This window comes from Aquabacterium fontiphilum, assembly GCF_009909205.1.
In the GTDB taxonomy this organism is placed as follows: Bacteria; Pseudomonadota; Gammaproteobacteria; order Burkholderiales; family Burkholderiaceae_C; genus Aquabacterium; species Aquabacterium fontiphilum.
The window spans coordinates 1-54,294 of sequence record NZ_JAAAPN010000015.1; the positions used below are offsets into that span (position 1 = coordinate 1).

Annotated in this window: 57 protein-coding genes (1 of these 57 only partly in view); 29 read left to right on the forward strand and 28 right to left on the reverse strand. The window is 64.6% G+C overall.

What is annotated here, in order from left to right:
• The first annotated feature begins 413 nt into the window (after positions 1–413).
• On the forward strand, positions 414–566 hold the full coding sequence (locus tag GTZ97_RS16500) for a hypothetical protein (protein ID WP_201748316.1): 153 nt from the start codon (positions 414–416) through the stop codon (positions 564–566).
• A gap of 8 nt (positions 567–574) precedes the next feature.
• Here GTZ97_RS16500 and GTZ97_RS15590 read toward each other — a convergent pair whose 3' ends face one another.
• Complete coding sequence (locus GTZ97_RS15590; RefSeq protein WP_161651747.1) at positions 575–772, reverse strand: hypothetical protein; 198 nt, start codon at positions 770–772, stop codon at positions 575–577.
• 130 nt (positions 773–902) lie between these two features.
• On the opposite strand from GTZ97_RS15590, the gene GTZ97_RS15595 reads away from it, so the two are divergent.
• Positions 903–1,094 carry a CsbD family protein gene (locus tag GTZ97_RS15595; RefSeq protein WP_161651749.1) on the forward strand — a complete coding sequence of 64 codons (192 nt, stop codon included), beginning with the start codon at positions 903–905 and terminating at the stop codon, positions 1,092–1,094.
• A 173-nt stretch (positions 1,095–1,267) separates the two neighbouring features.
• Positions 1,268–3,244, forward strand: coding sequence for a site-specific integrase (locus GTZ97_RS15600; RefSeq protein WP_161651751.1), 1,977 nt, complete (start codon positions 1,268–1,270; stop codon positions 3,242–3,244).
• A gap of 105 nt (positions 3,245–3,349) precedes the next feature.
• Here GTZ97_RS15600 and GTZ97_RS15605 read toward each other — a convergent pair whose 3' ends face one another.
• Together GTZ97_RS15605 and GTZ97_RS15610 are read right to left on the reverse strand one after the other, a co-directional pair.
• On the reverse strand, positions 3,350–4,384 hold the full coding sequence (locus GTZ97_RS15605) for a ParB/RepB/Spo0J family partition protein (protein ID WP_161651753.1): 1,035 nt from the start codon (positions 4,382–4,384) through the stop codon (positions 3,350–3,352).
• A complete protein-coding gene (locus GTZ97_RS15610) occupies positions 4,381–5,559 on the reverse strand; it encodes a ParA family protein (protein ID WP_161651755.1) in 1,179 nt (392 codons plus the stop codon). Before GTZ97_RS15610 ends, GTZ97_RS15605 begins: the two co-directional genes overlap by 4 nt.
• Positions 5,560–6,202: 643 nt before the next feature.
• Between GTZ97_RS15610 and GTZ97_RS15615 the strand changes: the two genes are divergently transcribed.
• Positions 6,203–7,474: a replication initiation protein gene (locus tag GTZ97_RS15615; RefSeq protein ID WP_161651757.1), complete on the forward strand. Its 1,272-nt coding sequence runs from the start codon at positions 6,203–6,205 to the stop codon at positions 7,472–7,474.
• Positions 7,475–7,480: 6 nt separating this feature from the next.
• Here GTZ97_RS15615 and GTZ97_RS15620 read toward each other — a convergent pair whose 3' ends face one another.
• Positions 7,481–7,663, reverse strand: a complete 183-nt coding sequence (locus GTZ97_RS15620; protein ID WP_161651759.1) for a hypothetical protein — start codon at positions 7,661–7,663, stop codon at positions 7,481–7,483.
• Between the two features lie 155 nt (positions 7,664–7,818).
• Between GTZ97_RS15620 and GTZ97_RS15625 the strand changes: the two genes are divergently transcribed.
• The gene (locus GTZ97_RS15625) at positions 7,819–8,919 is read left to right on the forward strand and encodes a glycosyltransferase family 9 protein (RefSeq protein WP_161651761.1); all 1,101 of its coding nucleotides are present in this window, start codon (positions 7,819–7,821) and stop codon (positions 8,917–8,919) included.
• On the opposite strand, the gene egtD is transcribed toward GTZ97_RS15625, so the two are convergent.
• Both egtD and egtB read right to left on the reverse strand, forming a co-directional pair.
• The gene (gene egtD, locus GTZ97_RS15630; protein WP_236651262.1) at positions 8,889–9,857 is read right to left on the reverse strand and encodes an L-histidine N(alpha)-methyltransferase; all 969 of its coding nucleotides are present in this window, start codon (positions 9,855–9,857) and stop codon (positions 8,889–8,891) included. The genes GTZ97_RS15625 and egtD overlap by 31 nt on opposite strands.
• A gap of 44 nt (positions 9,858–9,901) precedes the next feature.
• Positions 9,902–11,131, reverse strand: coding sequence for an ergothioneine biosynthesis protein EgtB (gene egtB, locus GTZ97_RS15635; protein WP_161651765.1), 1,230 nt, complete (start codon positions 11,129–11,131; stop codon positions 9,902–9,904).
• Between the two features lie 164 nt (positions 11,132–11,295).
• Between egtB and GTZ97_RS15640 the strand changes: the two genes are divergently transcribed.
• Together GTZ97_RS15640 and GTZ97_RS15645 are read left to right on the forward strand one after the other, a co-directional pair.
• Complete coding sequence (locus GTZ97_RS15640) at positions 11,296–12,231, forward strand: manganese catalase family protein (protein ID WP_161651767.1); 936 nt, start codon at positions 11,296–11,298, stop codon at positions 12,229–12,231.
• A gap of 77 nt (positions 12,232–12,308) precedes the next feature.
• Positions 12,309–13,154, forward strand: coding sequence for a ZIP family metal transporter (locus tag GTZ97_RS15645; protein WP_161651942.1), 846 nt, complete (start codon positions 12,309–12,311; stop codon positions 13,152–13,154).
• 24 nt (positions 13,155–13,178) lie between these two features.
• Here GTZ97_RS15645 and GTZ97_RS15650 read toward each other — a convergent pair whose 3' ends face one another.
• Positions 13,179–13,472 (reverse strand): hypothetical protein, encoded by a 294-nt coding sequence (locus GTZ97_RS15650; RefSeq protein ID WP_161651769.1) that lies wholly within the window; start codon positions 13,470–13,472, stop codon positions 13,179–13,181.
• A gap of 176 nt (positions 13,473–13,648) precedes the next feature.
• On the opposite strand from GTZ97_RS15650, the gene GTZ97_RS15655 reads away from it, so the two are divergent.
• Positions 13,649–14,080, forward strand: a complete 432-nt coding sequence (locus GTZ97_RS15655) for a hypothetical protein (protein WP_161651771.1) — start codon at positions 13,649–13,651, stop codon at positions 14,078–14,080.
• A 29-nt stretch (positions 14,081–14,109) separates the two neighbouring features.
• Entirely contained in the window at positions 14,110–14,520 is a 411-nt protein-coding gene (locus GTZ97_RS15660; RefSeq protein ID WP_161651773.1) for a PRC-barrel domain-containing protein, read from the forward strand.
• 3 nt (positions 14,521–14,523) lie between these two features.
• Here the strand turns inward: GTZ97_RS15660 and GTZ97_RS15665 are convergent, their stop codons facing one another.
• Complete coding sequence (locus GTZ97_RS15665; RefSeq protein ID WP_161651775.1) at positions 14,524–15,696, reverse strand: zinc-dependent alcohol dehydrogenase; 1,173 nt, start codon at positions 15,694–15,696, stop codon at positions 14,524–14,526.
• 116 nt (positions 15,697–15,812) lie between these two features.
• Between GTZ97_RS15665 and GTZ97_RS15670 the strand changes: the two genes are divergently transcribed.
• From GTZ97_RS15670 to GTZ97_RS15680, 3 genes are all read left to right on the forward strand, one after another.
• Positions 15,813–17,822 (forward strand): AsmA family protein, encoded by a 2,010-nt coding sequence (locus tag GTZ97_RS15670; RefSeq protein WP_161651777.1) that lies wholly within the window; start codon positions 15,813–15,815, stop codon positions 17,820–17,822.
• Positions 17,823–17,914: 92 nt separating this feature from the next.
• Positions 17,915–18,409 carry a hypothetical protein gene (locus GTZ97_RS15675; protein ID WP_161651779.1) on the forward strand — a complete coding sequence of 165 codons (495 nt, stop codon included), beginning with the start codon at positions 17,915–17,917 and terminating at the stop codon, positions 18,407–18,409.
• Between the two features lie 131 nt (positions 18,410–18,540).
• Complete coding sequence (locus GTZ97_RS15680; protein ID WP_161651781.1) at positions 18,541–18,870, forward strand: BON domain-containing protein; 330 nt, start codon at positions 18,541–18,543, stop codon at positions 18,868–18,870.
• Between the two features lie 78 nt (positions 18,871–18,948).
• Here GTZ97_RS15680 and GTZ97_RS15685 read toward each other — a convergent pair whose 3' ends face one another.
• The 3 genes from GTZ97_RS15685 to GTZ97_RS15695 all read right to left on the reverse strand — a co-directional run bounded on the left by GTZ97_RS15685 (position 18,949) and on the right by GTZ97_RS15695 (position 21,887).
• Entirely contained in the window at positions 18,949–19,599 is a 651-nt protein-coding gene (locus tag GTZ97_RS15685) for a YiaD family glycine zipper/OmpA-like lipoprotein (RefSeq protein WP_161651783.1), read from the reverse strand.
• A gap of 58 nt (positions 19,600–19,657) precedes the next feature.
• Positions 19,658–20,896, reverse strand: a complete 1,239-nt coding sequence (locus GTZ97_RS15690) for an NAD-dependent epimerase/dehydratase family protein (protein WP_161651785.1) — start codon at positions 20,894–20,896, stop codon at positions 19,658–19,660.
• 535 nt (positions 20,897–21,431) lie between these two features.
• Positions 21,432–21,887 carry a hypothetical protein gene (locus GTZ97_RS15695; protein ID WP_161651787.1) on the reverse strand — a complete coding sequence of 152 codons (456 nt, stop codon included), beginning with the start codon at positions 21,885–21,887 and terminating at the stop codon, positions 21,432–21,434.
• A 148-nt stretch (positions 21,888–22,035) separates the two neighbouring features.
• Between GTZ97_RS15695 and GTZ97_RS15700 the strand changes: the two genes are divergently transcribed.
• Positions 22,036–23,196 carry a mechanosensitive ion channel family protein gene (locus GTZ97_RS15700; RefSeq protein WP_330863627.1) on the forward strand — a complete coding sequence of 387 codons (1,161 nt, stop codon included), beginning with the start codon at positions 22,036–22,038 and terminating at the stop codon, positions 23,194–23,196.
• On the opposite strand, the gene otsB is transcribed toward GTZ97_RS15700, so the two are convergent.
• Genes otsB through GTZ97_RS15715 form a run of 3 tightly spaced genes read right to left on the reverse strand, consistent with a single transcriptional unit; the run spans position 23,163 to position 26,722 of the window.
• Positions 23,163–24,020 (reverse strand): trehalose-phosphatase, encoded by an 858-nt coding sequence (gene otsB / locus GTZ97_RS15705; protein ID WP_161651789.1) that lies wholly within the window; start codon positions 24,018–24,020, stop codon positions 23,163–23,165. The two genes, GTZ97_RS15700 and otsB, sit on opposite strands and share 34 nt — an antisense overlap.
• A gap of 6 nt (positions 24,021–24,026) precedes the next feature.
• A complete protein-coding gene (locus GTZ97_RS15710; protein ID WP_236651263.1) occupies positions 24,027–26,405 on the reverse strand; it encodes an alpha,alpha-trehalose-phosphate synthase (UDP-forming) in 2,379 nt (792 codons plus the stop codon).
• A 14-nt stretch (positions 26,406–26,419) separates the two neighbouring features.
• Positions 26,420–26,722 (reverse strand): hypothetical protein, encoded by a 303-nt coding sequence (locus tag GTZ97_RS15715; protein WP_161651791.1) that lies wholly within the window; start codon positions 26,720–26,722, stop codon positions 26,420–26,422.
• Positions 26,723–27,024: 302 nt separating this feature from the next.
• Here GTZ97_RS15715 and GTZ97_RS15720 point away from each other — a divergent pair, with 302 nt between their 5' ends.
• From GTZ97_RS15720 to GTZ97_RS15735, 4 genes are read left to right on the forward strand one after another with little or no spacing between them, the layout of a single operon-like run.
• Positions 27,025–27,495 carry a CBS domain-containing protein gene (locus GTZ97_RS15720; RefSeq protein ID WP_161651793.1) on the forward strand — a complete coding sequence of 157 codons (471 nt, stop codon included), beginning with the start codon at positions 27,025–27,027 and terminating at the stop codon, positions 27,493–27,495.
• Positions 27,496–27,503: 8 nt separating this feature from the next.
• Positions 27,504–28,115, forward strand: coding sequence for an Hsp20/alpha crystallin family protein (locus GTZ97_RS15725; protein ID WP_161651795.1), 612 nt, complete (start codon positions 27,504–27,506; stop codon positions 28,113–28,115).
• A gap of 34 nt (positions 28,116–28,149) precedes the next feature.
• Positions 28,150–28,413: a hypothetical protein gene (locus GTZ97_RS15730; RefSeq protein ID WP_161651797.1), complete on the forward strand. Its 264-nt coding sequence runs from the start codon at positions 28,150–28,152 to the stop codon at positions 28,411–28,413.
• The gene (locus GTZ97_RS15735) at positions 28,400–28,936 is read left to right on the forward strand and encodes a hypothetical protein (RefSeq protein WP_201748317.1); all 537 of its coding nucleotides are present in this window, start codon (positions 28,400–28,402) and stop codon (positions 28,934–28,936) included. Before GTZ97_RS15730 ends, GTZ97_RS15735 begins: the two co-directional genes overlap by 14 nt.
• On the opposite strand, the gene GTZ97_RS15740 is transcribed toward GTZ97_RS15735, so the two are convergent.
• From GTZ97_RS15740 to GTZ97_RS15750, 3 genes are all read right to left on the reverse strand, one after another.
• Positions 28,921–30,009, reverse strand: a complete 1,089-nt coding sequence (locus GTZ97_RS15740; RefSeq protein ID WP_161651799.1) for a bifunctional heptose 7-phosphate kinase/heptose 1-phosphate adenyltransferase — start codon at positions 30,007–30,009, stop codon at positions 28,921–28,923. The genes GTZ97_RS15735 and GTZ97_RS15740 overlap by 16 nt on opposite strands.
• Positions 30,006–30,392, reverse strand: coding sequence for a four-helix bundle copper-binding protein (locus GTZ97_RS15745; protein WP_161651801.1), 387 nt, complete (start codon positions 30,390–30,392; stop codon positions 30,006–30,008). The genes GTZ97_RS15740 and GTZ97_RS15745 overlap by 4 nt, the downstream gene beginning before the upstream one ends.
• 66 nt (positions 30,393–30,458) lie before the next feature.
• Positions 30,459–31,958: an RNA polymerase factor sigma-54 gene (locus GTZ97_RS15750; protein WP_161651803.1), complete on the reverse strand. Its 1,500-nt coding sequence runs from the start codon at positions 31,956–31,958 to the stop codon at positions 30,459–30,461.
• Between the two features lie 273 nt (positions 31,959–32,231).
• Between GTZ97_RS15750 and GTZ97_RS15755 the strand changes: the two genes are divergently transcribed.
• From GTZ97_RS15755 to GTZ97_RS15785, 7 genes are all read left to right on the forward strand, one after another.
• The gene (locus GTZ97_RS15755) at positions 32,232–33,467 is read left to right on the forward strand and encodes a glycosyltransferase (protein ID WP_161651804.1); all 1,236 of its coding nucleotides are present in this window, start codon (positions 32,232–32,234) and stop codon (positions 33,465–33,467) included.
• A gap of 4 nt (positions 33,468–33,471) precedes the next feature.
• A complete protein-coding gene (locus GTZ97_RS15760; protein WP_161651806.1) occupies positions 33,472–34,410 on the forward strand; it encodes an amidohydrolase family protein in 939 nt (312 codons plus the stop codon).
• Positions 34,411–34,431: 21 nt separating this feature from the next.
• A complete protein-coding gene (locus GTZ97_RS15765) occupies positions 34,432–35,616 on the forward strand; it encodes a glycosyltransferase (protein ID WP_161651807.1) in 1,185 nt (394 codons plus the stop codon).
• Between the two features lie 55 nt (positions 35,617–35,671).
• Entirely contained in the window at positions 35,672–36,052 is a 381-nt protein-coding gene (locus GTZ97_RS15770; RefSeq protein ID WP_161651809.1) for a DUF4398 domain-containing protein, read from the forward strand.
• A 47-nt stretch (positions 36,053–36,099) separates the two neighbouring features.
• The gene (locus tag GTZ97_RS15775; RefSeq protein ID WP_161651811.1) at positions 36,100–36,924 is read left to right on the forward strand and encodes an OmpA family protein; all 825 of its coding nucleotides are present in this window, start codon (positions 36,100–36,102) and stop codon (positions 36,922–36,924) included.
• 6 nt (positions 36,925–36,930) lie between these two features.
• Positions 36,931–38,022 carry an AI-2E family transporter gene (locus GTZ97_RS15780; protein ID WP_161651813.1) on the forward strand — a complete coding sequence of 364 codons (1,092 nt, stop codon included), beginning with the start codon at positions 36,931–36,933 and terminating at the stop codon, positions 38,020–38,022.
• A gap of 161 nt (positions 38,023–38,183) precedes the next feature.
• Positions 38,184–39,968 carry an ABC transporter ATP-binding protein gene (locus GTZ97_RS15785; protein WP_161651815.1) on the forward strand — a complete coding sequence of 595 codons (1,785 nt, stop codon included), beginning with the start codon at positions 38,184–38,186 and terminating at the stop codon, positions 39,966–39,968.
• A gap of 61 nt (positions 39,969–40,029) precedes the next feature.
• Here the strand turns inward: GTZ97_RS15785 and GTZ97_RS16805 are convergent, their stop codons facing one another.
• Positions 40,030–41,019 carry an outer membrane beta-barrel protein gene (locus GTZ97_RS16805; protein ID WP_236651264.1) on the reverse strand — a complete coding sequence of 330 codons (990 nt, stop codon included), beginning with the start codon at positions 41,017–41,019 and terminating at the stop codon, positions 40,030–40,032.
• Positions 41,020–41,208: 189 nt separating this feature from the next.
• Here GTZ97_RS16805 and GTZ97_RS15795 point away from each other — a divergent pair, with 189 nt between their 5' ends.
• Positions 41,209–42,366 carry a glycosyltransferase family 4 protein gene (locus tag GTZ97_RS15795; protein ID WP_330863628.1) on the forward strand — a complete coding sequence of 386 codons (1,158 nt, stop codon included), beginning with the start codon at positions 41,209–41,211 and terminating at the stop codon, positions 42,364–42,366.
• Between the two features lie 76 nt (positions 42,367–42,442).
• Complete coding sequence (locus GTZ97_RS15800) at positions 42,443–42,886, forward strand: phosphatase PAP2 family protein (protein ID WP_201748318.1); 444 nt, start codon at positions 42,443–42,445, stop codon at positions 42,884–42,886.
• Between the two features lie 14 nt (positions 42,887–42,900).
• Here the strand turns inward: GTZ97_RS15800 and GTZ97_RS15805 are convergent, their stop codons facing one another.
• Positions 42,901–43,689, reverse strand: coding sequence for a DUF2334 domain-containing protein (locus GTZ97_RS15805; protein ID WP_236651265.1), 789 nt, complete (start codon positions 43,687–43,689; stop codon positions 42,901–42,903).
• 14 nt (positions 43,690–43,703) lie between these two features.
• Positions 43,704–44,789, reverse strand: a complete 1,086-nt coding sequence (locus GTZ97_RS15810) for a glycosyltransferase (RefSeq protein WP_161651823.1) — start codon at positions 44,787–44,789, stop codon at positions 43,704–43,706.
• Positions 44,790–44,920: 131 nt separating this feature from the next.
• Between GTZ97_RS15810 and GTZ97_RS15815 the strand changes: the two genes are divergently transcribed.
• Together GTZ97_RS15815 and GTZ97_RS15820 are read left to right on the forward strand one after the other, a co-directional pair.
• On the forward strand, positions 44,921–45,373 hold the full coding sequence (locus GTZ97_RS15815) for a PA2169 family four-helix-bundle protein (protein ID WP_161651825.1): 453 nt from the start codon (positions 44,921–44,923) through the stop codon (positions 45,371–45,373).
• 82 nt (positions 45,374–45,455) lie between these two features.
• Positions 45,456–45,893: a CBS domain-containing protein gene (locus GTZ97_RS15820; protein WP_161651827.1), complete on the forward strand. Its 438-nt coding sequence runs from the start codon at positions 45,456–45,458 to the stop codon at positions 45,891–45,893.
• Between the two features lie 12 nt (positions 45,894–45,905).
• On the opposite strand, the gene GTZ97_RS15825 is transcribed toward GTZ97_RS15820, so the two are convergent.
• Genes GTZ97_RS15825 through GTZ97_RS15860 form a run of 8 tightly spaced genes read right to left on the reverse strand, consistent with a single transcriptional unit; the run spans position 45,906 to position 53,977 of the window.
• On the reverse strand, positions 45,906–46,853 hold the full coding sequence (locus GTZ97_RS15825; RefSeq protein ID WP_161651830.1) for a glycosyltransferase family 4 protein: 948 nt from the start codon (positions 46,851–46,853) through the stop codon (positions 45,906–45,908).
• 12 nt (positions 46,854–46,865) lie between these two features.
• The gene (locus tag GTZ97_RS15830) at positions 46,866–47,837 is read right to left on the reverse strand and encodes a glycosyltransferase family 2 protein (RefSeq protein ID WP_161651832.1); all 972 of its coding nucleotides are present in this window, start codon (positions 47,835–47,837) and stop codon (positions 46,866–46,868) included.
• 1 nt (position 47,838) lies between these two features.
• Positions 47,839–49,644, reverse strand: coding sequence for a carbamoyltransferase family protein (locus tag GTZ97_RS15835; protein ID WP_161651834.1), 1,806 nt, complete (start codon positions 49,642–49,644; stop codon positions 47,839–47,841).
• A gap of 22 nt (positions 49,645–49,666) precedes the next feature.
• Positions 49,667–50,734 carry a glycosyltransferase family 9 protein gene (locus GTZ97_RS15840; RefSeq protein WP_161651836.1) on the reverse strand — a complete coding sequence of 356 codons (1,068 nt, stop codon included), beginning with the start codon at positions 50,732–50,734 and terminating at the stop codon, positions 49,667–49,669.
• On the reverse strand, positions 50,731–51,339 hold the full coding sequence (locus GTZ97_RS15845; RefSeq protein WP_161651838.1) for a D-glycero-alpha-D-manno-heptose-1,7-bisphosphate 7-phosphatase: 609 nt from the start codon (positions 51,337–51,339) through the stop codon (positions 50,731–50,733). Before GTZ97_RS15845 ends, GTZ97_RS15840 begins: the two co-directional genes overlap by 4 nt.
• The gene (locus GTZ97_RS15850) at positions 51,336–52,058 is read right to left on the reverse strand and encodes an SDR family oxidoreductase (RefSeq protein WP_161651840.1); all 723 of its coding nucleotides are present in this window, start codon (positions 52,056–52,058) and stop codon (positions 51,336–51,338) included. Before GTZ97_RS15850 ends, GTZ97_RS15845 begins: the two co-directional genes overlap by 4 nt.
• Entirely contained in the window at positions 52,045–53,382 is a 1,338-nt protein-coding gene (locus tag GTZ97_RS15855) for a glycosyltransferase family 4 protein (RefSeq protein ID WP_201748319.1), read from the reverse strand. Before GTZ97_RS15855 ends, GTZ97_RS15850 begins: the two co-directional genes overlap by 14 nt.
• Before the next feature lie 16 nt (positions 53,383–53,398).
• Positions 53,399–53,977 carry a PRC-barrel domain-containing protein gene (locus GTZ97_RS15860; RefSeq protein ID WP_161651842.1) on the reverse strand — a complete coding sequence of 193 codons (579 nt, stop codon included), beginning with the start codon at positions 53,975–53,977 and terminating at the stop codon, positions 53,399–53,401.
• 201 nt (positions 53,978–54,178) lie between these two features.
• Between GTZ97_RS15860 and GTZ97_RS15865 the strand changes: the two genes are divergently transcribed.
• Positions 54,179–54,294, forward strand: the beginning of a protein-coding gene (locus tag GTZ97_RS15865) for an ATP-binding protein (RefSeq protein ID WP_161651844.1). 2,866 nt of this gene lie beyond the right edge of the window; 116 of the gene's 2,982 nt are visible here — the first part of the coding sequence; it begins with the start codon at positions 54,179–54,181; its stop codon lies beyond the right edge, outside the window.

The following is a 54,294-nucleotide window of genomic DNA, read 5'->3' on the forward strand; positions in this document are numbered from 1 at the left end:
GGACAAGCGCAAAGCGGGCCAGATCAAGGCCAGGAACAACTGATGTGATGAGCGCCCAGGTGGGTCACTTTTACTCCGACGACAACATCGGAAAGTGGGTCAGTTTTAAACCGACGTTGACAGCTACAGCAGGCGAGTAAGCGCCAACTGAAAGCCTTCGCAGGCGCGCCATCTCTGTGGCCCGGACCCCCTGCCGCAAAAACGATCATTCAGCTGCCGACCATTCGATGCCTGCACGCGATCAGCTCTGTTCGCTGACTTAATGGGCCGGTGCCTGAAGATGATGCACGCTGATGCTCAGGAGGCCGTTGCCTCGCCAGAGGCGGGCCAGCTTTGAACCGACGCCGCACGGAACACTGGCAGTTGTTGCAGGGCGGTGTTAAGGTGGGTGTCCTCCACTGAAGGCACGCCCTATGGTCAAGCCCAATTACCAGTTTGAAAAGCGCCAGCGCGAACTGCAAAAGAAGCAGAAGAAGGTGGAGAAAGCTCAGCGCAAGGCATCGGCTGCCGGTGGGGACGAGACGCCCGATGACCGTTCGGCACCCGGCAACCCTCCCGCGAACTGAGTGCCCGCTCAACCATGAGCCGAGCGGTTCATGGCCGCCCGCCAGCTCACCGTCATCAGCTCGACCTTGCCATCCGTCGTCGCAAGTTCTGCATTGAGCTTGTCCAGTTGACCCCGCTGTTGCTGCATCTGCCGTTGAACCTGCTGTTGCAGGCCCCACAACCCGTCGTGCACCGCGAATGCAGCACGAATTGCGGCAATCAACACACTGGTGATGCCCCCCACTCGCACTGGTTGTCGGTAAAGGCAACCTGACGCGGGCGTGAGGGGGAACATGGATTGCAACTGAGCGAAGAGCCGGGAAAGTCCCCGGCAGCACGTGAAGAAGGAGCTAGCGATGAACCGAGACCAAGTGAAAGGCCGCGTTGACCAAGCCGTGGGCAAGGTAAAGGAAGAAACCGGTGACCTGCTGGATGACAAGTCGATGGAGCTGGAAGGCAAGGTCGACAAGAACATCGGCAAGGCGCAGGCGGAGGCGGGGGACGCTCGCGAGGACGTGAAGGACCTGCTGAACCGCAAGTCGCCGTAAGAAGCTCAGCCGATCTGTGAGGGCGCATGCCGTCCTTCCATGGTCGTTTGCGAATCAGCCCACCTCACGGGGCGGCACATGATGTGTCGCCCTATTTTTTGGTGCCTGACAAACATGATTACTGCAATAATCAATACGCAAAATTAATTCACCAAATGCGCGATTTGTAGACCATGGCAGTGGCCGACAACCCGGTTTCCCTCACACGCCGAAGAGGACGTCCAGTCGGCGCAGGCAGCCGCGTCCTTCAGACTGGCGATGGCGTGCTCGGCCTGCATCACCTCGCCTTTTTGCGCAGCTGGCTGCAGGGGCTGGACGTGAAATGGGCATGGGAGCGCTACATGGCCTTCGCACAAGCGTCCTCCGATCTGCGTCACATCGAGCACACCCGCCGGCAACTGTTGGCAACCGTGTTGCGGCTGGGCCATCAGCTGAACCTCACGCTACCGCCTGAGCGTCAGATCTCACGGGCCCTGAATGTCTTGAGCAAGGAGCCGGTCGTGGTGCCGGCCAAGGTGCAGCCTTCGCTGGATGAGTTCATTCAGCTTCAAGGGCTGGATCCCGACATGTACAGCGAGGCGGAGCTGCTGGAGCTTTACCAAGAGCACTACGCCACGCCAGAGACCGATTCCAGCAGCGCCCATGTCCAAGCCTTGAACCAGGTGGGGGCCCTTTTGGCCACACCGCCCTCCCCTGCCGACCCTGTGAGCCGCTGGCTGGATGAAGGTCTGGCGGCCAAGCTACGGGGTGTGGGGGTGATCAGCGTGGCCAACCTGATTGACCTGATCAACCTGGACGGCTACCGATGGTTTCGTCGGGTTCCCCGGTTGGGCGAGGTGCGGGCGGGCCGCATCGTTGCATGGCTCGACAGCCTAGAGGACGCACTGGGCTCAGCGATTGTCGAGACGGCCCGCACGCCACCGCAGCGACTGCACGCCGCGCAAACTGCCGCACTGCGCATGATCGAAGACGCGCCACGTTTCGGTATCGTGCCGTTGGACGTGCTGTTGGTGCCCTCCTCCCTCAGCGGCGCCCACGGCGTCTTCCGCACACGGATGCCCAACACGCTCGGGGCGCATGACGACCTTGGTGCGGTGCGCGCGTGGCTGAACAAGTACCGCGAGCGCCCGCACACGCTGCGGTCCTATCGCAAAGAGGTCGAGCGCTTCTTGCTGTGGTGCCTTCATGAACAGCGCAAGCCACTGTCGTCGATCGATGCCAATGACTGCCAGGCCTACCGCGATTTTCTGCAGCACATCCCGGCACCCTGGTTGAACTCGCGGCGCCTGCCTCCGGGTCACGACGGCTGGCGACCGTTTCGCACGCAGTTGGAACCGGGTAGCCAGCGACTCGCGCTGGTCATCGTGCAGGCCATGTTCGAGGGGCTGCGCGATGCAGGCTACTTGGCTGCCAACCCGATGCGCGCCGTGATGACAGGCTTCAACCTGCCTGCAGCGCGCATCAATGTGGACAGGTCATTCACCGCACGTGAATGGGATTTTCTGATGGCCTGTGCGGAGTCCGAGGCACCCTCCCCTCGTCAGCAACGGGTGCAGCTGCTGCTGGAGCTGCTCGTGGCCATGGGGCTGCGTGTTGATGAGCTGGCGAAGGCCAACCTGGCAGACCTGCATCGGGTGGAAGTACAAGGTGAGGCGGACGCGTGGCTGCTGGTCGTGACCGGCAAGCGCCGCAAGCAGCGAGAGGTCCCGATGCCCGACCACGTGGTGGCGTTGATCCACGCCCATCACGCTGCTTTCGACGCCATGGGAGCACCGCCCTCCCCTGCCCTCATCCGCGCGCTCGCCCGCCCGCCCCGCTGGGTGGCCACCGACGATGGCATCGAGTTGGACGCCCCGCCCCAACAAGGGCGCTTAGGGCCGGCCGGCATTTACACCTGCTTGAAACGCTTCTTCCAGCGCGCCGCGTTGCACTGCGCAAGCGCCGGACTGGATCCTGATCGACTGCGTCGCGGCTCCACCCATTGGTTGCGCCACACCTTTGGCCGACAGGCAGCAGCGGATGCAGTGCCCGTGGAAATCATCCAGCAGGCGCTGGGGCACGCCTCGCTGGCCACCACCACGATTTACACCACGACGGAGCGTGACCGCATGATTCGAGCGCTGAGGGGCCGCAGCAAGCGGCGTGATTGACTGTTGTACCGTACAACAAGAAAGGGGTGTTGTACGGTACAACACCCCTTACGATTGCATCCCACAGCGCCCTACTGTCATGACGCCGTTGTACCGTACAACAACTCAACGAAAAGCGTGGGCCAGCGCCTCCACCAGTTGGTCGCGCTGCTGCGCCGTGAGCTCACGAGAGAACAGCACCGAGGTCGCGCCCTCCTTCGAAGTGATGACCGTGGCCAACCCAAGCCCGTTCGGCAAAGAAATCTGAACCTGGCTGGGCTTGAGCTCCTCCGCCTGTGCAGACGACTCAAACGTCAGTTCAGAAAAGGTCTGCTTGGCATCCATGCCTCGACCGGCGGCGCGCTGCGCTGCAATGCGACGCGCCCGCTCGATGACACCGGCTGCATCACGCTCGAATGCCCGGGCCAACTTGGTCGACCAGTTGAATTGGATATCGGTCCGCCGAGGAAACGCGTCCAGCACCACCGCCGGCAAACGCGCAATCCGGCAAGCTTTGGAGACGTTGCCCGGGTCCTGGCCAATCGCGTCGGCCAGCGCCCGCAACCCATCGAAGAGCCCCCACCCCTCAAGATCCGATCCTTCGGTCAGCTGGTTTCGCGGTGTCATCGCCCGCAGGTACCAAACGCCCTGCTCATACGCCGAAAGCGACTTGCGCTCCCGGTTCTCGCGTTCCATCTCGACGAACTGGCGCTGTTCGTCCAGGCCCTCGTCGACGATGGCGCGCACCTTGAGCCCCAGCTCGGCGCAGGCCCGGTGACGTCGGTGCCCGTACACGATCTGGTAACGCCCTGGCTGTGCGGGAAACGGCACGACCTTGATGGGCTGCACGTTTCCACCTGCCGCGCGCACCTCCTCCTTGAAGCGCGCGAAGTCGATGCCCTCAAAGTCGATCCGATTGGCAAAACGCGAGGGGACCACGGCTGCCGGATCCAGTTCGAGGACGGGTTTGGCGCCCGCCCAGGCCTGCACGCGCTTCTTGAGCTCCGCGTTCTCGGCCTCCAGCGTGCTCTTGCGCTCGCTCAGCATGTCACCCACGCTCGTGCGGGGACGGGGTGGGGCAGGGCGCGGTGCAGCCGGGCTGCCCAGATTGCTCAGATCGAGCGCCGCGGCCAGATCAGTGGTTCTCACCCGCTTGTTCATGCGGCTCTCCAGTTGTTCCACACGCCGACGATCTCGGACTCAACCTCGTCGACAAAGGCCTCATACGCGTCAAAAGCGCGCGCATAGGTGTCCGCATCCACCTGGCTCTTGGGCAGGTCATAGATCGTGCCAAAGCCCAAGCCAGCATTGGTCACCGTCTCGGATTCCGGCACCTCCGTGCTCAGCACACGCCCGGCATACACATCGCGGATCCAACTGCGCACGGCGGCCCCGGCAGTGGCGTTCTTCGGCTTGACCCGGGACAGCACGATGTCCACGAACTCGAAGCGCTTCTCGTCGCCACGCAGGTCGCTGAGGCTGCGTGCAATGTCCAGATAGAGCGACCAGAACTGGCTGAGCGACGCGAAATCCAGGTTGCTGGCCTGCACCGGGATGACCAACCCGTCGGCGGCCATCAGGGCATTGATGGTCATGTAAGACAGGCTGGGCGAGCTGTCGATGACGATGACGTCGTACACATCGCGCAGTGGATCCAGGCCCAAATCCAGCGCACGCCAGAACTCGAAAGAGGGGTCGTCCTTCTGCCGAGCCGGCAACTTGAACTCGGCGGCATACAGCCGGGTCATCGCCGGGATCAAGTCCAAATCTGGCCAGTACGTCGGGCGTACGGCGTAGCTGGCATCCGACTGCTCGCCAGAGAACAGCGGCGACAGCGTGTGCTCCTCATCGATCTCCACCCCCGGCAACAGGCCACACAGCGTGGTTAGGGATGCCTGCGGATCCACGTCGACCAACAATACCTTGTGGCCCCGCAGGCTCAGCCCTTGCGCCAGATGAGCCGCGGTGGTCGTCTTAGACACGCCGCCCTTGAAGTTGGCCACGGCCACAGTCACCGCGGGCTGGTCGGAAGGACGCAGGTTCTCGCTGCGAAACTTGCGCGTCCACTGCTGCAATTCGGCGGTGGACCAGATCTTGCGGCTGGAGCCCTCCGGTAGCGTTCCTTCAGGAACCTGGCCCTTTTTGGCGTGGTAAGACACCTTGGCCCGGTCCATCCCGACAAAATGCCCGAGCTGAGATGCGTTCCATACCGGGGCCTTCTTGACTGCGTCTGGAGAGAGCAGCGTGCCGCGGATCTTTTCCAGCGCCAGTTCGGCGCGTTGCGAGATCTGTTCGATCTCGGCCAGGCCGGCTGGGCCATGGGGTGTCAAGTTCATGCTGATGACCACACAACGGGGTGAATACCGCCGCGTATGGTATCGACTTGACGTTTTCCCGGCAATGGGGCAATTTTTGTAGAAACGACCGAAGTTTGAAAAAACTACAGTCAATGTCGACATTGGCGTTTGGCGCTCGTGCTTTGCACCCCTGCCCCCGTCTGTCCAGATCTGCACCCTGTCTTGGAGAGGCTGATGCTCAAAACACCAAGGGATTCTAAAAGACTACTGATCAAATACAGAAGATTTAGGGCTTGTGGAAAAGACGTAAATGTCTAATTTTATCAAGCACTTAACGCGCTCCATCTGTCCAGGCTCACACCGCAACTGTCCAGATTTGCACACGCATCGTCCAATCCCGCACCCGCTTTGTCCGCTCTTGCACCATCTGTCCAGATTTGCACCGCGACTTATCCACAGCGGGCAGGCCGCCTGATCGTTTCATGATCGATGGCTCCGCTATGCCTCCGAATGCAACTGTCCAGCTTTGCACCGTCACACGGTCGGCACACTCAACTGTCCAGTTTTGCACCGATTCTGTCCAAAGGGTTATCTGTTTCTGGACAAAGCAAACCGTTCCAGCATCGGTAGAAATGTCCAGAAAGCTGGATGCCATCGGACAGATGGGGTAGCATCACGCTTCATGACCACCGATCTGGCGCCCCGCTCTTCATCCAAGCCGCTGTTTCAGCGGCCGCGCGCGCTGTCGGTGTTCGCGCCCAAGGACAAGGGCTGGACGGCTGACTTGCGCAAGCTGTATGCGTGTCTGCTGTTCGAAGCCCAACGGACCATACGCAACAAAGGTGCGCCCCCGCTGTCCACGGAGTTCTTCCTGGCGCCGTGGCTGGACACGCTGGAGGCCGCTGGCATCAGTGCGAACTCGCGGACCACGATGAAAACGCGCTTGAAGGCGCTTCAGCGCATCACGTTTGAGTACGAAACATTCGATGAACAGACGCAGCAGTTCATCGCAGGTGAGGGGCCTTTGATTGGCGAGACCGCCTACTCGGAAGGGTTCATCCACTACCAGCTGCCCGTGACGCTGGTGCGGGAGCTGGCCGAGCCGCGGCGATGGTCCATGCAGGATCTGCGCATGCTGGTGGGGCTCGAAAGCTATGCGGCGGTGGCGCTGTATGACCTGGCCTGTCTGTATCGCAACAACCCCGGTCAGCTGACGCATCGCGAGACGCCGGTGTGGTGGGTGCATGCGCTGTCGCCGGTTCGACGTTCGCGTGAGTGGCGCAAGTTCAAGGCCGAGAACGTCGTGCGCGCCATCGAAGAGATCAATGACAAGACCGATCTGGATCTGGAGCTCATCGAACACAAGGAAGGCAAGGCTGTGGTGGCCGTGCAGTTCCGTGTGCGCCAGAAGGCAGTCGGTGGAGGAACATCCTCGCCCCAGGGGCCGCTCGATGGCCGAGTTGTCCGCCGGCTGGCCGGGCTGGATGTGTCTGAACGGGCCGTGACCGCATTGTTGCAGGCCCACAGCACCGATGCCGTGTGCACGGCGCTGGATCAACTTCACCATCGGATGGCGCAGCGCCACCTCGTGCCTGTGGTGAACCAGCTCTCCTACCTCAAGAGCATGCTGACACCGGTCAAGGTGGCGCAGATGGAGGTGCTGGCCGAAGGGGATCACCCGCCCCAGTTCGACCCGGGCATGGCGGCGGACATCGCGGTCATGGCTGCCGAGCCGACCACCGGGTCCGGCATGATGCCGGTCGACCGCGTGGAGCGCACTGATCCGCTGGCGGGACTCAGCGAGGCGCAGCGGGCCGAGCTGCTTGGACGGCTGGAGACGCTGATGCGCGACAAACGCGTGCTGACCCCTGCTGCGCAACGGCGCATCCGCGCGGGAGATGTCTCGTCTCCCTTGTTGCGTCTGCACCTGGCCGAGCTGCTCAAGCCCGAGTAGGGCCACTCAGCCGCAAGGGGCCGACCACTCGCGCAGCAGTTGGGCCACCAAAGGGTGGCCGCGCTGCTCGGCCAGATCGATCAAGGCTTTCACATTCCCGTCGTTGACGCGTTCACGGCCTCGGCCGGCGACCAGGTCACGCAGGATGTCGTCCAGTTCCGGATTGGTGGAAGGAGGGGAGGGCGGCATGGGAGATCTCTCCGTGAAGGGCGGTGCCGCTTTCGCGGCAAACAGCAGACCCGCATCACTGGCCCTGGTACAGCGATTGCCCTGCCGGGCCCATGACGCAACAGGCCATGTCAACGGGCGCACCACGTCAGACCCGCCTACAAGGATCCCGCCGCATGGCCATCGACCGTCGCCTCGGCCCCGTGCGCCGATTGGCTGTGCTGCGCGCGCTCAGCCTCGGGGACCTGCTGTGCGCCACGCCGGCGTTGCGCGCGTTGCGTGCCCGCTTTCCGCGGGCTCATCTGACGCTGGTGGGGCAGCCATGGATGTCAGAGTGGGCCAAGCGCATGCCTTTCGTGGACGACTGTGTGGCCATGCCAGCCCATCCACTCACAAGCGAGCAGATGAGTGTGGCCGATCCAGCATCGTGGGACAGCTTTGTGCATACCATGCAGCAGCGCCAGCTGGATCTTGCGGTTCAGTTGCATGGCAGTGGGCGCCTCAGCAATGGCGTGGTGGCCCAGTGGGGCGCGCGCCAAGTGCTGGCCTTTCATGAGCCGGGACAGCCTGTGCCACCCAATGTGATCGGGCAAACATGGCCCAAACGCGGCACGGAGGTCGGGCGCTTGCTGCAACTTGTGAGGGCTTTGGGGCTACCGGCTCACGCCGTGCCCCATGTACGCCTCTTTCACCCCGTAGAGGATGCGGACAGGCGCGCTGCGCTGGCGCTGTTGCAAGCGCATGGGCTGAGGCCGGGTCACACGACGGGCTGGATATGCGTGCATCCCGGCGCAAAATGGCCGTCACGGCGATGGCCTGTGCAGGCCTTTGCAGAAGTGGCTCGCGAACTGGCGCAGCGAGGCCACCAGATCGTGATCACGGGCACTGAGGGTGAGCATGATCTCGCCGCTGCTGTGCAAGCGCAGGTGCCGCAAGCCATCAACCTGGCAGGCTGCACCAACCTCTGGACCTTGGGTGCACTCATCGATGGTGCGCGCCTGCTGGTGTGCAACGACACGGGGGTGTCCCATGTGGCGGCCGCCCGTCAGACGCCGAGTGTGGTCATCAGCAGCGGATCGGATGTGGCGCGCTGGGCGCCTGCCGATCCGGTTCGTCATCGTGTGCTGTGGTCGCACCGGCCTTGTCGCCCATGCGAACATCCCATCTGCCCTTACGAGCATGGCTGCGCCTACGACATCGCACCGGAGAAGGTCCTCCACGAGGCGTTGCAGCAGCTGGGCGACGCTCAGGCGTGCAGCAGATGGCGGCTCTCTTGAGACTCCAGCCACTGCAGGGCAAACCAGCCCTGCACGTCCGTCCAGACCGGGCCTGGATGCCAGCCGCAACTGCTGGCCAGATGCTGCAGTTCACTGATCGTGAACTTGCGCGAGGTTTCGGTGTGCAAGGTCTCGCCTTCATCGAACAGGAAGTCGTATCCGCACACCTGTACAACCTGTCGAGCCTGGCTGACAAGGTGCATCTCCACGCAGCGCTCATCCGGGCGGTAGCAGGCATGGTGGAAAAAACGCCCCACATCGAAGGTGGCGTTGAGTTCGCGATTGGCCCGGGCCAGCAGGTTCAGATTGAAGGCGGCCGTGACCCCGGCCACGTCGTTGTAGGCCGCATGCAGCACGGAGGGATCCTTGACCAGATCGACACCGATCAGCATGGCCCCACCCGGCATCATCTGGTGCACGTTGCACAAAAAGGCGCGGGCCTCATCCGGCTCGAAGTTGCCCAAGGATGAGCCGAGCAGCATGCCCACGCGGCGGCCTCGAGGGCCGCTTCCCCGTCGCACTGCGGGCCACTTGAACGGGCGCATGAAATCGGCCTCGATGGGTTGTACCCGCAGCCAGGGATGGTCCGTTTTCAGGCGACGCGCCTCGGACTTGAGGTGCTCACCCGAGATGTCGACCGGGCAGTAGCGCATGGGCGTCTGCAGGTGATCGAGCAAGACCCGCAGTTTGGTGCTGGGCCCCGCGCCGAACTCGATGAGCTCGGCATGCTGCCCGATGCAATGCGCAATCTCGCGGCCGAAGGCGCGCAGGATGCTGATCTCGGTTCGGGTGAGGTAATACTCTGGCAGTTCGCAGATGCGCGCAAACCACGCCGAGCCCTCCGCATCGTAGAGGTACTTGGGGGAGATGCGCCGAGGATGCCCGTCGAGTGCCATCGTGAAGGCATGAGCAAAGGCCGACAGCGACCCGGAGGACATCCCGCCTGCGCGAGGTGTGGAAGCGATGGATTGAGGAATTGCGCTCATCGGTCTTGTGCGAGTCGGATGCCTGAGAACTGCCAGCGGGCATCGGGTGGAAAGTAGTTGCGGTAAGTCGGGCGCCAAGTCCAGGAGGGCGTGGCGTGACTGGCGCCCCGCAGCACCATTTGTCCCACCATGAACTTGCCGTTGTATTCGCCCAGCGCACCTGCCCAGGGGCGGTAGCCGGGGTAGGGGCTGTAGGCCGATTGGGTCCATTCCCACGCCTGGCCCACGCCCTGATGGCCGTGGTGGATGTCGTGAACCTGCTGCCACGCTTCCCACTCGGCTTCAGTGGGTAATCGGGCACCAGCCCAGCGGGCATAGGCCTGGGCCTCATGCCAGCTCACGTGCTGCACCGGTGCCTGTGGGTCCAGCGGCTGCAGGCCCTGAAGCGTGAAAGCCCATCCAGAATCGCGCCAGTGGAGTGGGCCGGTCCAGTGCTGTTGCTCAATGGCGTCCCATCCATCGGATGACCACAGTTCGGGGCGGCAATAGGCGCCGTCGTCGATGAACTCCTGGAACGCTGCGTTGGTGACGGGGTATCGGGCGATGGCGCAGTTACCCAGGACGACGGCATGCCGAGGTCCTTCATGGTCAAACGCAAAGCCTGTTCCGTTGTGGCCGATGTGGTACGTCCCGCCCGGTACGTCGTCCCACCCTGGCTCGCAAGGCGGTGCCGGTGAGGTCGGCAGGGCAGGGTAGGCACATGGTGCAAGCGGGTTGTGCGACAAGGCAAACAACAGATCGGTCTGCAGCAGCTCCTGATGCTGTGCCTCGTGCTCCAGCCCCAGCGTCACCAGCCAGAGCAGTTGCTGCCAGTTTGCGGACGGGTGCGTGTCCATCAACGCGCCCATGGCTTGGTCCACGGCCTGTCGGTAGCGCAACACGGCGGGCAGGTCCGGGCGGGTCAGCAGACCACGCTGTGGACGCGGGTGACGTGGGCCCAGGCTGTGATAGTAGGAATTGAACAGGGTGCCGTAATGTGCGTCGACCACCACGTAATCGGGGTCGAGGGCACGCAGCACCACCGTCTCAAAGAACCAGGTGGTGTGGGCCAGATGCCATTTGCCCGGACTGGTCTGGGGTGCAGCCTGGATGCACAGATCTTCCGCGCTCAATGATGCGATGAGTGCCTCTGTGTGTGAACGCACCGCCTTGTAATGGGCGCGCAAGGCAGCGCGCGCCAGGGGCGCGTCTGTTGCGTTCACATCGTGGGCGAGGGGGCTGAGCATGAACCGGAGGGGAGTGCGACGTGCCGCCGAGGCGGCAATTGACGTGCCTGCCTGCGGCGATGCGCCGGGCATCGCCTTTCAACAGGTGCCCGGTTTGCTCTGAGCAGACCATCCTGTTCTCCACCCCAGGCCGCTGAGCGGCCGTCAGCCCTTGAGGAGCCCCCATGTTTGCCCACAACAAGCGTCTGCAGTACACCGTGCGTGTCAGTGAAACCAACCCGGGTCTGGCCAACCTGCTGCTGGAGCAGTTCGGGGGGCCCCAAGGCGAACTGGCCGCAGCTTGTCGTTACTTCACCCAGGCGCTGTCCGAGGACGATGCAGGTCGCAAGGACATGCTGATGGACATCGCCACGGAAGAACTCAGCCATCTCGAGGTCATCGGCACCATGGTGGCGATGCTCAACAAGGGAGCCAAGGGACGTTTGGCCGAGTCGGTCAACGAGGAAGCCGAGGTCTATCGGGGCATTGCTGGCGCGGGCAATGACTCGCACGTCACCCAGCTGCTGTACGGCGCGGGGACGCCACTGGTCAACTCGGCGGGCGTGCCCTGGACGGCCGCCTACGTCGACACCATCGGCGACCCCACCGCGGATCTGCGCTCCAACATTGCTGCCGAGGCACGGGCCAAGATCATCTATGAGCGCTTGATCAATGCCACCAGCGATCCTGGTGTCAAGGACGCGCTGCGTTTTCTGATGACCCGCGAGATCGCGCACCAGATGTCATTCGAGAAGGCGCTCTACGCCATTCAGCCCAACTTCCCCCCTGGCAAGCTGCAGGGTGATGAGCGCTTCACCAAGGTCTATTTCAGCACCTCTCACGGTGATGCCGATGTGCGGGGGCCCTGGAACAGCGACGAGAACTTCCAGTACGTCGAGCGGCCCGAAGACCTGGCCCCGGTGGACGGCGGCAGCGGCATGGCAGAGGTAAGCCTGGCACAGGACGAGATGCGCCTGCTGGAGCAGCTCAGCGAACGCACCGCATCTGACACCACCATCAATCCGACCACTGGTGCGGAACTGGGCGCACAGGAAGGCGTGTTGCTCGGGCGCACGAACGGGCATGGCAACGGCATGAGCGGCTCTCCGTCGTCGCTGTGAGCGCGCCCGCGCCTTCCTCCTCCCCCGCGGCGGCCTTGCGCTATACGCTGCGGCGCACGGTGGGCCTGCTCATCGTGATGGGGGGCGTGGCAGCCATGGCGCACGCGATCTGGCACGACCTGATGGGACGAGAGCCCGCTGTGGCACAGGCTTGGGCTGCGGGCTGGATGGCGGCTGCCGCCACCGCGCTGGGCACCTTGCCGGTCTGGTTCTCGTCTCCACCATCTGATCGCACCCGGGATGTGCTGATGGGCTTCGGGGCGGGTGTGATGCTCGCCGCCAGCGTGTTCTCGCTGATTGTTCCTGCCCTGGATGCTGCGGCCGACCTGGGTCACCAAGGCTGGATGCGTGCCGGTCTGGTCGGGGCAGGGTTGCTGCTCGGTGCGGGGTTGTTGATGCTGATGGAGCGACTCATGCCCCATCAGCACTTCATCAAAGACGAGCCTGCGCGTGGCCGGGGGGGCAATGGAGCGCGGCCGCGCCAGCAGCGTCTATGGCTGTTCGTGATGGCCATCACTTTGCACAATCTTCCCGAAGGCGTGGCCATCGGGGTGGCTTATGGCGGCACCGATGCGGCACAGGCCTCGGCGTTGGCAACTGGGATTGCCATTCAGGACGTCCCGGAAGGGCTGGTAATTGCCACGGCGCTGGTGGCTGCGGGCATCCATCGGCTGCCGGCAGTGCTGCTGGGTGCGGCCTCTGGTGTGGTTGAACCCATTGGCGCCCTCGGCGCGGCCTGGATGATGGAGTGGTCGACGATGCTGCTGCCCTGGGGTCTGGCGGTGGCGGCGGGCGCCATGCTCTTCGTCATCAGTCACGAAATCATTCCCGAGACCCACCGCCAGGGGCATGAAGTCCAGGCCACCACCGGTCTGATGGTGGGCTTCGTCTTGATGATGATGCTCGATACCGCGTTGGTCTGAGCCCGCGAAAGCGGGCCTGGGCCGTCAACGGCTGGGCTGAGTGAGCCGCGACACCACCACCCCGACGGCCACGGCAGTCAGCACGGATGCCAGCGGGTGGTCGCGCACGCAGTCTCGCAGCGCCTCCAGCCACTGATACTCCAGATCGCCCAGTTCACGGGCCTTGTCTTCCAGGGTCTGAGCGGCTTGAGAAGCGGAGGTGTTGAGTTGATCCAGAGCGCCTTCTGCGGAGGAGGCAACCTGGTCGATGGCTTCATGGGCGGCCTGAGCTGTGCGTTGCACGAAGTCGCCGCCGGCGGTGTTCGGGTTGGTGGACATGCCATGTTCCTCATGTGGTCTGATGGCTGCGCAGGGCAAACTGCATGCCGACCCGCCCAGAACGCCTCAGTCTCGGGGGGACAGGGCACGCGTGCCAGGGGTGCCGGCGGGGTCGGCCCACCTGGGCGCGTGGCTTGCCTCGTGAGGGGCATGTCAACCAACCCTCGGAGATCGACATGCCTTCTTCGCCTTATCTTGCGGCCCCGCGGCATGACGCCGGATCGGTCGTGACGCTGTGGTGGGATCTGGCCTACAAGGCCGGCCAGATCATGTTCTCAAGTTTCCAAATCGGTGTGACCTGCATGGATCGGATGACCCGCCTGGCCATCAGCTCAGCCGCACCTTGGACAGCGCCCATGCGCCTGGTAGCCAACGATCCGATGGCTGAGGAGCAGGTGGTGCCGCCTACTCCGCCCATGCCGGAGCCTGCCTCGCCGCCCATGCCATCGCCTACACCCGATCCCCTGCCGCCCGAGATCGATGACCCGCCGCCTGTGGAGGTGCCCAGCCCTGTTCATGAGCCGCCCGTGATGCCGACGCCGGTCGCTGCGGCGGCCCAGGCCGTGGCCAGCCAGCAGGACAGCCCTTATCTGACCCCACTTCCCTGACCGACCTCATCCTATTTGCGGAGCACACCATGAGCATCACTCAAACCCTGACAGGCTCTTCCCTGCTGGGCCCCGTGGAGGGCGGGCCCGGGCCGCGTCTGATGACCGCGGCCACGCTGACGGGGGATCCCGTGGTCAACCTGGCGGGCGATACGCTGGGCAAGATCAGTGAGATCATGCTGGACGTACCGACGGGGCGGATTGCCTATGCCGTGATGTCCAGCGGCGGCTTCCTTGGCCTTGGCGACAGGCTGTTTGCACTGCCCTGGTCAGCGATGACGCTGGACACTGACCGCAAGTGTTTTGTCATCGACGCAGACAAGGCGCGCTTCGACGATGCGCCAGGATTTGACAAAGATCAGTGGCCATCGGAGGCCGACTTTGAAGTCCTCAGACCTCGGGTGCACGCCTACTGGGGCGCCCGAGGTTACTGGGAGTGACGCTTATCGCGCACCAGGCCGCAGGATGACTTTGCGGCAATCGTCCTGCTTGCGGTCGAAGAGGCGATAGCCCTCCTCGGCCGCCTCCAAGTCCATGCGGTGCGAGACGATGATCTCTGGATGCAGGCGACCCGCCTCGATGTGACGCAGCAACTCCGGCATGAAATGCTGGACATGGGTTTGCCCCATGCGCATCGTCAGGCCTTTCTCGAAGGCATCGCCGAACAGAAAGCCGTGGATGAAGCCGGCATATACCCCAGGCACCGACAGGCAGCCGCCCCGGCGTGTCGCGGCGATGGCCTGACGCAGCGCATGCCCGCTGGATCCCTCGAGCTTCAGATTGGTCAGCACGGTTTCGACCGTGCTGCCCTTGGCTTCGAAGCCGACGGCATCGATGCTGGCGTCCACCCCACGGTAATCGGTCGATTCGATGATGAACTGTGCCGGATCGTCAATCAGGTCGAAGTTGACGGGGATGACGTCCCATGTGTCCTGTGCAAACGCCAGCCGGTAGGCATGATGATCGACCATGAAAATGCGCTCCGCGCCCAACAACCGGGCACATGCGGCGGCCATGTAGCCAACAGGACCGGCACCGAAGATGGCCACACTGCTGCCGGGGCCCACTTCTGCCTGCCATACCGCCTGGTAGCCTGTGGGCAAGATGTCCGACAGGAAAAGCACGCGCTCGTCATCGAGTACATCGGGCACCTTGATCGGCCCGACATTGGCCTTGGGCACCCGGACATACTCTGCTTGCCCACCGGCATAGCCGCCGTAGAAGTGGGTGTAGCCAAACATGCCCGCCCCGGAACGCAGCCCCTTGGCGTTGAGCAGGGTACCGCGATCCGGATTCGTGTTCTCGCAGGATGCGAACAAGGTGCGTCGACAGAAGAAACAGTCGCCGCAAGAGATGGTGAAGGGCACGACAACCCGGTCACCCCGCTTGAGCGCGGTGACGGCGGGCCCGACATCCTCCACCACCCCCATGAACTCATGACCCAGGATGTCGCCAGTCTTCATGCCCGGCACCTTGCCGCGGTAAAGGTGCAGATCCGACCCGCAGATGGCGGTGGCCGTGACGCGCAGGATGATGTCGTCTGCGGCCTGGATGACCGGGTCGGACACTGTCTCGACGCGGACATCGTGGGCTCCGTGGTACACAAGCGCTTTCATGCTGGTCTCCGGTAGGAAATGGATGGCGCGCTGTACGGGGCAGGCGGCATGCCACATGGCGGCAGTGGCGGCATGCCGTTTGCAGAGCAGGGGCCTCTTCCCTGCAAGGTGTCGGTATGAACGAACACGACCGTCTGCCCATGTGGCGGCGGGTTGCGCGCAAGCTTGGCTGGGTGATGCTGCTGTTGCTGACGTGCGTGCTGGCGGCAGCAGCAGTGGCCGAGCACCGAGGTTGGCCGTTTCTGCGGGATCCACTGTCGCAGGCACTCAGCGAGCGGCTGGGTCGTCCGGTTGTCATGGACGGCACCTTCAGGCTGCAGTTGAGGGGGCCCATTTCCCTGAAAGTCGATCGACTGACGGTGGCGCAGCCTGCGTGGATGGGTGCCTCAGGCGATCCCATGCTGCGCCTGGCGGACCTGTGGCTGGTATTGCCCTGGCGCGAGGCCTGGGCCGTGCTCAGCGGCCAGCCTTGGCAGCAGATGCGGCTGGCCCACGTGGGCGCCCGTCAGATGGACCTGGCGTTGTGGCGTGATGCCACTGGCCGTGCCAACTGGAGCCCCCGGGCCGACGGACAGTTGCTGCCAGCGCAGGCCGGGACGGACAGCTCGATCCTGCCGCGAGTAGATCGGCTTGTGGTGAACCAGGCCGTGTTGCAATGGCGCGATGCCATCTGGGCCCTGGAGCTTGACGCTCGCGCACGAACACACGAAGGCGATGACGAGCACGGCGGCCCCGGTTTGCAGGCGTCGGGACAGGGGCGCTACCAGGGGCATCCTTTCACGGTCAGGTTGTCGTCCGCCGGGGTGCTGCCCCTCATGGATCGCCAGAAGCCGCAGGTGGCGGTGCCGGTATCAGTCACCGCGCAGCTCGGTGGTGGGCGCCTGTCTTTCGACGGCACCAGCGAAGATGTGCTGCAACTTGACGGGCTGGACGGACGCGTGGATGTGCGGGGCCGGTCGATGGCCCGACTGGGTGAGGCCATTGGTGTGACGTTGCCGACCACCGCACCCTTCGTCTTGCAAGGCCGCCTGCAGAAGCGGGGCGACCATTGGGCCCTGCGCGATAGCCATCTGCATGTGGGCGAGAGTCAGCTAGGAGGATGGTTTGAAGTGGACAAGCAGCCAGGGGTCGTGCCTGTTTTGCGCGGGGAGCTCACAGGCGCCCGGCTGGCGCTCAAGGATCTGGCGCCCAGCTTCGGTGCGGCAGCGCCAGGCAGCACCCAGACGCGCCGCCCGGGTGCGCGCATGCTGCCCGATCGGGAATTGGACGTGCCGTCCCTGCGGGCATTGGAGGCCAACGTGCGCGTCCGTCTGGCGCGCGTGTCTCTGGGGCAATGGTTTGAGCGTCCGCTTGCGCCGCTGCATGCCGATCTGCGCCTGCGTCAGGGGGTGCTGACGCTCAACGACCTGCGGGCCAGCACGGCCGATGGCACGCTGGCTGGGCGCATCGCGCTGGACGGACGCCAGCCAACCTTGCGCTGGGACGCACGCCTGCAATGGCATGGCATCCGGCTGGAGCGTTGGCTTCAGGCAGACAATCCGCGAGCCCGGGGCGCTGATGCCTCCTACATCTCAGGGATGCTCTCCGGCCGTGGTGATCTGGCCGGACAGGGCAACTCCGTGGCCCAGCTCATGGCGTCGCTGGACGGCCAGGTGCTGACCTGGGTGGAGAAGGGACAGCTGTCGCGCTTGGTCACGGAAGTGGCCGGCCTGCATGTACTGGAGGCCTTGGGTCTGCTCATTCAGGGTGACGAGCCAGCACCGTTGCGTTGTGGTGTGGCCCGTTTTGATGTGCGCAATGGGGTGATGACACCCAAACCCGTGGTGGTGGATACCGGGCGCAGCACGATTCTGGTGTCGGGGCAGGTGTCGCTGGCCGATGAGCGGCTTGCGCTGACCGTGACCAGCACCCCCAGGCACTTCACCTTGATTTCGCTGCGTACCCCCATCGACGTGACAGGGACACTCTCTGATCCCCAGGTCCGCCTGCGCCCAGCCCCCATGGGCGTGCGCGCGTTGTCCGCCTTGGCGCTGGGCGCGGTGGCGCCGCTGGCAGCCCTGCTGCCCCTCATTGATCCAGGAGCCGAGCAGCCGGGATGCGAAGCGCTCCTCAAGGCGCCTTCTTGATGTGGCCTGGCTGGTGGGCTGGGAACAGGCCTTGCCCCGTTGCCAGGGCAAGGCAGCCCCTGCTGCCCAACCCATCAGGAAAGGGACACACCATGGCTTCACAGGGAAGAAAGGAAACCGATCCGGCTGATGCCACCCGTCAGCCTGGCGAGGAAGGCAACTACTACACCGGTGGCAATCGCGGCATGGCCCACATGAACGAGCCCGGCCAGCACCCCGGTCATCTGTCCGACGACCCGACGCGCTACGAAGGCGCGTTCGGCAGCCCCACCGATGACAGCTGGTTTGATTCGGACTATCAGCGCTGGCGCGAAGAGCAGTTGCGCCGCTTCGATGATGACTACCGTCGATGGCGACAGGAGCGGTTTCAGCGCTTCTCAAGCGAGTTCACCCAATGGCGCCAAGGGCGTGAGGGCGGCTTCCAGGAGGGCGCCCTGGTCAGCGCTGGTGCCGTGGCCGCAGAAGCCAGCAGCGAGCAGACAGCCGCTGGCGCCGCCGCGCCGTTGTCCGAGCCTGCGCTGGCCGCTGCGACGGGGCCCCACGGGCCGGTGGTCAGCGAGGCCGACCCCACTTCAAACGCCGGCTGAAGCATGGCTATCCCGGTGATCACAAACTTTGTTACAGCGTGGGCCCGCCGTTTGCCACACGGGGTTCGGGCGCGGTCGTGGCCCTCAGTCACGGTCGCGGTTCGTTTCACCGTCATAAAGGAGAACGCAAGATGAAGAACCTGCTCGTTGCCACCGCTGTGGCCATTTCCGCCACCATGAGCCTGAGCGCCTGCGCTGTCACCAGCGGCCAAAGCACCGTCGGCGAGTATGTCGATGACACGACCATCACCACCCGCGTGAAGGCACGCTTCGCCGAAGATTCAACCGTGAGCGCCATGCGCATCAACGTCGAGACGCTCAAGGGTGAGGTGCAACTGTCTGGCTTCGCTGCGAATGCGGAGGAGAAGGCACGTGCGGCCGAGGTGGCCTCCAAGGTGCCTGGCGTGACCAAGGTGCGCAACAACATCTCGATCCGCCAGTCGGGTAGCGCCAACCAGTAAAGGCATGGGGGACTGCATTCGATGTGGTCCCCGGACATTGCTTAGCCCGGCTGGGTATGTGACCCAGCCGGGCTTGCTTCATCCTGCCTGGCCCGTGTCACGCACGAAAATCTCGACGCGTCGATTGCGCGCCCGGCCATCGGCTGATGCGTTGCTGGCCACCGGCTCCCGGGCGCCACGCCCTGCTGTCTCGATTTGCTGGGCGGGCACCCCCCGGTCGACCAGATAGGTTCTGACCCGCTCGGCGCGTTCACTGGAAAGCCGATCGTTGATGGCGTCGCTGCCGGTGTTGTCAGTGTGGCCGATCACGCGCACGCGCATTCCCGGCTGGTTGCGCACGCCTTGCGCAAATTGATCGAGGACTTGTCGCAGTTCGGGTTTGATGTCTGCCCGACCCACATCAAATGAAATGTCGGCCGGCACATTGAGCTTGAGCTGGTTGTCTTCGGTACGAGACACTTCCACACCTGTGCCGCGCGTGCTCTGTTCCAGCTCGGCTTGCTGCTTTTCCAGGTGACGCGACCACACATTGCCTGCGACGGCGCCCAGGGCGCCGCCGATTACCGCGCCTGGCAGCACCTTGCCGCCCGTGGCCTTGCCAACCACCGCGCCCGCGACTGCGCCAGCACCTGCGCCGGTGGCCACACGGCGATCCCGCTCCCCCATGTTCTCACACGCTGCCAGCAAGGGCAGGACGATACACAATGACACCAGGGTGGCTTTCTGCATGATGAGCTCCAGTTGTTGTAGTGCCCCCGCGCGGCAAACCTTGTTCCCGTGTGGGCCTTCAATCCGACGCGCGGTCGCCCAATATCCAGAGCACGGCCAGCGCTGGGCCTGCTGCCCACAGTGACGACAGGAGTCCTTCGGAAGGCGCCCATCCCGCCCATGCCGCGACAAGCAACATGCTGATCGCGAGCGCCTGAAGGGTCCACCACCAACGTCTTCGCTGACGCATGCTGCCGATGGCAAGGGTCGCCGCCCCCAGGGCCAGCGCACCACCGAGCCAGTCCGCCAGGGTGCGGGGCAGGCCACTGGCTGCAGGCCATAGCCCCACCATCTGGCCGAGCCAGAATGCGGCCATGGCTGCCTGGAGCAGGGGGCGCTGCCACACCCACGCGGACAGCGAGCGCGCGCCCTCTGCTTCGCCGGTGGCGATGAACTGATCCAGGTCCTTGGCGGGGTGGCCCAGCAGGGTGCGTGTGATGCTGCCTTCCGTAGACGGACTGGTCTCGATGAGGCGCCAGGTGTCCTGGTTAAAAGGCCAACGCAGCCGAGATCCCAGGGCGGCCGTCGTGCGCACGACCCACGTGGGCACGCTCAGACTCGCGACTGGCCGCATGCGCATGGCCCGTCGCAGCGTGGCCAGGGCATCGTGCAGGCGCCATGGACGGGGGCCTGCCAGCCGAATGATGCGCCGGGCGTAAGCCTCGCTGGTGGCCAACCTGACCAGGCAGGCGACCAGATCCTGCAGGTGGATGGGTTGCAAGGTCTGCCTGCCGCCTGCGGGGACAGGCAACCGGGGCAAGCTGGCCAGCCCCATCAGCCATCGGATCATGGGGGCGTCCAGGGCAAACACCAACGACGGCTGGACGACCACGCCGTCCAGTGGCAGCTTCAGCAGGTTGGCTTCCGCCGCGGCCTTGCTCGCTAACAGCGCACTATGCGAGCTCGGGTCGGCCCCCAGGGAGGACAGGTGGATCACGCGGCGCACCCCGGCCAGCACGCATGCCTTGAACAAGGCTCTTGGCGCTCTGACATGCACATTACGGAAGTGATGTGCCCGGCGCTCATGGCGCAGACCCACCGTGTTGATCACGACATCCACACCGTAGAGCAAAGGCCACCAATCCATCACTTCGGTTGCATCGTGGAAGTCCACGCTGACCGTGCGCGTGCGGATGCTCAATGCCTTCAGGCGTGCCGACTCCCGGGCCACGCCAATCACTTCATGGCCTTGCGCCAGCAACGCCTCTACCAGACGGGAACCGATCAGGCCAGTTGCGCCAGTCACCAGGATGATCATGTCAAGGATCCAGCCTTAAGGGCGGAATGCGGTTTGCTCCAGCCCCCGAATGATGAAGAACGCGCGTTCCCTGGCCACTGTGGCATTGGCAGCTGGCACTGCGGCGAGTTTGGCGTCGCTGTTTGCACTGATGGTCCACAGCCAACGCAGTCGTCACACGCCCTGGCAAATGATCAACGCCCCCAGCCACTGGGTACATGGGCAAGAGGCGTTGCGGCAGCGACAGTTGTCGGGCCAGCACACTTTGCTCGGCTTCGCGATTCACCACCTGAGCTCCTTGTGGTGGGCCGCTGTGTACACACGCATCTGCCCTTGTCCCGCCGGTCAAGCCCAACCTTCCATGGCCCGCGCGGCCGTGGTGGCCCTGGGAGCGTGGGTGGTAGACACCTGGCTCGTTCCCCGGCGCCTGACGCCGGGCTTCGAGCGGCAGGCCACCCCGGCTGGCCTGCTTGTCATCTATGGAAGCTTCGGGGCGGGACTCTGGTTGGGCCACCTCTGTCATGCACAGACGGAGGCTGGCCCGGCAGAGCGATGTTCAGCGCGCAGAGCCAGCGCCGGTCCCGGTCCCGGTCCCTGTCGTGCCGCTGCCAGCACCGGTGCCATCCGCGGGAGCGGTTCCCGTGCCGCTGCCGGTTCCACCAGTGCCAGTAGTGCCGGTGCCCCTTCCGGTTCCCGTTGACGGTCCAGTGTCACCCGTGCCACGGCGAGACGTGCCATTGGTTTCATCATCCTCGCGTGCGTCACCGCGTTGTCTCGTGTTGTTCTTGCGTTGGGTCTTCGTGTCGCGGTCGTTGCGCCGATCCGCAGCCCGATCGTCGGCGGGCATGTTGTTGCCCGGAACGGTATCTGGCGGGGTGGTGCTGCTGCGATTGGTGGTCTCCGGGGTCGGTGTGGTGCCGGGCAGGGTACGGTCCAGGCTCTGAGCGTGTGCACCGGCAGCAGCCAGCACCAGCACGCTGCTCAGCGTGGCGGTTCGAATGAAGGTTCGCATGATGTGTTCCTCAAGAGGGGTCAGTTGGATGGAGGCGTAGCCGTCATGACGACGGCGCATCAGAACACGGCAAGCGGTGTGCCGTTCGCGCTGTGTACGGGCATGCGGATTGCACCCGGGAGGGCTCAGAACAAACAGGAGCATCTGGGTGAGGGCAGACTGGCACGCATGGGTGGCTGCATGGGACAGGGTGGATGCCGCATGGTGGGCCGTGCTCGCACTGGCCTGCGTGGCCGCGTTGCTGGGGTGGTTGGGCATTCGCCTGCTTGATGCCATCGGCCGGCGGTCTGCCAAGCGGGCGCCTGTGCTCAATGTGCTGCGGCTGGCTACCCACCGCCCTGCCAATGTGCTGGCCCCGCTGTTGGCCGTGGCCGTGGTGATGTCCAGCGCGTCGGATCAACTCGATGGCATCATCGGCGCAAGAAGGCTGATCACGGTATCGATCGTGGTGGTCATGACCTGGTTGCTGATGAAGGCGGTAGGGGCGGTCAGCGACATTGTCAGCGTGGTGCACCCCGCCAGCGACACCGACAACCTGTCCGCCCGCAGATTGCAGACGCAAACCCAGGTGCTGACACGGGTGATGGCCGCCGTGATCGCCTTGCTGGGTGTGGCCATGGCCCTGATGACCTTTCCCCAGGTCCGACATGTGGGGGCCAGCTTGCTGGCATCGGCCGGTCTGGCTGGCATCGTCGCCGGTCTGGCTGCAAGGCCCCTGCTGGGCAACCTCATCGCTGGTCTGCAGATCGGTCTGACTCAGCCCATCCGACTCGATGACGTCGTCATCGTGCAAGGTGAGTGGGGGCGCATTGAAGAAATCAATGGCACATACGTCGTGGTCCGCCTGTGGGACGAGCGGCGACTGGTGGTCCCGTTGGAGTGGTGGACGCAGAATCCCTTCCAGAACTGGACGCGCACGAGTTCAAACATCCTGGGGACGGTGTTTCTCTGGGTGGATTACCGCATGCCCGTGGCACCGCTGCGCGCCGAGCTGCAACGCTTTTGCCATGATCAGCCGAACTGGGATGGTCGGGTGTGCGAACTGGTGGTGACCGAATCGACGGAGCGCGCCATGCAGTTGCGTTGTCTGATCAGCTCGCGTGATTCGGGGCAGAACTGGGCGCTGCGATGTGCCGTGCGTGAACACATGGTCAATCACATCCAGGCCACCATGCCGGACTACCTCCCGCAGATCCGCACCACCTGGGCGCCGAGCGAGACCTTGCAGCCTGGCTATCCTGCCGCCATGCCCCTTCCCCAGGGGCCAGCCGGAGGTCAGGGCGTCGCGCCATCGGGTGGTCTGCCCTGACCACCTCTTCTTCGCCCGGCGGGCAGCAGGCGCCGCATGCCGCTCTGCCTGGTCTGCGTGGAAGGCTGGTTTCGCAGCGCATGGAGGCGTTGCAGCAAGGCAGCGACGTCAGCGGTATGGCGTACGCGATAGCGAGCCTGGGACGGCCCTTCATCACCGACGCGAATGGTCAGCCAGCTGTCGGGTGCGCGGGTGAAGGCCAGTTCGTCGGTGACATCGTCACCCACGAACAGCAGATGATCGCATTGAGCATCGGTCATCAAAGCAGCCAAAGCCTCGCGCTTGGTGACCGCTCTGGGTGGCAGCACGTTCATGACGTGGATGCCCGGGATCAGGCGGGGTGAGGGCTGGAGCGTGGTCAGTGCCGTGCCCAAGAACTGAACCAGGGCATAGGGGTGTTCACAGTGGCGGTGGTGAACCGACAAGGTGGCCCCCTTGTTCTCGAGTCGCAGGCCGGCCAGCTCGGGGTTGCGTGAGATGGTTTCTTCGAGCTGGCGTTGCCAGAGCTGGCAGATCCGCGTCTGTACACCCAGATCGGGATCATGGCCCGGCATGCCCTCGTTGCCATGGTTGCCGACGATGTACCGTACCGACGCGGGCAGGCGGGCCAGCAGGCTGGCGCGTGAGCGCCCCGATACCACGGCCACCTGCGCCACTTCCGCAAGTCTGTCCAGGGCGCGCCAGGTGGGCGTGTCCATGTGGGCCTCATCGGGTTCGTCCACGATCGGCGCCAGCGTGCCGTCGAAGTCGAAGGCCATCAGGGTGTCGGAAAGCGCCCATCGCATGAGCACCGGCAGATGCTGGTGAGACAAGATCATCTTCATGGCACGTCAGGCCTGTTTCGCGTGATCGATGGCCTGCTCCGTATCGGGGTTCGCGGTGTCGCCCCGACGGCGGCGCCACACATCCAGCAAGGTGCGTCGGGATGGCCGACTTGCCACCTCGACGATGCGGTCCTGTATCCGCATGCGCTGGCGCTCGTCGGCGGCGTCCAGCAGCATGCTGCCGGCCCAGCGGTAGATGTTGAAATCGGCAATGCGCTGGCGCAGAGCCCGCATGCGTTCACGCTGCTCTGCCGGATGCATGGACAAAGCCTGAAGCAGGGCGCTGGCAGTGTGGTCGATGTGATAGGGGTTGACCAGCAGGGCTTCCTGAAGTTCGCCCGCCGCCCCGGCGAACCGGCTGAGGATCAGCACACCATCTTCCAGATCACGGGAAGCGATGTACTCCTTGGCCACCAGGTTCATGCCGTCGTGCAGGCTCGTCACCAGTGCCACATCGCACGCGCGGTAGTGTTCCTGGACCGAAGCGCTGTCGTGTTGCTCAATGAGAAGAATGATCGCAGGGGCCGAGCCAGGCGCCTGAGCAGCAAAGCGTGCGTTGATGCGCTCGGCTTCCTGCCGCACCTGCTGCTCCAGCCTCAGGTACTCGGGCAGAGAGGAGCGCGTTGGCGCGGCGATCTGGATCAGCGAGAAATGGCCTACCCAGTCAGGCTGCTTGGCAAGCATGCACTCCACCGACAGCATGCGCTCGAGAATGCCCTTGGTGTAATCCAGACGGTCCACGCCCAGCGCCAGGCGGTGCAGGGCAGCCAGGCCATGACGTTGGCGTATCGCATGCCGCGCGTGGGCCTTGCGTTCCGCGGCATCCACGCCAGGGCCCTCCCAGTGAATGGAGATGGGGTAGTCGCGTACCTTGGTACGGTGTCCCTGGTAGGTGACAGTGGCGTTCTCTCGCGTGATGCGCGATTCCAGAAACCGGTCAACCGTCTCGAGAAAATTCTGGCAGTGGTAGCGGGTGTGGAAGCCCAGGATGGTGCTGCCCAGCATGCCTTGCAGGATCTCGCGTGCCCAGGGGCAGATGCCGAACGACTCGGGGTTGGGCCATGGAATGTGCCAGAAGGTGATGATCGTGGCGCGTGGCAGGCGTTCGCGCAACATGCGGGGCAGAAGGGCGAAGTGGTAGTCCTGTACCAGGATCACGGGGTCGTCCGAGCGTGCTTCAGCCACGATGGCATCGGCAAACCGCGCATTGACGCGCTGGTACTGAAGCCAGTCTTCTTCACGAAAGACCGGTCGGACATGTGCGATGTGACAAAGGGGCCACAACCCCTCATTGGCAAAGCCAAAGTAATAGCCGCGCTCCTCTTCGGGCGACAGCCACACGCGACGCAGCGTGTACGAGCCCTGCGGATCAGGCTCGCCCTGTTCTGCCGGCGGGACGCGGATGCGGGAGCGGGCGTCGACCACTTCGGCATCTGCGTCACCGCTGCCGTGTGCAATCCAGGTTCCTGAGCAGGCCCGCATCACCGGTTCCACAGCGGTCACGAGACCACTGGCCGGACGCTGAACCCGGATGCTGCCGTCCGGTCGGCGCTGATGAATGTAAGGTTCGCGGTTGGAGACCACCATGATCTCGTCGCCGGACAGGTGTTCCCGCAGCAGCAGCTTGAGCGTTTCCGGACGCCATTCGATCGTCGTTTCCTTGAGGATGCGCCGATCTTGGTGCACGCTGTTGAGCAGGCGATGCACATCGGCCACCAAGGGCTGCACCTCCGGCGTGGTCTGCGCTATCTCCGACGGTGCCCCGCCACTGCGCAACACGCTCTGGACGGCCTGCATCCAGCGCCGCCATGACCAGTGCGCCAGGCCGAGTGTGATGAGCGCCACGCTGATACCCAGCGCCCCGAGAACCCACAACAGGTAGCGCTGCGTTTCTTCGCCGCGCCGCCAGGCATAGGTGGGGTTGTGCAACACCAGAAGCTCTGCCTCGGGCAGGCCGGCGCCCGATACGCGCCCCATGGGCACCCGGTTGATGTGAACCGGGTGCGCCAGGTGGCTGGCATCTATCGCACAGCCATGTAAAGGAGGATAGCTCTGGCTCGCGGCAAACAGGTGGCCCTGTGCGTCACATACCGCCAGCGCATGAACCCGAGGATCCTCTACCAGGCGGTCAAGCTGAGCGGCCAGTGGCTGGGGCTCATGCGCCATCAAGGCCATGTCCACAGGTTGTTGCAGGGCCTTGCCCATCAAGCGGGCACGTTCTCCGAGATCGTGCTCGGCCCAGCTGAGCAGCAAAGGCTGCACCATGTACATCACGCCCGCCCCCAGTACTGTCACGACCAGGGCGATCGGCAGGATGAACACCACCACCAGCCGCAGCAGACGCTGCAAGGCCGCCATGGGGTATGTCAGAGGCGGTGCGGCCATGCCGGTCGCTGCGCTTATTGAGGCTGGGCTGGCCCCTGGCGGGTCCCATCCAGCAGGTTGTGATCCGAAACCGGCCGGCTGTCCGGCGCGATCGAGCCCGGCTCTTTCGGAGCGAGCAGGTCGCTCGGCGTGGGCTCTTGCCCGGTCAGATTGGAGTCAGGCACAGGCGTGCTCCGGTCTCGAGCTGTTCCGGTTTCGTGGCGAGCGCCCGGGCCATGGCCGACGCTGCGCTCGCCCACGGCATCCAGCCACAAAGGCCAGTCATCCAGGCCCGTCTGAGGCAGGTGGGTATGGGGGCAGTACAACGGGGGGGGCATGTCCGCAGCAGGTGCCGGGCCGTCATCCTCGGAGGGCAGGGGCGGGAAAACCGGGGCATACGGAACGGCAAGCCATGGAGGCAAGCCGCGAGATCCGAGGGCGGGGCGCGAAGTGGTGAGCATGATCGGTCCTGGCTGGCGTCGTGATGTGGGCGGTACGGGGGCCGGTGGACGTCGGTCCCGGGTCAGATGGGCAAATGACATGCCCGCACGGAGGGACGGGCGATACGGGGGCACAGGGCTTGCCGCATGGACTGGACCGTTCCCAACCGACTTCCACATTTGCGATGAGGAGCATCCATATGACACAGGTATTCGAAGCGATGACACGGGGCGTGCGGACCATCGGCCCCAGCGACACCCTGATCGAGGCTGCAAAGGCCATGACCGACCTGGATGTCGGGGCTCTGCCGGTCTGTGATGGCGAGCGTCTGCTCGGCATGGTCACGGACCGCGACATCGTCATCCGAGGGGTGGCGCAGGGTTGTGCCAACGACCAGGCCTGCGTGTCCGACGTGATGACGGAGGACGTGCTGTGGTGCTATGAGGACCAGGACGTTGAATCCGTGCTGGACAAGATGCGGGGCCAGCAGGTCCGCCGCGTGCCTGTGGTGGATCAGGACAAGCGTCTGGTCGGGATGCTGTCGCTGGGCGACGTGGCGGTCAAAGCCCAGGACGCCGACATGAACGACACACTGGAAGGCATCTCCGAGCCTGCGGAACCCATGCGGTCCGCGCCGGGCGCGACGCCTTCCGGATCCGCCCCACATTGACGGCAACCATGTCGTCTGAGGAGATCACCATGGCTCAATCCTATCTCTCAAACCATCGTGCCAACGGGCGCCATCCAGATCCCTTCATGGGGCTGTCTCGCGAAATGGGCAAGATGCTGGACACCTTCTTCTCCGGTGCCCACAGCATCATGAACATGAGCGCCCCCGGTGCCATGGTCTCGCCCCTCAAGCTGGACGTGTTTGAAGACGACCAGGAGGTCTGCGTCATGGCGGAGATGCCTGGCGTCCGGGCCGACGACGTCGAGGTCCGCCTTGAAGGCAGCACCCTTTTGCTGGGCGGGCACAAGCGCGACCAAGCGGATCTGCAACGTGAGCATGTCCATCTGATGGAGCGCAGCTATGGGCAGTTCTTTCGAATGGTGCCTCTGCCGTTTGCCCCGGATGCGGGGCAGGTAGAAGCTGTTTTCGAAAACGGGGTGCTCACTGTGCACATACCCAAACAGGAGCGGCAGGAGACCAGTCAGCGCATCCATGTGCGGGAAACCCGCAGCGAGCCTTCGGTCCCGCAACCCGCCCACCAGCCATCGTGGAACGGGCAACCCGGTGCACAGGCCAGCACGCCCGCCTCCCCGCAGGAGACGCAGTCGGAGCGGAAGTAAGCCCTTTGAGGCGCACCTCGGCAGGAGAACCATCATGAAGCCCAACACCCCGGCGCCAGAGCGCGCCCGCAAGCGCGCAGAGGGCGCCTGCCAAGACAAGGACGAGAAAGTGCCGACCTACCAGGAGCTCCTGGACGAGGCGCTGGACGAGACCTTTCCCGCAAGCGATCCGATCTCCCCGAGCGCGGCCATGCATGCCGAGAAGGAAGCCGAAAGCGAGCGCGACCAGGTGGACTGGACCCTCAAACCCGGTAGCGAGGCGGATCACGAGAAAGGCACACGCCGTGAGCGTCGCTGAAGCGGGCGGGCCGCTGTTGGGCGCCCCGGCCAGGGCCACGGAGGCGCTGGGCCGCGTGCTGCCGATGATCGAGCAGGCAGTGACCGACCCGGCGGTGTCGGGTATGGGTTATCTGGCCATCGTGGTGCTGACACCGATGCCGGCTTCTGAGCGGGCTCGCTTTGAAGATGCCGTGGTGCTTGAGCATGCCATTGGCGATCGCACAGCTTGGGATGTGGACTATCTGGCCTTCGCCCGGGCCAAGGCCCGGTTGTGCTGGGAGCATGGTTGCGATGGACGTACGCTGCTGCAGACCATGCCGCATCGCGTTCGCTCTGGCGACAGCCTGTTGATCGGGGCCGTGCATCTGGATGGGCTGGTGGTGGCTGTCAGTGGCGCCCACCCGTGGTATGACGAGGCGTTTGCCTGGGCGCTGGCCACCATGATTCGGGCCCTCGCCCACAGAGACCTGGATGCGCTGGCTCAGGCGGGCGCCCACACGGCACCTCAGGCTCAAACCGGGCCGCTTCAACGATCGCCCTGATAGGGCGCGAACAAGTCGGCCGGGAAGGCCTGCCTGGCCATGCAGCTGGGCAGCAAGGGCGCCCATTCCTCGCCGGCATGCGCGCTGTGTTGCCGGACCTCTTGAGCGGCCTGCATCAGTGCAGGCCATGTCAACGCGGCCGTACCGAACTGGCGAACGGCAAGACCGCCGGCGATGTTCGCCCAGCGTACGGCCTCGCTCATCGATTCACCCAGGCTCAGCATGTAGGCCACCACCGCCATCACGGTGTCGCCCGCTCCACTGACGTCAAACACTTCCTGTCGGTGGGCCGCCACGTGGTGAGGGCCATCGTCGTTGAACAGCGTCATGCCCAGCTCACCCTGGGTGACCAGCAGATGCTGGAGCTTCAGCTGGCGTCGCAGACGTTCGCCTCGCCGGTAGAACGGACTGGTACCCGGCTCGCAGGACCCGACCACGGCACACAGCTCCTTCAGGTTGGGCTTGATCAGGGTGGCGCCCTGATACCGTCGGTAATCGCTGCCCTTGGGATCGACCAGCGTGGGCATCCCTTGCCGGGTCGCCTCGCGCAGCAAGCGCGCGATGTCACTCAACGCGCCCTTGTCGTAGTCGGAGAAGACCACGAGATCGTAATCCGCCAGCAGGCGATCGAAGTGCTCGCCCAGCAGCACCACGCTGCTGCGCTGAGGGCGTGCCTCCACATCTGCCCGCAGCAACTGATGGCGCTGACTGACGCACCGGATTTTGCGGGTGGTTGTCAGGCCGGGCTCGATCACCGCGTGCAGTGTCAAGCCGCCGAGCTCCCTCAGGCCGTTGACCATGCATACCCCGGCCTCGTCCTGGCCCAGAATGGTCAGCAGCCCTACCTCGGCCCCCAGGCTGGCCAGATTCACCGCCACATTGGCCGCACCTCCGGGCTGTTCAGACTGTCCGTGGATCTGCAGGACGGGGACGGGCGCCTCGGGCGAAATGCGGTCGACCGTTCCATGCCAGTAGGAATCCAGCATGGCGTCGCCCACCACCAGCACCCTGGGTTGAGCACGACCCACGAAATGCACCCGCGGGGGCAGCGGCGGGACAGCGTCAACTGTCATGCCGCCTCGTCCTCTTCGTCGTCTTCCATCACATCACCCGCCATCTCCAGGCAGCTGTCAGCGCAGATGCGGCAGGCTTCGGCGCAGTCGTCCATGTCGCCCAGCGCCTCGCAACTGTCTGCGCAGGCCAGACAGACCTCGCCACATGCCTGGCAGATGACCCGATGCAGGGGCGCCCCCCGCAGCATGGCATTGGCCGCGGTCTGACACAACTCTGCGCAGGTCAGCATGAGTGAAAGATGATCGCGTGAAGCGTGCTCACCACCCATCTCCAAACATTGCTGCATGGCGGTTCGCAAGCATTCGTCATGGCAACGCTGGCAGTCTTCGATGCACTGCAGCGCGTCATCGTCGCTCAATGTGGTGTCGTCGTCCAAGGGCATGGCGGGTTCTCCAGGTGGGCCTTGGCTGAAGGGCAGCAAACCGCATGCCCCGACGACGATTCGAGATCAGGCCAGTCGACGACGGCGCTCGACTGGCGCGATGCGCATGGCTTGACGGTACTTGGTCACAGTGCGGCGCGCTACGGTCAGGCCTTGCCGGGCCAGGCGCCGCGCAATCTCCGCATCCGACAGTGGCTCATGTGGCTTCTCCTGGTCGATCATCGTCTGGATCACGCCGCGGATGGCTGTGGCGGAGCATGCCCCGCCCGTTGCCGTGGGCATCGCGCGCGAGAAGAAGTACTTGAGTTCGAACACACCGACCGGTGTCGACATGTACTTGTTGTTCGTGACGCGGGATACCGTCGACTCATGCAATCCAACTTCTTCGGCGATCTCGCGCAGCCCCAACGGCTTCATGGCCAGGGCCCCGTACTCAAGGAAGTTGCGTTGACGCTTGATGATGGCCTCTGTGACCTGCAGGATGGTGGCAAAGCGTTGCTCGACGTTGCGTATGGTCCAGCGGGCCTCCTGAAGGTGCGCGGCCAGTTCGGCATGTCGGCCTTCGCGATGGCGCTGGAACAGGTCGGCATACATCTGGTTGAGGCGCACCCGCGGCACGATGGCATTGTTGAGCGACGCCACCCACTGGCCCCGCACCTTGCGGACGATGACATCCGGGGTAATGTAGGGAGCGGTGGGGGAGCCGTAGCGCCAGCCAGGACGGGGATCCAGGCGTCGGATGCGGTTGCAAGCCGCCTCGACCTGCTCGGCGCTGCGGCCCAGCTCGCGGGCCATCCCGCTGAGATCGTGGCGGGCCAGCCGTTCAAGATGATGGGAGACGATGAGGCGGGCCAACTCCCGTTCTTCGGGACATGCAATGGCGGGCAGTTGCAGCAAGAGGCTTTCGGCCACAGTTCGCGCGCCCACCCCTGCCGGGTCCAGCGACTGCACATGGTGAAGCGCGCGCTGCATCTCCTCAGGAGCGGCCATCGGGGCCAGCTCGCAGAGTTCGCGCAGTTCGTCGAGGTCTTCACGCAGATAGCCGTCTTCGTCCAGGGATTCCACGATCACCTTGGCCAGCAGACGTTCCCGCTCGCTGATGTTCATCACGTTGAGCTGACCATGCAGATGATGACGCAGTGAGGTGTCGGCTGCCACCATGTCCATCACATTGGTCTCGCCGTCGCCGCTTCCCTGCCTGCCGCTGCCCTGGATTTGCCAGCTGTCCCGCTCGGCAAAGTCGTCTGTCAGAGGCGCGTCGGAGATCGCGTCGCTGCCGGGTGTGATCATGTCTTCGCTGGGCTGACTGGCCAGCCCATCGGCCACGGGATCCACCGTGTTGAGCGCCACCACGGGCGCCACGTCTTCGCCGTCGGCTGCGGTGGCGCTGCCTTGAGCGGACTCGTCCTCGTCAAGAGGCTCCAGAAAGGGGTTCTTGCCCAGTGCGGCGTGCACCTCCTGGGCAAAGTCCAGTGAAGACAGTTGCAATAGGCGGACAGCCTGCTGCAGGCGGGGGGTCAAGGTCTGTTGTTGCTTGTGCTCTGTCCTGACAGTGATCGATCTCATCGGGGTCTCCGTTCAAGGGCGGATGAACGTCTCGGCTCACCATGCGGACGGCAGCAGAATGCAATGCCCGTGCCGGGTCGATTTGTGCTTGGAACACCGGACACGCGGGGCCTCTTCCCCTGGGAAAGGGGGCGCAGTACAAGCCGCGACGGTGGCGTTCGACCCTGTAAAAATGACAGCCCCCCTGTCGACATTACCGACCCTGGGGTGGCCCGGTTTGTCCAGGGAACACGGTTTGCTCAATGGGGGGCCACGCCCTTACAAGGAACTCCCATGGCGCACCTGATCGTGTTTTCCCATTTGCGCTGGCACTTCGTGCACCAGCGTCCTCAGCATCTGCTGTCCCGTCTTGCGCCGCATCATCCGGTCATCTATGTAGAAGAGCCGGTCGAGACCCATGGCCTGCCGCACCTGGAAGTCATCGAGGTGATGCCTCATGTCACCGTCCTGCGGCCTCACACCCCGGTTCACACGCCGGGCTTTCACGATGAGCAGTTCGAGTTGCTCGAGCCCCTGCTGGCACAGTACCTCGCCGAGCAGGACATCGACGAAGCGGTGGCTTGGTTCTATACGCCAATGGCCCTGCCTCTGATGCAGGTGTTCAAGCCCCTGGCAGTCGTGTATGACTGCATGGATGAACTGTCCGCGTTCAAGGGGGCGCCGCGCGTGATGCGCCAGCAGGAGTACGCGCTGCTGCGGTCAGCCGATGTGGTCTTCACCGGCGGACTGAGCCTGTACGAAGCCAAACGAGAACTGCATCCTCATGTGCACTGTCTGCCCAGTGCGGTCGATGTGCGGCATTACGCGCCCACGTCGCTGCGGGAAGACGCGCCCGAGATGACAGCTGCCATGGCGTTGCAGGGCAAGTTGCCACATCCCATGATTGGCTTCTTCGGGGTCATTGACGAGCGCATGAACCTGGAGTTGATCGCCTCGCTGGCAGATGCCCATCCCGAGTGGTCCATCGTGCTGGTGGGGCCGGTGGCGAAGATTGACCATGCCAGTCTGCCTCGTCGTGCCAACATTCACTGGCTGGGCATGCAGCCGTATGCCTTGCTGCCTTACCTGGTCAAGGACTGGGATCTGTGCATGATGCCGTTTGCCTTGAATGAGGCCACGCAATACATCAGTCCGACCAAGACTTTGGAGTACCTCGCGGCCGAGAAGCCGGTGGTGAGCACATCCATTCGCGATGTCGTGGCGCTGTATGGCGACGTGGTTTATGTGGCCAAGAACCCCGGACACTTCATCCAGGTGTGCGAAGGCGTGCTACAGCAAAGTGATGCAGAGCGGGCGCGCTACCTGTCGGAGGCCGCTTGCTGTGTCACGTGCTTCTCCTGGGACGACACGGCCAAGGCCATGCGCGAACTGATCGAGGCGGCCATGCAGCGGCGGCAGCAAGCCTGGTCAGGCTCATCACGACGGCGTGCCATGCCGCCGGCCTCCTTGCGGGCCATGCGTGGCAATCCGCGCGGTGACGAAGGCAAGCTGGGCTTCACCGCGGGTTGAGCACATGCTGATCGACGCGCACCTTCATTGCACCGGCGAGGAAACCACAGACGATGTGCTGCGCACACTGGATGACGCGGGCGTGGATGTGGGTGTGCTCCTGGCGCCCTTCCTCAGTCACGGCTATAGCCTGGATGATGCCGACTCGCTCCGGCGTGCCAATGCACACCTGTCGCGCCTGGTGCGCGGGCACGAAGACCGCTTGATCGGGTTGTGCGTCATTGATCCTCGCGATCCCCAGGCGCCAGGTGATCTGCGCCATGCCATCGAGACGCTCGGCCTGCATGGGGCCAAGATGGTTCCAACCGGTTGGTACCCGCATGACGATGCCGTGCAGCCGGTGTTTGAGGTGGCCAACGAACTGAAGCTGCCAGTGCTGTTTCACAGCGGCATTTTCATCGACGGAAAGTCGGGCCGGTTCTGCCGGCCCACTTTCTTTGAAGCGCTGCGGGCCTACCCGGACATGCGCATGACATTGGCACATCTGAGCTGGCCCTGGACGGATGAGGCGATCGCCGTGGGGCTCATCGACCTCATTCATGGCGTTGCGCCCGACGATGTGGCCTTCCGTTTTGATCTGTCATTTGGTGCACCACCCGCCTACCGCCTGGATGTGCTGCGCAAGGCTTTGAGCGTGCTGGGCTCCGGGTTGCTTCAATTCGGAAGTGACTGCTTTCTGCCCTGCCCGGGCGAGATGCTGCGTGAGCGTCGCGGCTGGCTGACCGCCTTGCTTGATGAACTGGAGGTGGATGTGCCCGCGCGCGAGCGCATCTGGCATGGGACGGCACGGGCCTGGCTGCGTGATGCACCCAACCTGCCCCGCCAGGATGATGAACGCCCCCTTCTGGCATCCCACCACGGCTGGTTGCTGCGAGCAGACCACCAGCCCGGTTTGCCGTCCGTCCCCCGCCACCGGATGCGATGGCGTCCGGTCTGCTGTTGAGCGTCCCACCTTTGAGGCACCATGTCCAGCATCCCGGTTGCATCCCAGCGCATTCAGGTTCTTGAGGTCATCGGCAACGCCATCGTGGGTGGCATGGAGACCTATGTTCAAAGGCTGATCGAGCGCCTGCCGCCAGATCGGTTTCGGGTGGTGGCACTGTGCCCCTTCGAAAGCGTGTTCACCGACGCCTTGCGTGAACGGGAGGTGGATGTGGTGATTGCGCCCATGCCCGACGACCCGACCTGGACGAGCATCCATCTTGCCTGTGCCCTCATCAAGGCACACGCCATCGACGTCTTGCATGCGCATCTGGCCAACGCGCACGTGCTGGCAGGCATCGTGGGCCGCATCACGGGCAAGCCGACGCTGGCCACCATACATGGACGCCAGCTCAATACCCTGGATCTGGAAGCTCACCGGACCACGGGAACGCATCTAAGCGTGGTTTGCCGTCAGACCTACTTTCACGCCATGGGCTTGGGGGTGCAGCCGGCGCAGTTGCATTGCATTCCCAATGGGGTGGATACCCAGCGCTTTCATCCCGGCGTGCAACGCCTTGCGTCCTGGCGCCAGGCATACGGCATCCCGGACGATGCCCCTGTCGTCGGGTTCATCGGTCGTCTGTCACCCGAGAAGGGCCCGGAGGTGTTCGTGCGGGTCGCCCTGATGATGCGGCAGATGGTGCCGTCTGCGCACTTTGTGCTCGTGGGCGAAGGCCCCATGCAGGCCGAACTCGTCCAGCATGTACGGCAGTTCGATCTGGGCAAGCATGTTCATTTCGTAGGGTTGCAGCACGACATGCCGCAGGTGTACGCCCAGCTGGACGCGGTGTTATCGACCTCTCATACAGAGGCCATGCCGTTTGCGCTGATGGAGGCCATGGCTTGTGGCGTACCGGTGGTGGCGCCGCGCGTGGGGGGCGTGCCGGATCTGATTGCCCACGGCCAGACAGGCTGGCTCACGGCTCCTGGCGCTGACCATGAGGCAGCGCAGCTGCTGGCGCAGTTGCTTGGCGACCCCGAATTGCGTGGGCGCATGGGCCAGCAGGGGCGTGAACGCTGTGTGACGCGCTTCTCGCTGGACGTGTGTGCAGTCAACACCATGGCACTGCTGCAGCGCCTGGCACCCAGCAGGAGCGAGCAGCGCCGCATCAGTGCCGTGGTGTCACCGACCAAGATCGGGCGCTCCGCAGCGAGCACCGGATGAGGAGGCACAAAAGCTGCTCAGAGCGGGCAGTTTCCATCCACCAAAAGAGGGCACCATGAAGGCGACACACACGAGCATTGGGCTTCGTTCCAGATGGTTGACGGCTGCGCTCGCAGTCTCTGTGCTGGCAGCCTGCGCCAGCACCCCCCCGCCGCGCGAGCGCCTGATGCTGGCACAGGCGTCTGTTGAGGCTGCCGCCTCTGCTGGCGCACCGCAATTCGCACCGGCGGAGTTCGAGCGTGCGCGCACAAAGCTCGAAGCAGCCAAGGTGGCCATGGCGCGCAGCGAATTCGGCAAGGCGCATGTCATGGCTGAGCAAGCCGATGCCGATGCCCTGGTGGCGCGTCACAAGGCGGGTGCCGAGCGTGCGCGCCAGGCGACCGAGGAAGTCAACGCCGGCCTGAAGGCACTCAGAGAACAGTCGATGCGCCGCTGACAGGTGCATGCGGTCCCTGCTGGTCACCATTCAATCAAGGAGATCCCATGACATCCTGGAAGCACCATGTGGCCTTGCTGGCCATTCCGCTGGCAGCCTGCCAGACCACCCCCCCTCACAATGAGGCGCTCAGAGAGGCGCGCCAAGCCTATGCGTCAGCCAGTCTGCATCCCCAGGCTGGCGAGGCCGGGGGCCTCGAACTGCGCCGGGCGCGGCAGTCTCTCGACGCCGCCGAGCGCGCCTGGGCGGATCGCCGAAACGACGAGGAGACCCGCCACCTCTCCTACCTGGCTTATCGGCAGGCACAGGCCGCGCATCTGGCAGCGGAACAGCGTCAGCAGGAGGTCCTGCTCAGACAGGCCAGTGTGGAGCGCGAGCGCATCCGTGCCGAAGGCCACGCCCTGGATGCGCAATCGGCACGCAACCGCGCGGATCGCTTGAGCGATCGGGCAGACCAGCTCGAGCAGGCATTGCAGCAGATGCAGGCCCGCAGCACTGACCGTGGCCTGGTGGTGACAGTGCGGGACGTGTTGTTCGACACCGCACAGCATCAGTTGCAGCCGGGTGCACGCCGTTCGGCCGCACAACTGGCCGCGATCCTGCAGCAGCATCCGCAGCGTCGCATTCGTGTTGAAGGTTTTGCCGACTCCCGGGGCAGCGAAACCTACAACCTGGCGCTGTCGCAACGCCGTGCCGAGGCCTTCCGCGATGCGCTGGTCGAGAATGGCGTGCCTGCAGATCGCATTGACGTGCAAGGCTTGGGAGAAGCCTTCCCCGTCGCCACCAACGCCACAGCGGCCGGCCGGCAGCAAAATCGTCGGATCGAGGTGGTCTTCTCAGACGAGCAAGGCCAGGTCAAATCTCGTCCCTGACGGCGCGTGAACAACACCCCACGCCTCACCACCAGACTGCCCGCCTGGGCTCTTCTGGGTCTGCTGGTGATCGGTGGGGTGCTGTTGGTGCGGGAGGCGCAGACCTTTCTGATGCCCATCGTCTTTGCGGTGGCGCTGACGTTTGCGCTGGTCAGCCCTGTCCAACACCTCAACCGACTCGGCGTGCCGGAGCCCTGCGCTGCCGGCGTGGTCCTGGTTACGCTGCTTCTTGTGTTGGGGTTGTTGAGCAGCATGCTGGTGGAGCCAGCGAACAACTGGATCCGCAAGGCGCCCACCACCGTGCAGCAGGTAGTAGAGCAGCTGGACCGGGTGCGAGCGGCCATCCCTGTGATCGCGCCGCCGCGCAAGGCCCGCTCCGACGTGTCGGGTCCGGATCCGGTCAAGGACAAGATTGCCAGTGAGGGGGTCACTCTCACGGGGCGCGTGCTCAGTCAGATTCTTTCAGTGGGTTATCTGACGCTGGCGACGTTCATCCTGCTGTACTTCCTCCTGGCGTCAGAGCGCTGGTTGCTGGACCGCACGGTCGAGGCCTTGCCAGACAAAAGAGCCCGGGCGCGACTGCTGGGAGGCTTGCGTCGGGCGCAGCGCGACATTGCGCTCTATCTTGGCACCATGGCCCTCATCAACATTGGTCTGGGCACAGCCACCGCGCTGGCCATGATGTCGCTGGGTCTGCCCAACCCGATCCTGTGGGGAACGGTGGCGGCGGTCCTCAACTTCATTCCCTACTTTGGGCCGTTCCTGATCACCGTGATGCTGCTGATGGCAGGGGTGATCGGCTTTCCGGATCGTGGCTTGATGGTGGTCGCACCGGCGGCAGCCTTTCTTGCCCTGCATGGCCTGGAGAGCAACTTCATCAGCCCGATCGTGGTGGGGCGGCGGCTGGCACTCAGCCCCTTGTCGGTGTTCCTGTCCGTGTTGTTCTGGGGTTGGCTGTGGGGTATGGCTGGCGCCATGCTGGCCGTTCCCATCTTATTGATGGTGCGCATTGCCTGCCGCCGCCATCCCCGTGGAAAGCTGCTGTGCGTCTACCTGGAGGGGCGCCCCAGTACAGGGACGCGACCGTGGCGTCCTTGAAAACCATGGGCCCGTGAAAGAGGCCACGAAAGCAGGCCCTTTTCCTGAAATGGGGGGGTCAACGTCCCAGCGGAAGGGGACGTTAACGCGGCATCCGGCCGATTCTCCTGGCCGGCGCCGACGCGGGGCGTGGACCGCGTGCCCAGCCCCGCCGCGCTCACATGAACCCTGCACCTGCTCCCACCCTCGGCCTGGCCGAGTTGTATCGCCATGTCTGGCGCCACGCTCAGGGGGTGCGCGCCCGCTGGGTGGGTGCCGCCAGCTTGTTGGTGCTGTCCCAGCTGATCAAGCTGCTGGCACCCTGGATGGCCGCGCAGGCCATCAACACGATTCAGCAGGGCGGTGCCCAGGCGCTTCAGCAGGCCGCCTGGTGGATCGGCGGCATTTTCGGGGTCTATGTGCTGTCATGGTCCACGCATGGCCCAGGCCGTGTGCTGGAGCGCTCGGTGGGCGTGAAGGTGCGGCAGAGCCTCTCAAATGACCTGTTCCATCGGCTGTCGCATGCGCCGCTGGCTTGGCACGATCGCCATCATTCCGGTGAACTGCAGCATCGTGTGGCGCAGGCCAGTCACGCGCTGGGCGATTTTGCACAGAACCAGTACATCTACCTGCAAAACGCGGTCAACCTCTTCGGTCCACTGGTGGCACTGGCCACGCTGTCCACCCTTACCGGCGTTCACGCAATGATCGGTTATCTGGTCGTGGCGCTGGTCATCTGGCGCTTCGACCTTCGGCTGACTGCGCTGGTCGCGCAGGAGAACCATGCTGATCGGCGCTACGCCGCCACCTTGCTGGATTTCCTGAGCAACATCTCGACGCTGATGAGCCAGCGCTTTCAGGCGCACGCCCAGCGCTTGCTGGGGCGGCGTCTGCAAGCGGTGTTTGCGCCGTTGCAGCGCAATATCCTCATCACCGAGTTCAAATGGTGTGCTGTGGACCTGCTGAGCGTGGCACTGACCTGGTCATTGGTGGTGGCCTATGCCTGGCATACGCGAGACGCTGGCGGCACTTTGCTGCTCGGCAGTGTCTTCATGGTCTATGAGTATGCGAATCGCGCCGGTGGCGTGATCGGTGCCATGGCCGCCAACTTCCAGAACCTGGCGCGCATCCGAACCGACTACACCAGCTGTGACGTGATCCGCGAGGCGCCACGTGCGCCTCACGAAGCCGGCATGCCGCTGGATGACTGGCAGCGTCTGGATGTGGTGGATCTGCGTTACACCCGTCCAGATGGCGGCGGGCTGTCTGGTATCACCTTCCAGCTTGAGCGAGGCGACCGTGTGGCCATCGTGGGACCGAGTGGGGCAGGCAAAAGCACGCTGCTGCGCGTGCTGGCGGGCTTGTACGAACCCACCCATGGGCATATCGAGGTCGACGGCGTGGCGCCGTTGGGCATGCGGCATCTGGGCCGCGTGACGACGCTGATCCCGCAGGAGGCTGAAGTTTTCGAGGCCACGATGAAGGAGAACATCGCATTTGACCAGGATGTGCCTGATGCCCTTCTGGAGGAGGTGGCACGCATCAGCGCGCTGGATGACGTGCTCGCAGGGCAGCCGCTGCGTTGGGAGACGCCCGTGGTGGAACGTGGCGCCAATCTGTCTGGCGGACAGCGGCAGCGGCTCTGTCTTGCGCGTGGGGTGCTGGCCGCGCGCCACAGCGCAGTCGTGCTGCTGGACGAGCCTACCAGCGCGCTTGACCCGTTGACCGAGAATCAGGTGCTCAGCCAGATCATGGCGGCCTTCCCCGATGCCTGCGTGATGGCGTCTTTGCACCGCATGTCCTTGTTGACTCACTTCAACAAGGTGTTGCTGGTCGCTGAGGGCCGTGTGGTCGACATGGGCCCGATTGCCGAAGTCAGGGCCCGACAAGCCCTGTTCCGTGAACTGCTGGAGCACACGCCGACATCGACGGGACAGTCGGTGGTGTGCAGCGAAGCAATGGCCTGAATTAGGCCTCCCTGAATTTTTGTATCGGGTCGGATGCGCCCAGGGCGCATCCAGACATCGGTCAGAAGCGGTACTGCACGCCGAGGGTGGTCAGCGAAACGTCGCGCTTGGAGTTGCCGGCAAAGCGCATTTCGTGGCGATCCCATTCGAGCACGAGGGCCCAGTTCGGCGTGGCGTTGAAGCGCAGGCCCGCCCCGTACGAAAGGCCGGCACCACTGTCCTTGCCGCCATCGACGTCAACCGCCAGCGTTCCCGTGGAGGTACGTGTCCAAGCGTAAGTGACACCGGCCTTGGCGTACACGCCAGCCACTTGGCCCAGCGGGGCTTGGGCGATCACGCTCAGGTTGGCGCCATGCGCGCGCGTGCGGCCACCCGAGCGGCTCACGCTCCCGGTGTTCAGGTAGCCCAGTTCAAGACCGAGGTAGTCGTTGAACATGCCACCGGTGTAGACCTTGAAGGCCTTGTCGCTGGTGTCATCACACGAGTAGGCCGACGAGCAGCGCACGTCGTCGAAGTCAGCTTGCCCCCAATGCAGGCCCACATAGCCGCGCGTGGTGTAGGGCAGCCACGAGTAGCTGCTGTCGCGGCTGCGGTAACCGGCCGCGGGCGGGTCGAAGGCCATCGGGGTCGTCGAGGTGCTGTCGTACACGCCCGACGTGCTGCCGTCTGTGCGCGCGCCAGCGCCGCTGTTCTGCAGCGTGCCGCTCATGCCCGAGGGGGCGCCGCTGGATGGGGTGCCCATGGTGCCGCTTTGGTCATAGGTGCTGCCCGAGGTGGCGCCGGTGGTGCCCGTGTTGCTCATGCCCGATGCTCCCCCCACGCTGCCGCCGACGTTGCCGCCCGAGGTGCTGTTGGTGGTGGCTTCCGAGGCACCGGATGTGGTGCCCGATGGATTGCCGCCAGGCGTGGTCACGCCATATGGGGCGCCGGTCATGTTGGGCTGACCACTGCCAGCTGACCCGCTGGACTGGGCCTGTGCCGTCGTGCAGACCATCAGGACGGCCCCGCTCAGCAAGGCGGAGGCTAGGGTTCGAGACGTCGTCGCGTGCATGGTGGTTTCCTCTTGAAATGGTGATGACGCAGGACCCTGGGCAGGGCAGTCCGTGAGACACGCTGCAAGCCAAGGGACGGTGTCTGCCCCGAGGCAAACTGCGTGCCCCCCTCTTGAGGGAGGGGCGTTCTTCCGACAGGAATGGCGCTTGCCGTGCCCCCCGGCATCGATCACCCATGGGGACATGTTGTGCGAATCACTTATGTGACGGAAACCTATCCACCCGAGGTCAATGGTGTGGCCCTCACTGTTGCGCGCACCGTGTCGCATCTGAGGCAGGCGGGTCATGACGTGGACCTGATCCGGCCGCGGCAGCGCCACGAGCGGCGCCAGGCCGACGACCAGCAATGGATCACGCATGGCTTTCCGATTCCCATGTATCCCGAACTGCGCTTTGGCTGGGTGCGGCACGCGGCGATGGTGGCTCGGTTGCAGCGTTCTCAGCCCGACGTGGTTCATGTTGCGACCCCTGGTCCCTTGGGCCGCACCGCGGTACTGGCGGCCAGGGCGCAGGGCCTGCCGGTCACAGTGGACTTCCGTACCAACTTCCATGAGTACAGTCGCTACTACCGACTGGGAGGGCTGTTGCCCGTGATCCGGCACCATCTGCGCCTGCTGGCCAGAGCGGCTGATCTGACGTTTGTGCCCACCGAGGGGCTGCGGCAGACCTTGCTGGAACAGGGCTTCGAGCGGCTGGAAGTGGTCGGACGCGGCGTGGACGCACAGGCCTTCTCCCCGCGTTGGCGTGACGGACGGCTGCGCGCGCAATGGGGAGCAGACGTCCATACGCCGGTTGTGCTGTATGTCGGGCGTCTGGCTGCCGAGAAGAACGTGGCGCTGGCTTTTCAGGCATGGGAGCGTGCACGTGCGCTTTGTCCTGAGACACGCATGGTGGTGGTGGGCGACGGGCCTTTGCGCGCGGGTCTGCAGCGGCGCTGGCCACAAGCCTGCTTCATGGGAACCCTGAGGGGGCCCGCCCTGGCGCGGGCGTACGCCAGCGCCGATGTGTTTGCATTTCCCAGCCTCAGCGAAACCTTCGGCAACGTGACATTGGAGGCGATGGCATCGGGCCTGTGCACGGTCGCCTTCAAGGCTGCCGCCGCGGGGGTGCTGATCGAGGATGGGCGAAATGGGCGCGTGGTTCCGCCGGAGCAGCCCGACGCGTTCCTGGACGCTGTCTGCCAAGCCTGCACGGCGCTGCCCTCATTGGGGCCGCTGCGCGCCGAGGCCCGGCAACGCGCAAGGATGTCGGACTGGAACGAGGTGATGCGCCGCTTCGCAGGACACCTGCAAGATCTTGTGCACCAGCGGGAGGTCGGTCATGCGCGCGATACCTGTCTGGTCTGAACGCCTTGTCGCCAGAGGCCGGGCGCTGGACCGGCAGTGTGTGCTCTGGATTCAGGGTTGCCGAGCCAGTGTCTGGATGAGCTGGCCCTTGATCGCGGTAAGCAAGCTGGGAGATGGCGCGTTGTGGGTGGCCGTCATGCTGCTGCTGCCGTGGATTGACGGCCAAGCTGGCGTGGCCCGCATGGGACAGCTGCTGGCATTGGGGGCCATCAACGTCGGTTTGTACCTGTGGATCAAACGGCGCATTGCCCGTCCGCGACCCTGTCATGCCTGCGAGGGGGTGCGCGCGTGGGCCCGGCCGCTGGACACATTCAGCTTTCCCAGCGGGCACACCTTGCATGCGGTGGCGTTCACCGTCGTGCTGTCTCATCACTACCCGATGCTGTCGGCCATGCTGTGGCTGTTCTGCCTGCTGGTGGCGGCCTCACGGGTGGTGCTGGGACTCCATTACCCGAGCGATGTGCTGTGCGCCGCAGGCTTGGCGGTTATGACAGCCGAACTCGTCCTGCGCTTCATATGAGCAGGCGCTGCCTGTCACATGGGCCGTCGGATATCCATGCATGTGATGGGGTCGGTCTCGGGAAAGACGCTGCTTCGTTCTGCGGCATGAGCCAGTTGCGTCACCGCATCGGCCAGCGTGCAGACCTCTCGGTCTGGCAGCAAGGTCGACAGGGTGCGCATCCATGCCCGGCGGATGGCCGGATGGTCGGCGTCATGCGGATGCAACTCGAGCCGGACCAGGCTTTGCTGCCTGATCCGGTGAGAGAGGTAAGCGTGGCGGGTCAGGGACAGTGAGCGTCGCAAGGACGATTCCGTGCTGTAGACCAGGCTGTCGGCGGGGTAGCGTCCCTGCCTGTCCAGTGTGTAGAGTGCGCGGCGTGTGCAGGTGTAGCGCAAGGGCTTCTTGCTGAGCGCAGACCACGCACCCGGGCTGAGCAACCAGGCTGGCGCAACAAAGCCATGCAGGGGCCAGCGACAGCGCTGAAACCAGCGGATGCCCGCGTCGATGGCCATGCTGGCTTCCCATTGGCCCAGATCGGAGAACTCCCCCTCGCCGCGCGTGTAGATGCGGCGGCGGATCCAGTCTCGCCAGTGACGCGGGTGTCCTGCGTCCAGATGGGTGTAGCCATGCAAGGCGACCTCGCAGCCGTGCTCGAGTTCTGTGCTGACAGCGTGCTCGAACTCGGGTGTGCTGGGACGAAGGTGGAAGCGCGGCACGGCCAGCAAGGTCATCGGAACATTCCCGATCTCCCGCACAGCGCGCATGACGCGCTGGCAGGCGGCCCAGTTCACGGGGGCGACATCGTGAATCACGATGCTCATCAGTGCAGGTGCTGTCACGGGGTGTTCTCCAGGAGGCTTTGGTATCGACCGAACAAGCGAGGTAGCACAGCGCCCCAGGCCTGCGCGCGCGCGCGCTCGACAGCGGCTTGCGACAGGGGCGCACGTGGCGCGTTCAGGACCTCGGTCACCGCGTGTGCAAACGAAACCGGGTGACCGTCTGACACGCTGTAGCCAACTTGCTCGTTCACCAGTTCACGCAGGCCTGCTGTACCGCGTGCGACCACCGGGCAGCCACAAGCCATGGCCTCCAGCACCGTGAGGCCACAGGTTTCCTGGTCACCTGCGTGCACGAACACGTCGGCGCTGGCCATGGCGCGGGCCAGCGCCCTGCGGTCGTTGGTGAAGGGCAGCCTGAGTACACCGGGGCCTCGGGGCGGCACGGGTCCGTCACCCATGGCCACCAGCACATGGTTCGGCCCCAGCGCGCGTACCGCTTCGCACAGCGTCTGAAGGTTCTTCTCAGGCGCGAAGCGTCCGGCGTACAACAACACCCGCGTGTCGGGTGACAGGCCCAGTTCCGCCCGCCATGCGGCTGAGCGGTGAGCGGGTTGGAATACCGCAGTGTCGACGCCGAGGGGCTGGTGCTCGACATGTGGCAGACCCCAGTCACGCAACTGGGCCACCATGTCGTGGCTGGGTGCCAGCACCAGGTCGCACCGTGCGTACACCTTGCAGAGATAGCGTCTGGCCCAAGCCGCCGCTGGCGCACCGCCGAACCGGCGCGCCATGGAAACCACGTTCGCATGGCAAAAGGCCACCACCGGCACGCGGAGCTGTCTGGCGGCGTCCAGCGCAGACCAGGCCAACGTGAAGGGGTCACCGATTTCGAACAGATCTGGGCGCTGGCGGGCCAGTCGCGCGCCGTTGGCTCGGCGAGCCAGCGGCGCCCTGTAGCCCCCCGAGAAAGGCAGGGGCATGCCTGGCAAAGCGAGCATCCCGGCACCAGACACGCCGGGTGCGGCCACCGTGTGCTGCCAGTCGCGACAGGCTGATATCCAGTTGCGCTTGGCCAGCACGTAGCTGCGCACGCCGCCGCTGGTGCGCCCCCAGAACATGGTCACGTCCATCACATGCGGCATGCGCCAACCTCTGTGGAAAGTCGGATCCGGAGGGCAAATAGCGTGCCTGCGGCAGGAGGCGCGGGAATGCCGTGTGCTGTTCACAGGGAGAGCCGCCCACTCGGGGTCGGCATGATTGAAAGGAGCTGACGATGAACAACGAAGACGTGATCGACGTTCTGAACGACCTGATCGAGAACTGCCGCGATGGTGAGTACGGCTTCCGGGCCTGTGCTGAACATACCCAGTCGACAGAGCTGCGTGAACTCTTTCAGTCGCGTGCCCGCGAATGCGGTGGCGCAGCCGTGGAACTTCAGGCGCTGGTTACCCAGTTCGGCGGTCGTCCGGAAGATGGCGGCACCGCGAGTGGCGCTATGCATCGCGGCTGGGTGGCCGTCAAGGGCACGCTGAGCGGTTACACCGATCTGGCGATGCTGGAAGAGTGCGAGCGTGGCGAAGACGTGGCCAAGGCCCGCTATCAGAAAGCGCTGGGTGAGAGCTTGCCGCCATCGGTGCGATTGGTCGTGGAGCGCCAATTCCAGGGGGCGCAGCGCAATCATGACCAGATCCGTGCGCTTCGGGACCGTTTTCGCGCGGCCGCCTGACGGACCAAAACACGGCTTGTAAAAAAGTGCAGGCCCACCGATTGCTCATGGGGAGGTTCAAACATCCTCATGAGGAATCGGCATGCGACGTGTTTCAGAGGTCATGACCCATGGTGTGGAGGTCATTTCCCCTCAGGCTTCTCTTCAGGAAGCCGCTCAATTGATGGACCTGCTCAATGTGGGTGCCTTGCCCGTCTGTGAGGGGCGCAAACTCGTCGGCATGATCACGGACCGGGACATCACCGTCCGTGCCATTGCCACCGGCCTGATCCCGAACGACACGGCGGTGTCGGAGGTGATGACCGAGCACACCCGCTGGTGTTATGACGACCAAACGACCGACGAGGTGCTGCAACAAATGAGCGATGTGCAGATCCGCCGCATGCCGGTGCTCAATGATCAGGATGAACTGGTGGGCATTGTGTCCCTCGGCGATCTCGCCACGCGTGAGCCCGAAGGCATCGGCCAGCTGCTGCGCGACATTTCTTCCCCGTCAGAGCCCGACCGCAGTGCGCTGTAAGAGCTGTTTCTCCTACTGGGCGACCTGGCGCAGCAACTGGGCCCAGTCCCCCACGAACCGGTCGATGTGAAATCGCGCAAGCGCGGTCTTTCGCGCAGCCTGGCCCATGCGGTGAGCGGCCGCAGGGTCCTCCAGCAGCAGCTGCATGGCCTCCACCAGCGCATCGATGCGGGTGTCGATGTATCCATCATGACCCCGTGTGATCACGGTACTCAATTCCGTGGTGGCCAGCCCGACGACCGGCATGCCCACCATCATGGCCTCGATCAGCGCCAGCCCCAGACTGGTGTAGCGGATGGGGTGAAAAAAGAACCGGTATGTCGCCATCAGCTCACCCAGCTGGCGTTGCGACACCTCGCCCAGCCCGCCGGGCATGGTGTGGGCATCCATGCCTGCCAATGCGAGGGGCACCGACTGGCGGACTTGCTCATACACGTCGGCCCCCAGCCGGCGGCCCCTTCGGCACAGGTGATTGACCACGACGAGCCCCTCTGGCCGCGTGCCGCTGTAGCGGGCCTCGTTGATGAGCTTGACGCCGTGCTCGATCACTGAAACAGGCGAGCGACCACTGTCCCACATCAGGGCATTGAACGGGGTCACATGCACGAGCACGGTGTCGGGGTCGTCTACCCAGTGGCGCGTGTTGGTCGGATGCTCCTGCGGGGGGTCGTGTTCAAGGTAGATCCGAGGCAGGCGCTGTTGCTCAGGGGACAGCAGCGTGTGCCGCTCGTGCTCATAGGCTTGGCGTGACTGGTACAGCACCACGTCAAACCGCATGCTGGCCAGCTGCTCAACCGGGGCATCGTGCACGTTGTCGCCCCAGGGTAACTGGCCGCTGCGGCCCGTGTGATGAGGCGAGCCGGTCGCATCGCGCACCAAGTAAAAATCGTGGGGCACCTGGGAGAGGTAGTACATGTAGTTGCCATGGACATGCCAAGTCAGGATGCGCAATCGCTTCATCTGCACGCCTTGCTACCAGAACAGCACACGGAAACGCCATGCTCCGGCCAGCCGCCAGAAGATGGCCAGATATGGGATAACCAGTGAGGTGAGCACCATCTCGAGCACATGTCGCGGAGCGCGCGAGGTGCGTCGAAGTCGCTGCCAGGCGAAGTGCAAGCTCAACGCCAGTGCACTGCCAAGGAGGGTGGCCGCCCAGGCTTCCGAGCCTTGCGCCCACGCCACGATGGCGGCGACCGAGGCAAGGACGATCAGGTAGTAGCGCAACGGTGCCATGCGCCGCATCTTCAGGCAGTAGAGCTGCGGATGCTTCTTGTAGAGCAGGGCATCGAAGAACATGTTGCGCTGCTGCCGCAGGCTGATCGCCCAAGGTGCGGGACGAACGGGGTGAACGACCAGGGCGTCGGGTGCCCAGCCGATGCTCTGGCCCGCCCGCAGCATGCGGAACTGCAGGTCGGAGTCCTCCCGCCAGGCGCGGGTGAAACGTTCGTCGAAGCCCCCCAGCAGCGTCAGGACTTCACGCCGTACGAACGCATTGGCCGTCACGAACTCGGCTTGCTCCAGTCCCTTGGTCACAAGGTCGAAGTCGGTCGGATGCGGGCTCACCGGAACCGTGATGCGACCGGTGACGGCGGCCAGGTCCGGCTGGAGGGCCCTCAAGCCATGGGCCAGCCAGTTGTGCGCGGGCACGGTGTCATCGTCGGTGAAGGCAATGACGTCTGCGTGAGCCAGCCGCCAGCCTCGGTTGCGGGCGCCTGCGGGGCCACGGGTTCCCTGCGCCTGGGTATAGGTGAGGGCCGGACTGTCCGGATCGCTGCCCAATCGGCGTACCAGCGCCTCGGTCTGTGCGCATGCGCCGTCATCCACCACGATGATCTCGTACTCACCTGCCGCCAGGGACTGTTGCATCAGTGCGGCGAGGCAGCGCTGCAGCAACTGCGGTCGACCGCAGGTGGGAATCACCACGGAAACAGCAGGCGACATGTCAGATCAAGCGAGGTGATTTGTCCACCACAAAGTTACCCATCACCACCGCGTCAAGGGGGGTGGTGTAGAACGCCTCCAGGGCGTCGCGTGGGCTGCACACCATGGGCTGGCCTCGGACGTTGAAAGAGGTGTTCACCAGCACGGGCACGCCGGTGCGTTCACCAAAGGCGCGAAGCAGGGCGTGCAGGGCCGGCTGGCGTTCAGCGTTCACCGTCTGGACACGGGCGGTGCGGTCAATGTGACAGGCAGCGGGAATGCGCTCGGCGGCCGCAGGCAGCACGTCATAGATAAAAAGCATGAAGGGCGACTCCCCCCCATTGGCGTCAGCTGGACTGAACCAGTCCGACAGACATTCCTGCGGCACCACCGGTGCAACAGGCCGGAAATCTTCGCGGTCCTTGAGTTCGTTGAGTCGCCGCTGCATGTCGCCGTGCAGTGGCGAGGCCAGGATGGAGCGGGCGCCCAGGGCGCGTGGACCAAACTCCATGCGTCCCTGAAACCAGCCAATGATCTGATCCTGCGCCAGGAGGGCTGCCACCTCACGAGCCGGATCCTGCAGCTTGCGATACGGCAGGCCAGCCCAGCGCAACAGGGACTCGATGTGCTCGTCGTCATAGGCTGGCCCCAGGCAGGCGTCGTCCATCTGCCACTGGCGGGTGGCCAGCGTCAGGGGCTGCCCCACTGGCGCCACGGTTTCAGGTTGCTGGACGGTGTCAAAGGCGCGCTGACGCATACGCGCGTCGACCCACAGGGCCGCCCCCAGCGCGGTACCAGCATCCCCCGCGGCCGGCTGCACCCAGACGGCGTCGAAGATCCCGCTGTCACGCAGGCGCGCATTCATCACACAGTTCAGCGCCACGCCGCCCGCCATGGCCAGATGGCGTGCACCGCTGGCTTCTCGCAGCCAGCGCGCCAGCGCCAGTACGGTGTCTTCGAGCACGTCCTGCAGCGAGGCGGCCAGATCCAGGTGTGCCTCAGACAGCGTGTCTCCGGGTCGGCGACGTGGTCCGGTCAAGGCTTCCAGATCCAGCGGGCCCAAGTTGAACTGGCCGTTTCCCTCGACCCGCAAAGCGGCCTGTAGCGCGTCGCGGAACCGGGGCTGGCCAAGCGCGGCCAGGGCCATGACCTTGTACTCATCGGAGGAGTGCAGAAAGCCCAGGTGCTGCGTGACACGCTCATACAACAGGCCCAGCGAGTGGGGCATGTTGACTTGACCCAAGGCCGTGTAGCGGCCAGCCTCGGCCACGCCGTAACTGGTCGTTGCCAGCTCGCCGCGACCATCAAGTGTCATGACGGCGCAATGAGCAAACGGCGAGGCCAAGAAGGCGCTGGCCTGGTGGCACAGATGGTGGTCCACAGGATGCCAGGTCCACGGAGCGGGGCGGGGCAGATCCTGCCACCGGTGACGCAGATGATGGGGCACCCCATCGCACAGCTGCCGCGGCGCGTTGACCATATAGGCTGCAAACAGCGGGTCCCAGACGTTATCCCATTCGCCGGCATCCTGGGCCGAAGGCTCAAGGGGCAGCTGGATCATCCGGGCTCCTTGTAGCCGGTCGCGCAGAATGTGGTCGGGGTTGTAGCTGTAGGCCACGTGGTCCACGTCTGCCAGCGTGGCGCCAGCTTGCCGCAGGCAGTCGTCGATGGCGTGAAACGGGAGTTCCCAGGCACTGAAGGGAACGGGGCGTTTGGCGTGCTTGATGCGCGTGTAGCGCTCCTCTTCCGAAGCCGCAATCACCACCCCGTCCAGGACGATGGCAGCGGCAGAGTCGTGAAAGGCAGCGTTGATGCCCAGGGTGATCATGGCAGTGCGGGTTCGAAGAGGGTCAGGCAGGCAGGAGCGCCAGGCAGGCGGCCAGCACGGTTTCGTGCGGCACGCCGGTCAGACAGGTCGGACTGCCCTGCGGACAACTGCTTTGCAGACAGTTCCGACAAGGCACGTCGTGGGAGAGCACGCGTGCGCGCGCTTTCCAGGGCGTGTGCTGGGGATTGGTCAGTGCATACAGGTCCACAACCGGCGTGTCGAGCGCGGTAGCCAGATGGACAGGACCTGTGTTGTTGCTGACGAGCAGAGCGGCCTCGCTCAGCACTCCCCCCAGCTCGCCAAGACTCAGCTCGCCACACAGGTTCAGTGATGGCGCGCGCATGACGTGGCGAGCTTGCGCCACCAACCCGGCTTCGGCTGGGGAGCCGGTGAACACGGTGCGTACGGCCCGGCGATGCCAAAGCTGGTCGGCCACCAGCCCAAAGCGCTCTGCCGGGTAACGACGAGAAGGCGCCGAGGCGCCAGGATGCATCACCACGTAAGGCGTGCCGTCGGCCAGACCCAGCGCCCGCAACCGGCTGCGGGCGCGCACCTCGTCGAGCTCGTCGAGCTCGAACCGCAGGCGGTCGTGAGGAGGGTGCCACCCCACCTGGGCCACCAGCGCCAGCTGTCGGGCGACTTCATGCCGCGGACCCGTCTGGATGTCGTCGGTCTCTCGTACCCAGTCTGTCAACAGGTGATAGGGCTGCTCTCGGCTGTGCGCCAGCCGCAGCGAAATGCCGGCCATCAGACACAGCATGGCCGCGGGAAGGGCGCTTTGTGTGCAGGTGGTGAAAATGACCGCAGCATCGAACCCGCCCGCCTTCAGGCGGTCTGCGCAAGCGGAAAGCGCGTCCGGTTCTGCATGCTTCATCCATGGGGCTCGAAATGGAATCACCTCGTCGACCAGCCCGGACCGTTCGGCCGCCTCAGCACCCGACGGTGAGCAAAGCATGCTGAGGCTTGCCTGAGGTTGGCTGGCCCGGATGGCGGCCAGCGCTGGCGTGGTCATGAGCACATCGCCCAGATGATCGAGCCGGATGGCGAGGATGCGCCTCAGCCCCTGCCAGCGCGAGGGAACAGCACTCATGATGCTGCCACGCAGCTTGGTGGTGTGGGCGCTTCCGCTGGCTGCCGTGTTCCGAGTATCCAGGAAGCGGCATCCATCAGATCGGCTGCACGGTGCACGGGCCGCCTCAGGGGGCTGAGGCGCCATTCCGTCTCGTGCCCGACGTCGAGCAAAATGGACTGACAGCCGGCGCGGTGGCCCGCTTCGACATCGTCCAGGATGTCGCCCACCATCCATGACCGCTTGAGATCGATGTGATGAGTGGCCGCCGCCTGACGCAGGAGACCTGGCGCGGGTTTGCGACACAGGCAACCCGGTGCCTGCCTGGGCGAAGGCGCATGCGGACACGCCAACACATCGGTCAGCTGAACGCCGACCTCTTCCTCGACCTTGCGCATCAACGCGTGGCGCAGCGCCATCCAGGCACGGCGGTCGAAGTAGCCCAAGGCCATACCGGGCTGGTTGCTCACCACCACCAGCAAATGCCCTGCTGCGGCCCATGAACGCAAGGCCTCGGGTGCGCGAGGGGTGAAACGCAACAGCGCCGGATCCACGTTGTACGGGACGTTCTCGACCAGGGTCCCATCCTTGTCGAGGAAGACAGCAGTACGCGAAGGCGTGTTCATGGCCATGAGGACTCCTGTCGAGGCAACACCATCAGTTCAGGAATGGCGGACTCCACTGGCATCGTCAGGGCAAAGGCGATGGCGCGGGCCACGTTGCCCGGGTCCTGCAACCGCGCGAGGTCCAGGCCTTCGAAGCGATCCAGCAGAAAAGGGGTGCGCATGCCGCCGACGACGACGCTCATCACGCGGATGCCATCGGCACGCAGCTCCGCATGAAGGGCGTGAGACAGCCCTGTGAGTCCCCATTTGCTTGCGTGGTACGCGCTGGCATTGGGCCAGGCACGCTTGGCAGCAGTCGACGCAATGTTGACAATCTGCCCACGACGCGCCCGCAAGGCCGGCAAGGCCAGCTTGCTGAGCATGAAAGGTGCAGTCAGATTGACGGCGACGACATCGTCCCAGTTTTCGAGTGTCAGTGCGTCGATGGCGGCAGTGACGTCGGTGCCCGCGTTGTTGACCAGGACATCCAGGCCGCCGAAAAGTCCGGTGATGTCGGCCATCGCTGCCATCACCGCTTCACGGTCTCGGAGGTCAATCACCAGGTCGCGGGTGCGGTGACCCTGCGGGTCAGCGCGTTCGCGTACGGCCGCCAGCCTGTCGGCCTGACGATCCACCATGATCACCTGCATCCCTGCTTCGAGCAGCACCGCGGTGAGGGCCGCGCCCAAGCCGCTTGCGGCGCCGGTTATGAGCGCCACCTTGCCTTCAAGCGTGACCATGCAATCCTTCCATCGGGATAACCCGAGCGGTGTGAGGGGGCGCGGTGTCGGGCAACATGTGGCCCAGCCCCCAGCTGTTGAAATGCGGTATGTATTGCACACTCCGGTAAATCCGGTCGAGTTCCTGTACCACCTGTTCCCAGGTGAATGAGCGGCGCACATGGCAGCGCCCCGCTCGACCCATGGCGTCGGCCAGGCTGGGATTCGCATGGAGTTGCGTCAGCCGCTCGGCCAGAGCCTGAGGATGGCGTGGCGGAACCAGATAGCCCGTCACCCCCTCCACCACCGTGTACTGGATGCCGCCCACTGCGCTGCCAATGACCGGGCGTCCACAGGCCATGGCTTCCAGCGGAGTGATGCCAAACGGCTCGTACCAGGGCGTGGTGACAAACACATCGGCAGCGGCGTAGTACAGCGGCAGCGTGTCCCGTGAGCGCTGGCCGGTGAAGGTGACCTGCGTGTGCACTCCCAGGCACCGGGCCAGCCGGCGCAGCCGTCCGATCTCCGGCGTGAGATGCTCGTCGGGTGAAGGATGGTTACCGCCCACCACGAGCAGGCGCGCGGGGACGCGTGCATCCAACAGCGCCAGCGCGCGGATCACGTTGTCTACCCCCTTGCGTGGCACCATTCGCCCCAGCTGCAAAATGATGAACTCATCTGCTCGCAGACCGAGGGCAGCGCGGGCGCGCTGGCGGTCCATGGGTCGGAAGTCCGTCGTGTCCACCCCGCATGGCACCATGCTCAGGCGTCGTGCATCGGTGTGGTACAGGCGAACCATGTCTTCGTGGTCCTGCGGGCATTCTGCGATCACACAGTCCGATGACTGCATCACCTGGCGCTCAATCTCGATGCGTTCGGCCGGGAATGCGTCAGCCAGGCCCTGATGCTCGCGCCGCACCAAGCCAAGGGCGTGGAAGGTCGTCACCAGAGGAATGTCAAATGCCTCTTTGAGGCGCATGCCGGCCATGCCCGACATGAAAAAGTTGGCATGCGTCACGTCATAACCCCCGTTATGACGGGTCAGCCGTTCCGCTGCGCTGATGAACTCGGGCATGTGTGGCAGCAGCGCCTCTTTGGGCAGGGGCTGTGCCGGACCGGCAGGCAGATGGACCACCCGCACACCACGGGTGAGGTCCACGCTGCCGGGCAGATCAGGGTGGTCGCGCCGCGTGAGCACGTCCACCTGATGTCCCATGCGGGCCAGCATGAGGGCCACCTTGGCCACATAGACGTTCTGACCACCGGCATCCACGCCGCCCACTGCGGCGAGCGGGGATGCATGCTCGCTGATCAAGGCCACTTTCAGATTCTGTGGGTCCCTCATGGTTTGGCCTCAGTCGTCAGCGCGACTGCCCACCCGTGGTGGCTGTACCGGTGTTCGTGCCCGTGTTGTTCGGCGAACCTGACTGGCTGGCACTGCCGGCTTGGCCTGCGCCCACTCCGTAGAAGCGGCGGTTCTCCGTGCTCCACTTCTCGTCGATCACGTTCGGCCAATTGTTCGGCTCGAAGCTGGGGGCGTCCTTCAGACGGTTCTTGTCGATGTCCAGCAGACGGTAGTCCCGGCCAGGCACGTTCTGGACGGCGGACCACGGCACTGCATGCAGGCGATCACCGATGCCCAGGAAGCCACCCGTCGAAACCACGGCGTAAGTGATGGCGCCATTGCGGTCCACCACGATGTCTTTGATGTCGCCGATCTTCTCGCCCCGCGCATTGCGCAGGTCGGTGCCCATGATCTTGCTCACACGGTAGATGCGCTGCCAGTCATCAGCGCCCCCGCGGGCCGTGGGCGTTGCTGTTCCGGCTGCGGTGCCGCCGGTGTTGGCTGCGCCTGTGCCGCCAGTTTGTGCCCAGGCGCCGGAGGCAGCCAGCGACACGGCCACTGCGGCAAGAATCTGTCGGGTCGATTGAGTCTTCATCGGATGCTCCTGGTGTTGTTGAACACGATGGCCTTGTCGGGCAAGCCACGTGCCCAGCGATCGGCCATGGCCTGTGGCGGGGGCATCCCGGTGGTTTGCCCATCGTTCCAACATGTAAGCGCTTGCAAAAGCAACGATCGCTCACGACTTGCCTCAGAAGTCCGGTACGCTGTGAGCCCTCTTGGGCTTCAAGGAGAACAGGTGCAGGCACTTCCCGGTCAGCAGCGCGGTCGCTTGTGGCCCGCGGCCAGCCTGCGCGTATATCTCATCGCCGTCATCGTGCTGGCGACGGTCCCGCTTGCAGGCTTGATCACGTG

Excerpts from the sequence above, each read along its gene's own strand:
- GTZ97_RS15595 (WP_161651749.1), top strand. The coding sequence starts at position 903 with ATGAACCGAGACCAAGTGAAAGGCCGCGTTGACCAAGCCGTGGGCAAG.
- GTZ97_RS15640 (WP_161651767.1), top strand. The coding sequence starts at position 11,296 with ATGTTTGCCCACAACAAGCGTCTGCAGTACACCGTGCGTGTCAGTGAA.
- GTZ97_RS15740 (WP_161651799.1), bottom strand. The coding sequence starts at position 30,009 with ATGACAGTTGACGCTGTCCCGCCGCTGCCCCCGCGGGTGCATTTCGTG.
- GTZ97_RS15620 (WP_161651759.1), bottom strand. The coding sequence starts at position 7,663 with ATGCCGCCCTCCCCTCCTTCCACCAATCCGGAACTGGACGACATCCTG.
- GTZ97_RS15760 (WP_161651806.1), top strand. The coding sequence starts at position 33,472 with ATGCTGATCGACGCGCACCTTCATTGCACCGGCGAGGAAACCACAGAC.
- GTZ97_RS15810 (WP_161651823.1), bottom strand. The coding sequence starts at position 44,789 with ATGCCGCATGTGATGGACGTGACCATGTTCTGGGGGCGCACCAGCGGC.
- GTZ97_RS15850 (WP_161651840.1), bottom strand. The coding sequence starts at position 52,058 with ATGGTCACGCTTGAAGGCAAGGTGGCGCTCATAACCGGCGCCGCAAGC.
- GTZ97_RS15805 (WP_236651265.1), bottom strand. The coding sequence starts at position 43,689 with ATGAGCATCGTGATTCACGATGTCGCCCCCGTGAACTGGGCCGCCTGC.
- GTZ97_RS15625 (WP_161651761.1), top strand. The coding sequence starts at position 7,819 with ATGGCCATCGACCGTCGCCTCGGCCCCGTGCGCCGATTGGCTGTGCTG.
- GTZ97_RS15675 (WP_161651779.1), top strand. The coding sequence starts at position 17,915 with ATGGCTTCACAGGGAAGAAAGGAAACCGATCCGGCTGATGCCACCCGT.
- GTZ97_RS15615 (WP_161651757.1), top strand. The coding sequence starts at position 6,203 with ATGACCACCGATCTGGCGCCCCGCTCTTCATCCAAGCCGCTGTTTCAG.
- GTZ97_RS16500 (WP_201748316.1), top strand. The coding sequence starts at position 414 with ATGGTCAAGCCCAATTACCAGTTTGAAAAGCGCCAGCGCGAACTGCAA.
- GTZ97_RS15825 (WP_161651830.1), bottom strand. The coding sequence starts at position 46,853 with ATGAAGCGATTGCGCATCCTGACTTGGCATGTCCATGGCAACTACATG.
- GTZ97_RS15685 (WP_161651783.1), bottom strand. The coding sequence starts at position 19,599 with ATGCAGAAAGCCACCCTGGTGTCATTGTGTATCGTCCTGCCCTTGCTG.
- GTZ97_RS15770 (WP_161651809.1), top strand. The coding sequence starts at position 35,672 with ATGAAGGCGACACACACGAGCATTGGGCTTCGTTCCAGATGGTTGACG.
- GTZ97_RS15690 (WP_161651785.1), bottom strand. The coding sequence starts at position 20,896 with ATGATCATCCTGGTGACTGGCGCAACTGGCCTGATCGGTTCCCGTCTG.
- GTZ97_RS15730 (WP_161651797.1), top strand. The coding sequence starts at position 28,150 with ATGAAGCCCAACACCCCGGCGCCAGAGCGCGCCCGCAAGCGCGCAGAG.
- GTZ97_RS15845 (WP_161651838.1), bottom strand. The coding sequence starts at position 51,339 with ATGAACACGCCTTCGCGTACTGCTGTCTTCCTCGACAAGGATGGGACC.
- otsB (WP_161651789.1), bottom strand. The coding sequence starts at position 24,020 with ATGAAGATGATCTTGTCTCACCAGCATCTGCCGGTGCTCATGCGATGG.
- GTZ97_RS15710 (WP_236651263.1), bottom strand. The coding sequence starts at position 26,405 with ATGGCCGCACCGCCTCTGACATACCCCATGGCGGCCTTGCAGCGTCTG.
- GTZ97_RS15670 (WP_161651777.1), top strand. The coding sequence starts at position 15,813 with ATGAACGAACACGACCGTCTGCCCATGTGGCGGCGGGTTGCGCGCAAG.
- egtB (WP_161651765.1), bottom strand. The coding sequence starts at position 11,131 with ATGCTCAGCCCCCTCGCCCACGATGTGAACGCAACAGACGCGCCCCTG.
- GTZ97_RS15720 (WP_161651793.1), top strand. The coding sequence starts at position 27,025 with ATGACACAGGTATTCGAAGCGATGACACGGGGCGTGCGGACCATCGGC.
- GTZ97_RS15755 (WP_161651804.1), top strand. The coding sequence starts at position 32,232 with ATGGCGCACCTGATCGTGTTTTCCCATTTGCGCTGGCACTTCGTGCAC.
- GTZ97_RS15860 (WP_161651842.1), bottom strand. The coding sequence starts at position 53,977 with ATGAAGACTCAATCGACCCGACAGATTCTTGCCGCAGTGGCCGTGTCG.
- GTZ97_RS15820 (WP_161651827.1), top strand. The coding sequence starts at position 45,456 with ATGCGACGTGTTTCAGAGGTCATGACCCATGGTGTGGAGGTCATTTCC.
- GTZ97_RS15765 (WP_161651807.1), top strand. The coding sequence starts at position 34,432 with ATGTCCAGCATCCCGGTTGCATCCCAGCGCATTCAGGTTCTTGAGGTC.
- GTZ97_RS15605 (WP_161651753.1), bottom strand. The coding sequence starts at position 4,384 with ATGAACAAGCGGGTGAGAACCACTGATCTGGCCGCGGCGCTCGATCTG.
- GTZ97_RS15715 (WP_161651791.1), bottom strand. The coding sequence starts at position 26,722 with ATGCCCCCCCCGTTGTACTGCCCCCATACCCACCTGCCTCAGACGGGC.
- GTZ97_RS15785 (WP_161651815.1), top strand. The coding sequence starts at position 38,184 with ATGAACCCTGCACCTGCTCCCACCCTCGGCCTGGCCGAGTTGTATCGC.
- GTZ97_RS15775 (WP_161651811.1), top strand. The coding sequence starts at position 36,100 with ATGACATCCTGGAAGCACCATGTGGCCTTGCTGGCCATTCCGCTGGCA.
- GTZ97_RS15660 (WP_161651773.1), top strand. The coding sequence starts at position 14,110 with ATGAGCATCACTCAAACCCTGACAGGCTCTTCCCTGCTGGGCCCCGTG.
- GTZ97_RS15800 (WP_201748318.1), top strand. The coding sequence starts at position 42,443 with ATGAGCTGGCCCTTGATCGCGGTAAGCAAGCTGGGAGATGGCGCGTTG.
- GTZ97_RS15680 (WP_161651781.1), top strand. The coding sequence starts at position 18,541 with ATGAAGAACCTGCTCGTTGCCACCGCTGTGGCCATTTCCGCCACCATG.
- GTZ97_RS15600 (WP_161651751.1), top strand. The coding sequence starts at position 1,268 with ATGGCAGTGGCCGACAACCCGGTTTCCCTCACACGCCGAAGAGGACGT.
- GTZ97_RS15815 (WP_161651825.1), top strand. The coding sequence starts at position 44,921 with ATGAACAACGAAGACGTGATCGACGTTCTGAACGACCTGATCGAGAAC.
- GTZ97_RS15750 (WP_161651803.1), bottom strand. The coding sequence starts at position 31,958 with ATGAGATCGATCACTGTCAGGACAGAGCACAAGCAACAACAGACCTTG.
- GTZ97_RS15650 (WP_161651769.1), bottom strand. The coding sequence starts at position 13,472 with ATGTCCACCAACCCGAACACCGCCGGCGGCGACTTCGTGCAACGCACA.
- GTZ97_RS15840 (WP_161651836.1), bottom strand. The coding sequence starts at position 50,734 with ATGAGTGCTGTTCCCTCGCGCTGGCAGGGGCTGAGGCGCATCCTCGCC.
- GTZ97_RS15725 (WP_161651795.1), top strand. The coding sequence starts at position 27,504 with ATGTCGTCTGAGGAGATCACCATGGCTCAATCCTATCTCTCAAACCAT.
- GTZ97_RS15745 (WP_161651801.1), bottom strand. The coding sequence starts at position 30,392 with ATGCCCTTGGACGACGACACCACATTGAGCGACGATGACGCGCTGCAG.
- GTZ97_RS15665 (WP_161651775.1), bottom strand. The coding sequence starts at position 15,696 with ATGAAAGCGCTTGTGTACCACGGAGCCCACGATGTCCGCGTCGAGACA.
- GTZ97_RS15645 (WP_161651942.1), top strand. The coding sequence starts at position 12,309 with ATGGGGGGCGTGGCAGCCATGGCGCACGCGATCTGGCACGACCTGATG.
- GTZ97_RS15835 (WP_161651834.1), bottom strand. The coding sequence starts at position 49,644 with ATGATCACCCTGGGCATCAACGCTGCCTTTCACGACTCTGCCGCTGCC.
- GTZ97_RS15655 (WP_161651771.1), top strand. The coding sequence starts at position 13,649 with ATGCCTTCTTCGCCTTATCTTGCGGCCCCGCGGCATGACGCCGGATCG.
- egtD (WP_236651262.1), bottom strand. The coding sequence starts at position 9,857 with ATGTCCTCCGGGTCGCTGTCGGCCTTTGCTCATGCCTTCACGATGGCA.
- GTZ97_RS15610 (WP_161651755.1), bottom strand. The coding sequence starts at position 5,559 with ATGAACTTGACACCCCATGGCCCAGCCGGCCTGGCCGAGATCGAACAG.
- GTZ97_RS16805 (WP_236651264.1), bottom strand. The coding sequence starts at position 41,019 with ATGCACGCGACGACGTCTCGAACCCTAGCCTCCGCCTTGCTGAGCGGG.
- GTZ97_RS15830 (WP_161651832.1), bottom strand. The coding sequence starts at position 47,837 with ATGTCGCCTGCTGTTTCCGTGGTGATTCCCACCTGCGGTCGACCGCAG.
- GTZ97_RS15855 (WP_201748319.1), bottom strand. The coding sequence starts at position 53,382 with ATGAGGGACCCACAGAATCTGAAAGTGGCCTTGATCAGCGAGCATGCA.
- GTZ97_RS15695 (WP_161651787.1), bottom strand. The coding sequence starts at position 21,887 with ATGCGAACCTTCATTCGAACCGCCACGCTGAGCAGCGTGCTGGTGCTG.